The sequence below is a fragment of the Enterobacter sp. CFEC122 genome (genome assembly GCF_052983755.1).
Genome location: NZ_JBRIQR010000007.1, coordinates 115,343 through 160,037 on the forward strand (window position 1 = coordinate 115,343; position 44,695 = coordinate 160,037).

General features: G+C 57.3%; 40 protein-coding genes and 1 pseudogene. 15 read left to right on the plus strand and 26 right to left on the minus strand.

Features of this window, described 5'->3' with window-relative positions; genetic code table 11:
* Nucleotides 1-109: 109 nt before the first annotated feature.
* Nucleotides 110-442 (plus strand): RcnB family protein, encoded by a 333-nt coding sequence (locus ACVCAM_RS07230; RefSeq protein WP_008500887.1) that lies wholly within the window; start codon nt 110-112, stop codon nt 440-442.
* Nucleotides 387-872, plus strand: a complete 486-nt coding sequence (locus tag ACVCAM_RS07235; RefSeq protein WP_008500888.1) for a GNAT family N-acetyltransferase — start codon at nt 387-389, stop codon at nt 870-872. The genes ACVCAM_RS07230 and ACVCAM_RS07235 overlap by 56 nt, the downstream gene beginning before the upstream one ends.
* A gap of 92 nt (nt 873-964) precedes the next feature.
* On the opposite strand, the gene apbC is transcribed toward ACVCAM_RS07235, so the two are convergent.
* Complete coding sequence (gene apbC, locus ACVCAM_RS07240) at nt 965-2,074, minus strand: iron-sulfur cluster carrier protein ApbC (protein WP_008500889.1); 1,110 nt, start codon at nt 2,072-2,074, stop codon at nt 965-967.
* A gap of 137 nt (nt 2,075-2,211) precedes the next feature.
* On the opposite strand from apbC, the gene metG reads away from it, so the two are divergent.
* Entirely contained in the window at nt 2,212-4,245 is a 2,034-nt protein-coding gene (gene metG / locus ACVCAM_RS07245; protein ID WP_407223515.1) for a methionine--tRNA ligase, read from the plus strand.
* Between the two features lie 111 nt (nt 4,246-4,356).
* On the opposite strand, the gene ACVCAM_RS07250 is transcribed toward metG, so the two are convergent.
* The 3 genes from ACVCAM_RS07250 to ACVCAM_RS07260 are packed head-to-tail and all read right to left on the minus strand — an operon-like array spanning nt 4,357 to nt 7,272.
* Nucleotides 4,357-4,827, minus strand: coding sequence for a YehS family protein (locus ACVCAM_RS07250; RefSeq protein WP_008500891.1), 471 nt, complete (start codon nt 4,825-4,827; stop codon nt 4,357-4,359).
* Nucleotides 4,828-4,873: 46 nt separating this feature from the next.
* The gene (gene btsR, locus ACVCAM_RS07255) at nt 4,874-5,593 is read right to left on the minus strand and encodes a two-component system response regulator BtsR (protein WP_407223516.1); all 720 of its coding nucleotides are present in this window, start codon (nt 5,591-5,593) and stop codon (nt 4,874-4,876) included.
* A complete protein-coding gene (locus ACVCAM_RS07260) occupies nt 5,587-7,272 on the minus strand; it encodes a LytS/YhcK type 5TM receptor domain-containing protein (protein WP_447093559.1) in 1,686 nt (561 codons plus the stop codon). The genes btsR and ACVCAM_RS07260 overlap by 7 nt, the downstream gene beginning before the upstream one ends.
* A gap of 218 nt (nt 7,273-7,490) precedes the next feature.
* Here ACVCAM_RS07260 and mlrA point away from each other — a divergent pair, with 218 nt between their 5' ends.
* Nucleotides 7,491-8,231, plus strand: coding sequence for an HTH-type transcriptional regulator MlrA (mlrA, locus tag ACVCAM_RS07265; RefSeq protein WP_008500894.1), 741 nt, complete (start codon nt 7,491-7,493; stop codon nt 8,229-8,231).
* 69 nt (nt 8,232-8,300) lie between these two features.
* Complete coding sequence (locus tag ACVCAM_RS07270) at nt 8,301-8,414, plus strand: protein YohO (RefSeq protein ID WP_008500895.1); 114 nt, start codon at nt 8,301-8,303, stop codon at nt 8,412-8,414.
* Here the strand turns inward: ACVCAM_RS07270 and ACVCAM_RS07275 are convergent.
* The 5 genes from ACVCAM_RS07275 to bglX form a co-directional block, all read right to left on the minus strand.
* Nucleotides 8,389-9,126, minus strand: coding sequence for an ABC transporter permease (locus ACVCAM_RS07275; protein WP_023344535.1), 738 nt, complete (start codon nt 9,124-9,126; stop codon nt 8,389-8,391). The two genes, ACVCAM_RS07270 and ACVCAM_RS07275, sit on opposite strands and share 26 nt — an antisense overlap.
* Nucleotides 9,110-10,060, minus strand: a complete 951-nt coding sequence (locus tag ACVCAM_RS07280; RefSeq protein ID WP_021241488.1) for an ABC transporter ATP-binding protein — start codon at nt 10,058-10,060, stop codon at nt 9,110-9,112. The genes ACVCAM_RS07275 and ACVCAM_RS07280 overlap by 17 nt, the downstream gene beginning before the upstream one ends.
* Nucleotides 10,053-11,210, minus strand: a complete 1,158-nt coding sequence (locus ACVCAM_RS07285; protein ID WP_023293823.1) for an ABC transporter permease — start codon at nt 11,208-11,210, stop codon at nt 10,053-10,055. The genes ACVCAM_RS07280 and ACVCAM_RS07285 overlap by 8 nt, the downstream gene beginning before the upstream one ends.
* Before the next feature lie 12 nt (nt 11,211-11,222).
* Nucleotides 11,223-12,140: a glycine betaine ABC transporter substrate-binding protein OsmF gene (gene osmF / locus ACVCAM_RS07290; protein WP_139963847.1), complete on the minus strand. Its 918-nt coding sequence runs from the start codon at nt 12,138-12,140 to the stop codon at nt 11,223-11,225.
* Between the two features lie 147 nt (nt 12,141-12,287).
* The gene (gene bglX, locus ACVCAM_RS07295; protein WP_447093560.1) at nt 12,288-14,585 is read right to left on the minus strand and encodes a beta-glucosidase BglX; all 2,298 of its coding nucleotides are present in this window, start codon (nt 14,583-14,585) and stop codon (nt 12,288-12,290) included.
* A 189-nt stretch (nt 14,586-14,774) separates the two neighbouring features.
* Between bglX and dld the strand changes: the two genes are divergently transcribed.
* Complete coding sequence (gene dld / locus ACVCAM_RS07300) at nt 14,775-16,523, plus strand: D-lactate dehydrogenase (RefSeq protein WP_407223518.1); 1,749 nt, start codon at nt 14,775-14,777, stop codon at nt 16,521-16,523.
* 111 nt (nt 16,524-16,634) lie between these two features.
* On the plus strand, nt 16,635-17,189 hold the full coding sequence (locus tag ACVCAM_RS07305; RefSeq protein ID WP_008500902.1) for a GNAT family N-acetyltransferase: 555 nt from the start codon (nt 16,635-16,637) through the stop codon (nt 17,187-17,189).
* An 83-nt stretch (nt 17,190-17,272) separates the two neighbouring features.
* Here ACVCAM_RS07305 and pbpG read toward each other — a convergent pair whose 3' ends face one another.
* A complete protein-coding gene (pbpG, locus tag ACVCAM_RS07310; protein ID WP_023293820.1) occupies nt 17,273-18,196 on the minus strand; it encodes a D-alanyl-D-alanine endopeptidase in 924 nt (307 codons plus the stop codon).
* A 167-nt stretch (nt 18,197-18,363) separates the two neighbouring features.
* Nucleotides 18,364-18,951 (minus strand): Yip1 family protein, encoded by a 588-nt coding sequence (locus ACVCAM_RS07315; protein ID WP_008500904.1) that lies wholly within the window; start codon nt 18,949-18,951, stop codon nt 18,364-18,366.
* Between the two features lie 157 nt (nt 18,952-19,108).
* On the opposite strand from ACVCAM_RS07315, the gene ACVCAM_RS07320 reads away from it, so the two are divergent.
* A complete protein-coding gene (locus ACVCAM_RS07320) occupies nt 19,109-19,681 on the plus strand; it encodes a DedA family protein (RefSeq protein ID WP_008500905.1) in 573 nt (190 codons plus the stop codon).
* Between the two features lie 82 nt (nt 19,682-19,763).
* Here ACVCAM_RS07320 and ACVCAM_RS07325 read toward each other — a convergent pair whose 3' ends face one another.
* The 8 genes and pseudogenes from ACVCAM_RS07325 to ACVCAM_RS07360 form a co-directional block, all read right to left on the minus strand.
* Nucleotides 19,764-20,528: an SDR family oxidoreductase gene (locus ACVCAM_RS07325; protein WP_008500906.1), complete on the minus strand. Its 765-nt coding sequence runs from the start codon at nt 20,526-20,528 to the stop codon at nt 19,764-19,766.
* A gap of 50 nt (nt 20,529-20,578) precedes the next feature.
* Nucleotides 20,579-21,997 (minus strand): multidrug resistance outer membrane protein MdtQ, encoded by a 1,419-nt coding sequence (gene mdtQ / locus ACVCAM_RS07330; RefSeq protein ID WP_407223519.1) that lies wholly within the window; start codon nt 21,995-21,997, stop codon nt 20,579-20,581.
* Between the two features lie 201 nt (nt 21,998-22,198).
* Nucleotides 22,199-23,593 carry a glycoside hydrolase family 1 protein gene (locus ACVCAM_RS07335; RefSeq protein WP_023325664.1) on the minus strand — a complete coding sequence of 465 codons (1,395 nt, stop codon included), beginning with the start codon at nt 23,591-23,593 and terminating at the stop codon, nt 22,199-22,201.
* 12 nt (nt 23,594-23,605) lie between these two features.
* Nucleotides 23,606-25,571 (minus strand): annotated as a pseudogene (gene bglF, locus ACVCAM_RS07340) (PTS beta-glucoside transporter subunit IIABC).
* Nucleotides 25,572-25,595: 24 nt separating this feature from the next.
* Nucleotides 25,596-26,429, minus strand: coding sequence for a BglG family transcription antiterminator LicT (gene licT, locus ACVCAM_RS07345; protein ID WP_023616723.1), 834 nt, complete (start codon nt 26,427-26,429; stop codon nt 25,596-25,598).
* Between the two features lie 166 nt (nt 26,430-26,595).
* Nucleotides 26,596-27,885 carry a carbohydrate porin gene (locus ACVCAM_RS07350; protein WP_391524567.1) on the minus strand — a complete coding sequence of 430 codons (1,290 nt, stop codon included), beginning with the start codon at nt 27,883-27,885 and terminating at the stop codon, nt 26,596-26,598.
* Nucleotides 27,886-28,245: 360 nt separating this feature from the next.
* Nucleotides 28,246-29,178, minus strand: coding sequence for a tRNA dihydrouridine(16) synthase DusC (gene dusC, locus ACVCAM_RS07355; protein WP_407223520.1), 933 nt, complete (start codon nt 29,176-29,178; stop codon nt 28,246-28,248).
* Between the two features lie 41 nt (nt 29,179-29,219).
* Entirely contained in the window at nt 29,220-30,017 is a 798-nt protein-coding gene (locus tag ACVCAM_RS07360; protein WP_407223521.1) for an AraC family transcriptional regulator, read from the minus strand.
* Nucleotides 30,018-30,076: 59 nt separating this feature from the next.
* On the opposite strand from ACVCAM_RS07360, the gene ACVCAM_RS07365 reads away from it, so the two are divergent.
* From ACVCAM_RS07365 to ACVCAM_RS07390, 6 genes are all read left to right on the plus strand, one after another.
* On the plus strand, nt 30,077-30,781 hold the full coding sequence (locus tag ACVCAM_RS07365) for a type 1 glutamine amidotransferase (RefSeq protein ID WP_407223522.1): 705 nt from the start codon (nt 30,077-30,079) through the stop codon (nt 30,779-30,781).
* 190 nt (nt 30,782-30,971) lie between these two features.
* Complete coding sequence (locus ACVCAM_RS07370; RefSeq protein WP_014884558.1) at nt 30,972-31,367, plus strand: CidA/LrgA family protein; 396 nt, start codon at nt 30,972-30,974, stop codon at nt 31,365-31,367.
* A complete protein-coding gene (locus ACVCAM_RS07375) occupies nt 31,364-32,059 on the plus strand; it encodes a CidB/LrgB family autolysis modulator (RefSeq protein ID WP_008500916.1) in 696 nt (231 codons plus the stop codon). Before ACVCAM_RS07370 ends, ACVCAM_RS07375 begins: the two co-directional genes overlap by 4 nt.
* Nucleotides 32,060-32,188: 129 nt before the next feature.
* Nucleotides 32,189-33,073, plus strand: coding sequence for a cytidine deaminase (cdd, locus tag ACVCAM_RS07380; RefSeq protein WP_032652748.1), 885 nt, complete (start codon nt 32,189-32,191; stop codon nt 33,071-33,073).
* Between the two features lie 127 nt (nt 33,074-33,200).
* Nucleotides 33,201-33,917 carry an outer membrane permeability protein SanA gene (sanA, locus tag ACVCAM_RS07385; RefSeq protein WP_008500918.1) on the plus strand — a complete coding sequence of 239 codons (717 nt, stop codon included), beginning with the start codon at nt 33,201-33,203 and terminating at the stop codon, nt 33,915-33,917.
* Between the two features lie 124 nt (nt 33,918-34,041).
* Nucleotides 34,042-35,430 carry a glutamine synthetase family protein gene (locus ACVCAM_RS07390; protein ID WP_407223807.1) on the plus strand — a complete coding sequence of 463 codons (1,389 nt, stop codon included), beginning with the start codon at nt 34,042-34,044 and terminating at the stop codon, nt 35,428-35,430.
* Between the two features lie 49 nt (nt 35,431-35,479).
* Here the strand turns inward: ACVCAM_RS07390 and mglC are convergent, their stop codons facing one another.
* From mglC to ACVCAM_RS07425, 7 genes are all read right to left on the minus strand, one after another.
* Entirely contained in the window at nt 35,480-36,490 is a 1,011-nt protein-coding gene (gene mglC, locus ACVCAM_RS07395) for a galactose/methyl galactoside ABC transporter permease MglC (protein WP_008500921.1), read from the minus strand.
* Nucleotides 36,491-36,505: 15 nt separating this feature from the next.
* Nucleotides 36,506-38,026 carry a galactose/methyl galactoside ABC transporter ATP-binding protein MglA gene (gene mglA, locus ACVCAM_RS07400; RefSeq protein WP_008500922.1) on the minus strand — a complete coding sequence of 507 codons (1,521 nt, stop codon included), beginning with the start codon at nt 38,024-38,026 and terminating at the stop codon, nt 36,506-36,508.
* A 79-nt stretch (nt 38,027-38,105) separates the two neighbouring features.
* Nucleotides 38,106-39,104, minus strand: coding sequence for a galactose/glucose ABC transporter substrate-binding protein MglB (mglB, locus tag ACVCAM_RS07405; protein ID WP_008500923.1), 999 nt, complete (start codon nt 39,102-39,104; stop codon nt 38,106-38,108).
* A gap of 295 nt (nt 39,105-39,399) precedes the next feature.
* Entirely contained in the window at nt 39,400-40,422 is a 1,023-nt protein-coding gene (galS, locus tag ACVCAM_RS07410; RefSeq protein ID WP_021241505.1) for an HTH-type transcriptional regulator GalS, read from the minus strand.
* A gap of 155 nt (nt 40,423-40,577) precedes the next feature.
* The gene (yeiB, locus tag ACVCAM_RS07415; RefSeq protein WP_407223523.1) at nt 40,578-41,735 is read right to left on the minus strand and encodes a DUF418 domain-containing protein YeiB; all 1,158 of its coding nucleotides are present in this window, start codon (nt 41,733-41,735) and stop codon (nt 40,578-40,580) included.
* 19 nt (nt 41,736-41,754) lie between these two features.
* A complete protein-coding gene (folE, locus tag ACVCAM_RS07420; protein WP_008500927.1) occupies nt 41,755-42,423 on the minus strand; it encodes a GTP cyclohydrolase I FolE in 669 nt (222 codons plus the stop codon).
* 102 nt (nt 42,424-42,525) lie between these two features.
* On the minus strand, nt 42,526-43,674 hold the full coding sequence (locus ACVCAM_RS07425) for a YbfB/YjiJ family MFS transporter (protein ID WP_348581402.1): 1,149 nt from the start codon (nt 43,672-43,674) through the stop codon (nt 42,526-42,528).
* 138 nt (nt 43,675-43,812) lie between these two features.
* Between ACVCAM_RS07425 and fghA the strand changes: the two genes are divergently transcribed.
* Nucleotides 43,813-44,640, plus strand: a complete 828-nt coding sequence (gene fghA, locus ACVCAM_RS07430) for an S-formylglutathione hydrolase (RefSeq protein WP_045334366.1) — start codon at nt 43,813-43,815, stop codon at nt 44,638-44,640.
* The last annotated feature ends 55 nt before the right edge of the window (nt 44,641-44,695 follow it).

Genomic DNA, 44,695 nt, shown 5'->3' on the forward strand with positions numbered 1-44,695 from the left:
TACATTTTTTTTCAAACATACCCTGCGTTGATACTTAAAATGGACTGTCTGCTTTGCTTTCGACGTCCCGCAGACGAAAAGTATCTGTAACGATATCACTGGAGAAAAAATGGCTAAGCGTAAACTGCTGCTTCTGGGTGTATTACTGTCTCTGGCGGGATCCGCATTCTCTGCCCCGCAAACGGCCGCTGCCCCCTCCGGCATCAAGGCCTATGAAGAACAAGAGTTCATCGCTGACTTCACGAAATTCAAGATTGGCGACACGGCGCCGGCGCAGTATCAAACGCCGGAGTACACCATCAAACAGTACCAGCTGCGTAACCTGCCGGCTCCGGATGCCGGAACCCACTGGACCTACATGGGCGAGAACTACGTGCTGATCGGCGATGCGGACGGCAAAATCTACAAAGCCTATAACGGAGATATTTTCTATCACCGCTAAGACCATTCTGATCCGCCCCTGGCAGGAAAGCGATCGTCCTTTCCTGCGCACGCTCTTTCTCCACGCCCGGCGTGAGGCCTGGCCATGGCTGGACAGCTCAGACTGGCAGCTGGAAGACTTTGACGCGGCCACCCGTGACGAAGTGATTTGGGTTGCCACGCAGAACGGCCATCGCCTGGGCTTTGCCTCCGTCTGGGCGAACGATAATTTTCTGCACAACCTCTTTGTTGACCCGCAGTATCAAAGCCACGGCGTCGGGAAAATGCTTCTGGAACAGGTGCAGAAGACGTTTACCAGTACAGGTTCGCTTAAGTGTCTGGTGAAGAATGCGCGGGCTGTCGCGTTTTACCAGCGGCACGGCTGGCACATTGAGGCGACGGGGGATTCTCCGGAGGGAGAGTATTATTTGATGCACTATCGGCTTGGGTAAAGTCAGGTGGCGCTTCGCTTACCTGACCTACAAAACCGTATTTCGTAGGCCGGGTAAGGCGAAGCCGCCACCCGGCACTAAGCGAAGAGGTATTACACCGCGCGGAACGCGATTTCGCCCGGGATGACTTCGCCCTGCCAGTAAAGCTGCGCCGCAACGCGTCCCGCCAGCTGACGATACATCTCTGCAAATTCGCTGTCCGGACGGCTGACCACCGTCGGCTTGCCGCTGTCCAGATCTTCACGCAGGGTAATGTGCAGCGGCATCTGTCCCAGCAGTTGGGTGTGATACTTCGCAGCCAGTTTTTCTGCCCCGCCCGTACCGAAGATAGGTTCATGGTGACCGCAGTTGCTGCAGATGTGCATGCTCATGTTCTCAACGATACCGAGCACCGGCACTTCCACCTTCTCGAACATCACGATGCCTTTTTTGGCGTCGATCAGCGCGATATCCTGCGGCGTGGTCACCACAACGGCACCCGTCACCGGAATGTTCTGCGCCAGCGTGAGCTGGATGTCACCGGTCCCCGGCGGCATGTCCAGCACCAGATAATCCAGATCCGGCCACATCGTCTCCTGCAGCATCTGCAGCAGCGCTTTGCTGGCCATCGGGCCGCGCCAGACCATGGCGTTATCGTCAGTCACCAGGTAACCGATGGAGTTGGTCGCCAGACCGTGCGCCATGATCGGCGCCATGTGGGTCCCATCGGGCGAGGTTGGACGCTGGTTTTCCGCGCCCAGCATGTTTGGAATAGACGGGCCGTAGATGTCGGCATCAAGAATACCGACCTTTGCCCCTTCCGCTGCCAGCGCCAGCGCCAGGTTTACGGCGGTAGAGGATTTCCCCACCCCGCCCTTGCCCGAGCTGACGGCAATGATGTTTTTCACGCCGTTGACGCCAGGCTGGTTTTTCACGCGCTTCAGCGTGGCGATGCTGTGGCTCAGCTTCCAGTCGATCGCCTTCGCGCCGGTAATGCGCAGCAGCTCGGCGCTGGTCTGCTCTTTCAGCGCGTCAAAGGCGCTGGTCCAGACGAACGGCATCTGCAGCTCAACGTGCAGCGTGTCGTCCAGCCAGGCAACGTGGTGTAACGCTTTCAGCGTAGTGAGATTGTGCTTCAGGGTTGGATGCTGAAAGTTAGCCAGCGTCCCGGCGACCATTGCTCGTAAGGCTTCCGGTGATTTGGCCTGGGATTGAGAACTCATCCCGACTCCTTTGTTCTTGTGAATAAGACCTTAGATGAACAAGTTTACCTGAAAGGCCGTGGTTTGTGCTTACTTAATAATGCCCCTTTTGGTAATATCAAAAACCCTTTTCACAGTTAAAAGAAGTAATGCCTACTATGACTCAAGTCGCGAAGAAAATTCTGGTAACGTGCGCACTGCCGTACGCCAACGGCTCAATCCACCTCGGCCACATGCTGGAGCATATCCAGGCTGATGTCTGGGTCCGTTACCAGCGAATGCGCGGCCACGAGGTTAACTTCATCTGTGCGGACGATGCCCACGGCACGCCGATCATGCTGAAAGCGCAGCAGCTGGGGATCTCCCCGGAGCAGATGATTGCCGAAATGAGTCAGGAGCATCAGACCGATTTTGCTGGCTTTGACATCAGCTATGACAACTATCACTCCACGCACAGCGACGAAAACCGCGAGCTGTCGGAGCTGATCTACACCCGTCTGAAAGAGAACGGTTTTATCAAAAACCGCACCATCTCTCAGCTGTACGATCCGGAAAAAGGCATGTTCCTGCCGGACCGCTTCGTCAAAGGCACCTGTCCGAAATGTAAATCCCCGGACCAGTACGGCGATAACTGCGAAGTGTGCGGCGCGACCTACAGCCCGACCGAGCTTATCGAGCCGAAATCCGTGGTTTCCGGCGCCACGCCTGTGATGCGTGACTCCGAGCACTTCTTCTTTGACCTGCCGTCCTTCAGCGAAATGCTGCAGGCGTGGACCCGCAGCGGCGCGCTGCAGGAGCAGGTAGCGAACAAGATGCAGGAGTGGTTCGAATCCGGCCTGCAGCAGTGGGATATCTCCCGCGATGCGCCGTATTTCGGCTTCGAAATCCCGAACGCGCCGGGTAAATACTTCTACGTCTGGCTGGACGCGCCAATCGGCTACATGGGCTCCTTCAAGAACCTGTGCGACAAGCGTGGCGACACCATCAGCTTCGACGAATACTGGAAGAAAGACTCTACCGCCGAGCTGTACCACTTCATCGGCAAAGACATCGTTTACTTCCACAGCCTGTTCTGGCCGGCCATGCTGGAAGGCAGTAACTTCCGCAAGCCAACCAACCTGTTTGTTCACGGCTACGTGACGGTGAACGGCGCCAAGATGTCCAAGTCCCGCGGGACGTTCATCAAGGCCAGCACCTGGCTGAACCACTTCGACGCGGACAGCCTGCGCTACTACTACACCGCGAAGCTCTCTTCCCGCATCGACGATATCGACCTGAACCTGGAAGATTTCGTGCAGCGCGTAAACGCGGACATCGTGAACAAGGTGGTGAACCTGGCGTCCCGTAACGCGGGCTTTATTGCCAAGCGCTTTGACGGCGTGCTTTCTGCCGAACTGGCCGATCCTGAGCTGTATAAAACCTTCACCGATGCCGCCGCTGCGGTTGGCGAAGCCTGGGAAAGCCGTGAATTCGGTAAAGCGATTCGCGAAATCATGGCGCTGGCCGACGTTGCCAACCGCTATGTGGACGAGCAGGCGCCGTGGGTGGTCGCGAAACAGGAAGGCCGTGACGCCGACCTGCAGGCGATCTGCACCATGGGTCTGAACATGTTCCGCGTGCTGATGACATGGCTTAAGCCGGTTCTGCCACAGCTGGCAGCCCGCGCTGAAGCGTTCCTGAACACCGAACTGACCTGGGATGCAATCCAGCAGCCGCTGCTCGGCCACAAGGTGAACACCTTCAAGGCGCTGTACAACCGCATCGAGATGAAGCAGGTTGACGCCCTGGTAGAAGCATCCAAAGAAGAAGTGAAGGCGGCTGCGGCACCGGTCACCGGCCCGCTGGCGGACGATCCGATTCAGGAAACCATTACCTTTGACGATTTCGCCAAAGTCGACCTGCGCGTGGCGCTGATCGAGAACGCGGAGTTTGTGGACGGCTCTGACAAGCTGCTGCGCCTGACGCTGGATCTGGGCGGCGAGAAGCGCAACGTCTTCTCCGGCATCCGTTCTGCTTACCCGGATCCGCAGGTGCTGATCGGCCGTCAGACCGTGATGGTCGCCAACCTGGCGCCGCGCAAAATGCGCTTCGGCATCTCTGAGGGGATGGTGATGGCCGCAGGCCCTGGCGGGAAAGATATCTTCCTGTTAAGCCCTGACGAAGGCGCGAAGCCTGGCCAGCAGGTGAAATAACAAAAAAGCCGGAGATTATCTCCGGCTTTTTTTTTGCCCGGCGGCGCTACGCTTGCACGGGCCTACGGGTTTTGTAGGCCGGGTAAGGCGAAGCCGCCACCCGGCTAAACATCACGCCTTCGGGTGATGCACCCGGTGGGTCAGCCCGCGCAGGAAATTACGCAGGAACTGGTCGCCGCACTCACGGTAGTTTTTATGATCCGGTGCGCGCATCATGGCGGTCACTTCCGGCACGGATACGCGGAATTTTTGCTCGGTCATGATCGCCACGATATCGTCCGTTTTCAGCGAGAACGCGATACGCAGCTTTTTCAGCACCGTGTTGTTGTTCACCCGACGCTCCAGCGCCAGCTCTGGCGCGGCAGGATCTTTGCCACGCTTATCGTAAATCAGGCCGTTCAGGAAGCCCGACAGAATGATATCAGGGCAACGGACAAACCCCTCTTCGTCTTCTTTGGTCATCCACGTGTCAAAACTGGCAGACGTGGATTCCATGTCGGAAAGCGCAAGAATGCGCACCATGTCGTTATTGTTCGCTTTCAGGGTGTAGCGCAGGCTACGAAGAATATCGTTACTTAGCATAGTGCCTTCGAATGTCGATGATGCAATGGCGCGCAGTGTACCAGCTTTACAGCCCAATCGCCTCTTTCAAACTCTTCAGGTAGCGGCGGCTGACCGGGACGGTTTGCCCGGCGCGCAGCACCAGCTCGGCCTGGCCGTTATCTTCCAGGCGGATCTCCTTCAGATGCGCCATATTCACCAGGTACTGGCGGTGACAGCGAATCAGCGGCGTGCGGCTCTCCAGCGTGCGCAGGGTCAGCTCGGTAAACCCTTCGTTCCCTTCCGCGCTGGTAACAAATACCCCGCTCAGGCGGCTGCTGACAAAGGCCACATCATCCATCTGCAGAAGATAGATCCGGCTGTGCCCGGTGCAGGGGATAAATTTCAGCGGCTGCTGGTTCTCCGCCAGCAGCGTGACGTCCTGCACGGTGCGCTCCTGGCGTAAACGGTTGAGCGTTTTATCCAGACGCTTCTCTTCAATCGGCTTGAGTAAATAATCAAACGCATGCTCCTCAAAGGCCTTAACGGCATATTCGTCGAACGCCGTCAGAAACACGATGTAGGGACGATGGTCCGGGTCAAGCATGCCGACCATCTCCAGCCCGCTGACGCGGGGCATCTGAATATCAAGGAACAGCACGTCCGGGCGCAGCTTGTGCACCGCGCCGATAGCCTCAATGGCGTTGGCGCACTCCCCCACAATCTCAATATCCGGCTGCTCCTGCAGCAGAACGCGCAGGTTTTCCCGTGCCAGCGGCTCGTCATCCACAATCAGCACTCTTAACATGCGTTTTCCTCCAGCGGCAGTCGTAGGGTAATACGGGTAAATCGGTCGGGCTCGCAGGCGACGGTAATGCCACAGTCATCGCCAAAATGGGCGCGCAGACGTTTATCCACCAGGCTCATCCCTAATCCGCCGGAGACGGAAGGCTGATAAAGCCCGGCATTATCTTCAATATCCAGCACCAGGTGATGATTGAATCGGCTGGCGGCAATGGTTATCTCCCCCCTTCCCAGCAGCTGTGATGTACCGTGCTTAATGGCGTTTTCGACAATCGGCTGCAGGGTAAAGGCCGGAAGATGCTGATACGCCAGCTCTTCCGGCACGGAGAGCGACACCTGCAGACGCGACTGGAAACGCGCCTGCTCAATCTGCAGATAGGCATTCACGTGCTCAATCTCATCGGCGAGGGTCACGATCTCCGACGGCCGTTTCAGGTTCTTGCGGAAAAAGGTCGACAGAAACTGCACCAGCTGCGCGGCCTGATCGCTGTCGCGGCGGATCACCGCTTTGAGCGTATTGAGGGCGTTGAACAGGAAATGCGGATTGACCTGCGCATGCAGCAGCTTAATCTCCGACTGCGTCAGCAGGGCTTTCTGCCGCTCATACTGCCCGGCGAGGATTTGCGCGGACAGCAGCTGGGCGATCCCCTCCCCCAGCGTGCGGTTGATGGAGCTGAAAAGACGGTTTTTCGCCTCATACAGCTTGATGGTGCCCATCACCCGCTGATTCTCGCCGCGCAGCGGAATCACCAGCGTGGAGCCCAGCTTGCACTGGGGATGCAGCGAACAGCGGTAAGGCACTTCGTTACCGTCGGCATACACCACCTCGCCGGTTTCGATGGCGCGCAGCGTATAGGCTGAGGAGATCGGCTTGCCCGGCAGATGGTGATCGTCGCCCGTACCGGTAAAGGCCAGCAGCTTTTCCCGATCGGTTATCGCCACCGCGCCGATATCCAGCTCCTTGTAGAGCACCTGGGCCACCTTCATGCTGTTCTCTTCGTTGAACCCCTGGCGCAGGATCCCTTCCGTCGAGGCGGCAACCTTCAGCGCCGTGGCGGAAAAGGCCGAGGTGTACTTCTCAAACATGGCGCGCTTGTCGAGCAGAATGCGCATAAACAGCGCCGCGCCCACGGTATTGGTCACCATCATCGGAGCGGCAATGCTGCTGACCAGGTGCAGCGCATCCTCAAACGGACGGGCAATCAGCAGAATGATCGCCATCTGCGCCATTTCGGCCACAAAGGTAATGGCACCGGCGGTCAGCGGACTAAATACCTTGTCCGGGCGACCGCGCTTAATCATATAGCTGTGCACCAGACCGCCGAGAAGCCCTTCAACGATCGTGGAGATCATACAGCTCAGGGCCGTCATCCCCCCCATGGAATAGCGATGCAGCCCCCCGGTTAAACCGACAAGCCCCCCGACGACGGGACCGCCGAGCAGCCCGCCCATCACCGCGCCGATAGCGCGCGTATTGGCAATAGAGTCTTCGATATGAAGACCAAACCAGGTCCCCATAATGCAGAATATGGAAAATACGACGTAGCAGAGGAATTTGTGCGGCAGACGGACGGTGACCTGCATCAGCGGGATAAACAGGCGCGTTTTGCTCATCAGCCAGGCAATGACCAGAAACACGCACATCTGCTGAAGCAACAGCAGCACCAGGTTAAACTCGTACATACTCAAAACCGCACACGCTAAAAAACGCGTAACATACACGGATGCGGCTCAACTTTCTTTGAAGCATCCCAAAAAAGCGTAAAATCGTGCCCGTTATCACACCTTTTTCAGAATATCGCATAGGCTTCGCATTCTTTGTGCAAAAAACAATCAATTCTTCCTGGTTCGGCAAAGTGGGTCTACAGTTAAGCTGGGGACGCGTAAGCCAGGGGGCGAATATGGCGCTTTACACAATCGGTGAAGTGGCACTCCTTTGTGATATCAATCCCGTTACCCTACGGGCGTGGCAGCGACGGTATGGATTACTCAAACCGCAGAGGACCGACGGTGGGCATCGCCTTTTTAATGATGACGATATCGACCGCATTCGCGAAATCAAAAGCTGGATCGACAACGGCGTGCAGGTTGGGAAAGTGAAGTCCCTGCTGAGCCACGACGACCCGGATACGCAACATCTCTGGCGCGAACAACAGGAAACCCTGCTGCGGCTCCTGCAGGCGGGCAACCTGCAGCGCCTGCGTGGATGGATAAAAGAGCAGGGTCGCGATTACCCGGCGCAGACGCTGATCTCCCATCTTTTCATTCCGCTCCGGCGACGCCTGCAGTGCCAGCAGTCCACCCTGCAGGCGCTGCTCAGCATGCTCGACGGCGTGCTGATCAACTACATTGCCGTCTGCCTTGCCTCAGCGAAGAACAAAGCCGGAAAAGATGCGCTGGTTGTCGGCTGGAACGTACACGATACCACCCGCCTGTGGCTGGAAGCGTGGATTGCCACCCAGAAGGGCTGGCGCGTGGATGTTCTGGCGCACTCGCTGGCGCAGCTCAGACCTGAGTTTTTCGACGGCCAGACCCTGCTGGTCTGGTGTGGCGAAGTGCCGTCCGCTTCGCAGCAACAGCTGCTGACGGAATGGCGTGAGAATGGTTACCCGGTCTATTCCCTTGGTCCGGATGAGCCATAACGGCATTTAATGGTTCATTAACAGCTGCGCTTCACCGTATAATTGTTCCGTTAACAACAGGAGCACATGATGAAGGCAACCAAACTGGCCATTATTACCCTTTTTGTCCTGATGGCCGTAAGCGGTATCGGCGGCGTGATGCTGGCAGGGTACTCGTTTATTGTTCGCGGCGGTGTCGGCTGAGGTACAGCGCCAGCCGCTCAAAAGCGCGATCGACGACGATTGCCGCCAGCGCAACCAGCAGCGCTCCCTGCACAATATACGCCGTATTAAACCCGCTTAAGCCGATAATGATCGGCGTGCCCAGCGTATTAGCGCCGACCGTCGACGCAATGGTCGCCGTCCCGATGTTAATGATGACCGACGTGCGGATCCCGGCAATGATAACCGGTGCCGCTAGCGGCAGTTCAACCTTGCGCAGCCGCTGACCGCGACTCATCCCCATCCCTTCCGCCACGCTCAGCACGGACGCAGGTACCGCCGCGAGGCCCGCCAGCGTGCCCTGCAGCACCGGCAATACGCCGTACAGAATCAGCGCAATGATGGCAGGCTGTTGGCCAAAGCCCATCACCGGCACCGCTATCGCCAGCACCGCCACCGGGGGAAACGTCTGTCCGATGGCCGCAATCGTCTCCACCAGCGGGCGAAACTCCCGGCCCGCGGGCCGCGTGACCGCGATGCCCGCCCCCACGCCCAGCACAACCGCGATGGCGCTTGAGAGCGCCACCAGCCAGAGATGCGCCAGGGCGAGATTAATGAAGCTCTCCTGCTGATACACCGGCCGCGGCAGCCCGGGAAAGAGACCGTTAAACAGCGCCGCGCTGTGGGGCATCAGAAACAGTAAGCCGACAAAGAGCGCTACCAGCCAGAGAAGCGGATCACGCAGTGCCTTCACGCGTCACCTCCCCGGCCAGCAGATCGCGAAAGTGTAAGGTGCCGCACGGCGCGCCCCGGGCATCCGAAACGGGCAATACTTCGCACTGGCGCGCGACAAACGCGGAGAGCGCATCCCGCAGGCTCATCTGCGCCTGCAGCGGTTCGCCGCTCACCGGCGCCGCCTCCCGACGCATATAGTCGCTCACCGTTCGCAGGGAGAGCAGCCTGACGCCCAACTCGCTGCGGCCAAAAAACTCGCGCACAAAGTCGTTCTTCGGCCAGGTTAACAGCTCAAGCGGCGAGCCCTGCTGCACAACTTCGCCATGATCCATCAGCACCAGATGGTCGGCCAGGCGCAGGGCTTCATCAATATCGTGCGTCACGAGCACGATCGTGCGTCCGAGAATGCGGTGAATGCGGGTCATCTCCGCCTGCAGCGCCCCGCGCGTGACCGGATCCAGCGCGCCGAAGGGTTCGTCCATCAGCAGCACCTGCGGGTTGGCCGCCAGCGCGCGCGCTACGCCCACGCGCTGCTGCTGCCCGCCGGAAAGCTGGTGCGGATAGCGGTCGCGCAGCGCGGGCTCTAGCCCCAGCAGAGACATCAGTTCATCAACGCGTTCGGCGATTTTCGTCCGCGACCATTTCTCCAGCTGCAGCACGGTGGCGATGTTCTGCGCCACCGTCCAGTGCGGAAACAGTCCGATGGACTGTATGGCATAACCCATCCGACGGCGCAGCTCCAGCACCGGCAGGCTGCGGATCTCTTCCCCGGCAAAGCGGATCAGCCCGCTGTCATGCTCCACCAGCCGGTTGATCATCTTCAGTGTGGTGGATTTGCCCGACCCGGAGGTGCCAATCAGCACGGAAAACGCGCCCTCGGCAAAGTTCAGGTTCAGGTGGCTCGCCGCCGGGCGACCGGCAAAGGTTTTACTGACATCATGAAATTCAATCATTGGCTCTTCTCCCGAGCAGCGCGAGCCATAAGGCAAACAGTGCGTCGACGACCACCGCCAGCGCAATCGTGGGCACCACGCCCAATAACACCAGATCCAGGGCACTGCTCAGCAGCCCCTGGAAGACCAGCGCGCCAAAGCCGCCCGCGCCAATCAGCGCCGCAATCACCGCCATGCCGACGGTCTGGACCGCCACCACCCTCAGGCTGCGCAACAGCAGGGGCAGCGCCAGCGGGAGCTGAATTTTCCAGAAACACTGCCGCGCGCTCATTCCCATCGCATGGGCGCTTTCCAGCACGTCAGGTGCGACCTGACCTAAGCCCGCGACCACGCCGCGTACCAGCGGCAGCAGGGCATACAGCACCAGCGCGATAAGCGCGGGCGTTAATCCCGTTCCGGCTATTCCCAGCATTCCCAGCGCCGGAAACGACTTCACCAGCCCGGCCAGCGGCGCAATCAGCAGGCCAAACAGCGCGACGGAAGGAATGGTCTGGATAACATTGAGCACGGTAAAAACCCCGCCCTGGCGTGAAGGATGGCGATAGCACCACATGCCAAGGGGGATCCCAACCAGAAGCGCCGGAAAGAGCGTACCGAAGAGGATCGTCAGGTGCTGCGCGAGGGCATCATCAAACACCTCCTGACGGTTGGCGTATTCTTTTAACAGCGAGAGGTTGTTCAGCTCACCGCTGAACAGCAGGAGTAAAGGAATACACCATATCTGCGCATTGAGCACCCATCGCCAGACGGCGCTGGGGATGAGTCGACGAATCGCATCGCTGCAGGCCAGCAGGCAGAGCGCCAGCCACAGCCACAGGCCGCTGCCGATAGTGGTTCTCGCCAGCGGACTTTCCGCCGAGGCCATATGCGTCGCCGCCAGCCCGGCGCTCCAGAACAGGAGAATAAACAGCCCTTCAGAGAGAAGCAGCGTCAGCCACTGGGCCAGGCGTCCCTGCCAGAGCGACAGGATCACCCACGCGCCCAGCGCCGCCGCCAGCCACCCCGGCGTAAACGACCAGACCTGCCAGAGCGCTTTTCCCTCCCCCGACATCAGGCGGTTTGGGGCAACGTTGACAAACGGTAACGCGACCGCCGCGATGGCTACGCAGGCCAGCAGCAGCAGGACGCGGTTATGACATTTTATTGGCACAGCCTTTTCCCGTTACTTCACAAGCCCTTGTTGTTTCAGGAAGTCGGCGGCCACTTTTTTGGCATCCAGCCCCTCGACGGCAATGCTGGCATTCAGCTGCTGCAGCGTTTTTTCATCCAGCTTTTCGAAGACCGGTTTGAGCCATTCTGCAATGTCCGGGTACGCTTTCAGCACCGCCTCACGCACCACCGGGGTCGGCGCGTAAATTGGCTGTACGCCTTTTGGATCGGTCAGGGTCTGCAGGCCAAGCGCCGCCACCGGGCCGTCGGTACCGTAGGCCATGGCCGCGTTAACGCCGGAAGTTTGCTGTGCCGCCGCTTTGATGGTCACCGCGGTATCCCCACCCGCCAGCGAGAGCAGCTGCGCCTGGTCGAGCTTGAAGTCGTAGGCTTTTTCAAACGCGGGCAGCGCGTCAGGACGCTCGATGAACTCCGCCGACGCCGCAAGCTTAAAGTCGCCCTTCTCTTTCAGGTAGCGGCTGAGATCCGCCAGGGTAGTCAGCTTCCCTTTCTCCGCCACGTCCTTGCGCACGGCGATAGTCCAGGTATTGTTGGCCGGCGCCGGGGTCAGCCAAACCAGTTTGTTCTGTTCCGCGTCGAGTTTTTTGACTTTCTCATACCCGGCTTTGGCGTTTTTCCATGCCGGATCGTTTTCATCTTTGAAGAAGAATGCGCCGTTGCCGGTGTATTCCGGGTAGATATCCAGCTCGCCGGAGGTAATCGCGCCGCGCACGACGGGCGTGGTGCCGAGCTGGACTTTATTGACCGTTTTCACGCCGTGGCTTTCCAGCACCTGCAAAATAATATTGCCGAGCAGCGCGCCTTCGGTATCGATCTTCGAGCCCACTTTTACCGGCTCCGCCGCCTGTAACGGCAGGCTCAGCGCCGCCAGTAACACCGCAGATCCCAACATCCCCTTTGCAATCATCATTCCGCTATCCTCATTTTTTTGCTGCCTTTTTCAGAGGCTTGAGAGAAAAGCGTAGCTTAAAACGGCGGAATTAACCGTCAAAATGCCTTTTTAGCATAAGGTAAGACGCCTCCCCCGCAGGACGGGGGGAGGCAAAGGAGGGAAAGGTTACAGCAGCTCGAACTCACCTTTATTCACGCGGGCGGAGTCCACGCCGATAAAGACGTTAAATTTGCCCGGTTCCGCATCGTATTTCATCTGCTGGTTCCAGAACTTCAGCGCATCCACGTCGATCGGGAAGCTGATGGTTTTGGTTTCCCCCGGCTTCAGGTTGACCTTCTCAAAGCCGCGCAGCTGTTTCACCGGACGGCTCATCGACGCGGTGACATCCTGCACGTACATCTGGATCACCGTAGCCCCTTCGCGCTTGCCGGTGTTGGTCACCTCAACGCTGGCGGTGACGTTGCCGTCACGCTTCAGGGTCGGCGCCGACATTTTCACGTCGGAGACCTTGAAGGTGGTGTAGCTCAGGCCGTAACCAAACGGATAGAGCGGGCCGTTAGCTTCGTCAAAGTAGCGAGAGGTGTACTTGTTCGGCTTGTCGGCGTTGTACGGGCGACCGGTATTCAGGTGGCTGTAGTACACCGGAATCTGCCCGACGGAGCGCGGGAAGGACATCGGCAGCTTGCCCGACGGGTTGTAATCGCCAAACAGCACGTCGGCGATGGCGTTACCGCCTTCGGTACCGGCGAACCAGGTTTCCAGAATGGCGTCAGCCTGCTGGTCTTCCTTCACCAGCGCCAGCGGACGACCGTTCATCAGCACCAGCACCAGCGGCTTGCCGGTGGCTTTCAGGGCGGCAATCAGATCGCGCTGGCTCTGTGGAATGTTGATATCGGTACGGCTGGAGGCTTCGTGCGCCATACCCTGCGCTTCACCCACAACCGCAACAACGACGTCAGACTGCTTCGCGGCGTTCACCGCTTCGTCAATCATCTCCTTCGGCGTGCGCGGATCGACCTTCACCGCTTCCTCGTACTGGTTGAGGAAGGTCACGATATCTTTATCGTTGGTGACGTTCGCCCCTTTGGCGTAAACCACTTTGGCGTTTTCACCGACGGCACTCTTGATACCGGTCAGCACGGTCACGGACTGGTCAGCCACGCCCGCCGCAGACCAGCTGCCCATGACGTCGCGCTTGCTGTCGGCCAGCGGACCCACCACGGCAATGGTGCCGGATTTTTTCAGCGGCAGCGTGTCGAGGCGGTTCTTCAGCAGCACCAGGCTTTCGCGCGCGACGTCACGCGCCTCTTTGCGGTGCAGGCGGCTTTCAGCGTTGGTATCTGCCGGGTCGGAGTCTTTCGGACCCAGGTGGCTGTACGGATCGTTAAACAGCCCCATGTCGTATTTCACGTTCAGCACGTGACGGGTGGCATCGTCCAGCTCCGCCATCGTCACCTTGCCGCTCTTCACCAGCCCCGGCAGATACTTGCTGTAATACTCGTCGCTCATGCTCATGTTGATGCCGGACTTGAGCGCCACGCGCACCGCGTCTTCCGGATCGGAGGCGGTACCGTGTTTGATCAGCTCTTTAATCGCGCCGTGGTCGGAAACGGTAATGCCCTTAAAGCCCCACTGGTCGCGCAGCACGTCTTTCAGCAGCCAGGAATCAGAGGTCGCAGGCGTGCCGTTCAGCGAGTTCAGCGCCACCATCACCGCGCCGCTGCCCGCATCCAGACCGGCCTTGTATGGCGGCATGTAGTCGTTGAACAGGCGCTGCGGGCTCATGTCGACGGTGTTGTACTCTTTACCGCCCTCCACCGCGCCGTAGGCCGCAAAGTGCTTGACGCTGGTCATCACCGAGTAGCGGTCCGCCGGGCTTTTGCCCTGCATCGCTTCCACCATGGTTTTACCCATCGTGGAGGTTAAATACGTATCTTCACCAAAGCCTTCCGAGCCGCGGCCCCAGCGCGGATCGCGCGAGACGTCCACCATAGGCGCCCAGGTCATGTTCAGGCCGTCGTCCGCCGCTTCATAAGCCGACACGCGCCCGACGGTTTTCACCGCGTCGAGGTTAAAGGAGGAGGCTAAGCCGAGGCTGATGGGGAAGACGGTACGCTGGCCGTGCACCACGTCATAGGCAAAGAACAGCGGAATTTTCAGGCGGCTGAGATCCATCACCTGGTCCTGCATCTTGCGGATATCCTGGCGGGTGACGGTATTAAAGATGGCCCCTACCTGCCCGTCTTTGATCATCTCGCGGATGGCCTCTTTCGGGTTATCCGGGCCGACGCTGATCAGACGCAGCTGGCCGATTTTCTCATCGACCGTCATTTTCTTGAGCAATTCCGTGACAAACGCGTCCCGCGCTTCAGGCGTGAGCGGGTGATTGCCAAACAAATCCTCTGCCAGCGCAGGTTGCAGCGCCAGGCTGACGGCGACACCTACAGAACATAGCCATTTCATGTCGTTTTACTCTCTCATCAATAACCGCCGGACGATCTCGGCCATACCGTGCGAAAAGCGCAGTGTGCCACAAACCCTCCGATCGTTGCAGGGTTATTCTCTGATTTTTCTCGTGAATACTCGACCGCTTAACAGTTAATCGCGCTATGCTTTACAGCGAGAAATTTGCCCCACCACAAGGAGTGGAAGATGTCTTCTGTTCGAACTGACGATAACAAAACCTTTATTAACGAACTGTCGCGCCTGGTTGGCTCCTCTCACCTGCTTACCGACCCGGCTAAAACCGCCCGCTACCGCAAGGGCTTCCGCTCCGGTCAGGGCGACGCGCTGGCGGTGGTTTTCCCCGGCACGCTGCTGGAGCTGTGGCGCGTCCTGAGCGCCTGCGTCGCCGCCGACAAGATTATTTTAATGCAGGCGGCCAACACCGGCCTGACCGAAGGCTCCACGCCGAACGGCAACGACTACGATCGTGACATCGTGATTATCAGCACCCTGCGCCTCGACAAGCTGCACCTGCTGGACAAGGGCGAGCAGGTGCTCGCGTTCCCCGGCACGACGCTCTACTCCCTCGAGAAAGCGCTTAAGCCGCTGGGCCGCGAACCGCACTCGGTGATCGGCTCCTCCTGCATTGGCGCCTCGGTGGTCGGTGGGATCTGCAATAACTCTGGCGGCTCGCTGGTGCAGCGCGGCCCCGCCTATACCGAGATGTCCCTGTTTGCCCGTATTGACGAAAACGGCAAGCTGACGCTGGTGAACCACCTGGGAATCGATCTCGGCGTCACGCCAGAACAGATCCTCAGCAAGCTCGACGACGATCGCGTGAAGGATGAAGACGTTCAGCACGACGGTCGCCATGCGCACGATCATGACTACGTGACCCGCGTGCGGGATATCAATGCCGATACGCCGGCGCGCTACAACGCTGACCCGGATCGCCTGTTTGAATCCTCTGGCTGCGCGGGCAAGCTGGCCGTTTTTGCGGTGCGTCTCGACACCTTCCCGGCCGAGAAAAAGCAGCAGGTATTCTACATCGGCACCAACCAGCCTGAGGTTCTGACGGAGATCCGCCGTCATATTCTGGGCGAATTCACCCATCTGCCGGTGGCGGGCGAATACATGCACCGGGACATTTACGACATCGCCGAGCGCTACGGCAAAGACACGTTCCTGATGATCGACAAGCTCGGCACCGACAAAATGCCGTTCTTCTTCACCATGAAGGGCCGTACCGACGCGATGCTGGAGAAAGTGTCGCTGTTCAAACCCCACTTCACCGACCGCTTTATGCAGAAGCTGGGCAACGTTTTCCCGGCGCATCTGCCGGAGAGGATGAAAACCTGGCGCGACAGGTACGAGCATCACCTGCTGCTGAAAATGGCCGGAGACGGAATTGCCGAAGCGCAGGCCTGGCTGACCGAATTCTTTAAAACGGCCGAAGGGGATTTCTTTGCCTGTACGCCTGAAGAGGGCAGCAAAGCCTTCCTGCACCGCTTTGCCGCCGCAGGGGCCGCCATCCGATATCAGGCGGTACATTCCGAAGAGGTGGAAGATATTCTGGCGCTCGATATCGCCCTGCGGCGTAACGACACCGAGTGGTTTGAACACCTGCCGCCGGAAATCGACAGCAAGCTGGTGCACAAGCTCTATTACGGCCACTTTATGTGCTATGTCTTCCATCAGGATTACATCGTCAAGAAAGGGGTCGATGCACACGAACTGAAGGAGCAGATGCTCGCCCTTCTGCGTGAACGCGGCGCACAATATCCTGCGGAACACAACGTCGGACATCTTTATAAAGCCCCTGACGCACTTAAGCAGTTTTATCGCGAGAATGACCCTACAAACAGCATGAATCCCGGCATCGGTAAAACAACGCGGAAGAAATACTGGAAAGAGAGCGCAGACGCGGAGCAGCACATAACGCAAACGTCTGATTAATTCCTACAGCCAAATTTGAGAGATTGTTAAGCGCTCCTTAATCGTAATAGAGTAACCGCTTATCGCCGGAGAAACGTTTCTCCGGCCTTCGATAAGAGGAGCAGGCACATCATGTCGGCTATTGATGTTTTATCCGAGACCGAGCTGGAAGTGCGCGACGCCCGTCCCGATGATGTGCATGCCATTGCCGCGATCTATGCCTGGCATGTGCTTCACGGGCGCGCGTCATTTGAAGAAGTCCCCCCGACTATTGACGAAATGCGTCATCGCATGAAAAGCGTGGCGGAGAACGGTTTACCGTGGCTTATCGCGCTGTACCGCGGCATTGTGGTGGGCTACTGCTATGCCACCCCTTACCGACCGCGACACGCCTACCGCTATACCCTGGAAGAGTCGATTTACGTGGATGCCAGCATCACCGGGCGCGGTTTTGGCACGGCACTGATGGATGCGCTGATCGCACGCTGCGAGCAAGGGCCGTGGCGGCAGATGATTGCCGTGGTAGGAGATGGCAATAACAATGCCGGCTCGTTACGTCTGCATAAAAAACATGGTTTCGTGATTGTCGGTCAGCTGCGCAGCGTAGGCTACAAGAAAGGCGACTGGCGGGATACGGTGATTATGCAGCGCCCGCTCAACGATGGTGACTGGACGCTGCCGGAATAAACGCAAAACGGTAACCTGGGTTACCGTTTTTAGTGTTTGTAGGCCGGGTAAGGCAAAGCCGCCACCCGGCGCTGACAGACGGCTCAGTCGTTCTGCGCCGTCGCCATCTGCTCCGCTTTCTGCTTTTTATACGTCAGTGCCGCGGCCGGTACAGGCTGCACTTTTCCTGTTTCAATCCAGGTACGCAGGCGGCTCGCATCCGCGAAGTGCGTGTATTTGCCGAAGGCATCCATCACTACCAGCGCCACCGGCTTACCGTTAAATACGGTGCGCATCACCAGACAGTGTCCCGCCGCGTTGGTAAAGCCAGTTTTCGTTAGCTGAATATTCCAGTTATCCCGGTATACCAGATGGTTAGTATTGCGGAACGGCAGCGTATAGGCCGGGTTCGCAAAGGTCGCCATCTCTTCACGGGTGGTACTGAGCTGACCAATCAGCGGGTACTGTTTGCTGGCAATCAGCAGTTTCGTCAGATCGCGCGCCGTGGAGACGTTGTTGATCGACAGCCCCGTCGGTTCAACATAGTGCGTATTGTTCATCCCCAGCGCTTTGGCTTTCGCGTTCATCGCGCGGATAAACGCGTCGTAGCCGCCCGGATAGTGGTGCGCCAGGCTCGCCGCCGCGCGGTTTTCAGACGACATCAGCGCCAGCAGCAGCATATTTTTACGGCTGATCTCACTGTTCAGCCGCACGCGGGAGTAGATCCCTTTCATCTCCGGCGTGTGGCTAATATCCACTTTCAGTTTTTCGTCCAGCGGCAGATGGGCATCAAGCACCACCATCGCGGTCATTAATTTGGTAATTGAGGCGATCGGTCGCACCAGGTCCGGATGGCTGGCGTAAATCACCTTATTGGTGTTGAGATCGACAATCATCGCGCTGCCGGACGCAATTTGCGGCTGAGCAGCAGCGGTGGTCACCGCGGGCGTTTTGGCGACGGCCGGTACGACTGCGGACGCACCCAGCAACAGCGCCAGGCTAAGTAAAGAGACTCGGAATTTCAGCATGGTGAGACTTCTGATAATTATTCACGCACGTTATGACGTACACCGCCTGGGTTGTTAGATAAACACAGGCTGGCCTCGGCATCATAGCCGTCAGCGGGCGTTGTCGCCAGAGGATAATCGTGAACGGATGCTGCATTGCTGGCATTTACGCCAGCAATGCAGTGAACTCAGAAGAGTCGGTATCCATAACCCCAAAGAATCACCGTCAGCGCCAGGAGCGCCTCCAGCACCAGCACCCCGATGGCGAGCGTTGAGCTCGAGAAGCTCAGCCCCTCTTCTTTATTGATATTCAGGAAGGTAGGAACCCCCAGATACAGCAGATAACCGGTGTAAAAGAGGGCAATGGTACCGATCAGCGCGCACAGCCAGACCAGTGGATAGAGCGCAACAATACCGCTTAAGAACAGCGGGGTCGCGACATACCCGGCAAAGACCATACAGTGCGCCAGCGATGGACGCTGCGGATAGTTACGCGCCATCCAGTGAATGACGCGCCCCATGACCGCCACCCCCGCCAGCATCAGGCCATAAAAGATGATGGCAAGATAGAGTCCGGTAAACCAGGAAAGCTGAACCACGGTGCCGTCACCGAAGTTCCAGCCGATTTGTGTCGTTCCGATAAAAGCGCATATTACCGGCACCGCGGCCATCAGCAGCACGTGGTGCGTGTAATGATGCGAGACCGTTTCGTTCTCACTTTTAATGACATGCATTTCACGATCGGGATGGGAGAAAAGTCCCCAGACATGGTTCATAGCGCCCCCTTGTTGTCGGCCCGTCAGCGATACCTTAAGTATAATGCAGGCTTTAGATTATTTTATGTACAGTGGGAAATTTCCGTTGATTTCCCCGCCGTTGATTCAAGGGGTATATGATTAAACGAGGCACGCAGAGGGAGAAAACCGTTACGTAATGGATATTAACGCACTCATTGAGCAATATGGCTATGCCGCGCTGGTCATCGGCAGCGTGGCAGAAGGTGAAACCATCACGCTGTTAGGGGGCGTCGCCGCGCATCAGGGGTTACTGAAGTTCCCGCTGGTTGTTGCCGCGGTCGCGCTGGGCGGGATGATAGGCGATCAGCTGCTCTACTTTCTGGGGCTGCGCTTTGGGCCCACGCTGCTCAAGCGTTTCGCAAAGCATCAGAAGAAAATCCGCCGCGCTCAGCGGCTCATTCAACGTCATCCCTACCTGTTCGTCATTGGCACGCGTTTTATGTATGGCTTTCGCATTATCGGGCCGATACTGATTGGCGCCAGCCATCTGCCGCCCAAAATTTTTCTGCCGCTCAATATTGTGGGCGCGATTGCCTGGGCGCTGATCTTTACGACGCTCGGTTATGTAGGGGGCGAAGTGATTGCGCCCTGGCTGCATAATCTCGACCAGCACCTGAAGCACTGGGCGTGGTTGATTCTGGTGGTTGTGGCGGTGATTGCGGTGCGACTGTGGCTGAAGCACCGTGAAAAGACGCGGGATGAGGAGTGAGTGCGGCCTGATGCCCTCACCCTAACCCTCTCCCACAGGGAGAGGGAACTAAAAATACCCTCTCTCACAGGGAGAGGGGAATCTATCCCTCCGGCTTAAACTGCGGGTTCGCCAGCATAAAGCCCCCGTCGACGATAAACGATTGCCCTGTTGTATAGCTGGCGTCGCTGTCGCACAGCCACGCCACCAGGCTGGCAATCTCTTTCGTGTGGCCCGGCCTTGCCAGCGGAATTTCCGGCATGGAGCCTTCCTTCACTTCGCTGTCGTCCATGTCGTTCATCGGCGTGGCAATCGCACCCGGCGCGACGGCGTTCACCAGAATGTTGTGCTTCACCAACTCCATCGCCATGGATTTGGTTAAGCCGCCGAGCGCGTGTTTTGCCGCCGTGTAGGCACTCGCTTGCGGCAGAGGCGTGTGTTCATGCACCGAGGTGATGTTCACAATCCGCCCCCCTTCCCCCTGCTTCACCATCTGCCTTGCGGCTATCTGTGAACAGAGAAACGCACCGTCCACGTCGACGGTGAAAATATTCCGCCAGTCGTCAAACGGCATCTCGAGGAACGGCGCTTTGGTCATCGCCCCTGCATTATTGACCAGCACGTCCAGCCGGCCAAAGCGCGCAATCAGCGTCTCTATGGCCTCAGCGCCTTCCGGCAGGGTGCTTAAATCAAGATGGACAGCCTCCGCGCGCTGCCCCTGCGCTTCGACTTCACGGCAGGTTTCCAGCGCCCCTTTCTCATCCGAGTGCCAGGTGACGCCAATATCAAACCCGCGCTCAGCCAGCATCAGGGCCGTGGTTTTACCGATCCCGGAATCCGATGCGGTCACAATCGCTACTCTTGTCATACTCACCTCCTGAAAAACTGCAAAGAGGTAAGTATAGTTAATGACCTTTTTTAGCCATGATGATAGCCACCGCCCAGCGCGGAGGTCAGCTGCAGCGTGGCGTCCACATACTGCCCCTTCAGCAGCAATCCTTCGAGGTGCTCTTTAAGGGCCGGTATTCTGGCTTCACTGACCCGGGAGCCCGCAACGATCCCCGCGCTGAAACGCGCCTGCGCCAGCGCCACAACCCGTGCCGCATCTTTTTCAACCTGCTGCTGCTGGCTGTTTTTCGCCATCAGCGTTTCGACTTCACTGGCCGTGTGTGCCACCTGATTGACGGCCTCTACCACCGCTTTGTTGTAGTTGGCTACTGAAAGGTTGTTCTGCGCCTGAGCGATATCCAGCCCGGCGTTAAGCCTGCCGCTGTCGAAAATCGGCAGCGTCAGCCCGGCGGTCACGCCCATCTGCTGCGCGGACGAACGGAACAGATCGCTCAGATGGAGGGCATCCTGCTGTAAGAACGCCATCAGGTTCACGTCAGGATAAAACGCCGCTCTGGCGGCCTCCACTTCGCTCATGGAGGCTTCGATATACCAGTGCGCCTCCTGCAGATCCGGACGGCGTGCCAGCAGTTCATAGCCGAGCGTCGACGGTAGCGAGGCTTCCACCGTTGGCAAAGCGTGCCGCGTCAGCTTCACGGAGGAGGCGTTCGTCAGCGCGACCAGGCGCGCCTCAATGGCTTTCATTTTCCCGTTGACTTCGGCCAGCTGCTCTTCGGTTTTGCTGGCGTTGATATCCGTTTCAACACCCTCCACGGAGGAGGTGATCCCGTGCTGATACAGCTCGCGATCGGCACCGATAATATTGTCCTGCTCATGTTTAATCTGCGCGAGGACCTCCCCCACGGCGGCCTGCGTTTGCCACTCCCAGTAGAGCCGCGCCACGCTGCTGGCCAGCAGCTGACGGGTCTGCTCCAGCTCCGCTTTTTGCGCATTCACTTTGCCAATCCGGGCTTCGACCTGCGCGCGATTTTTTCCCCACAGATCGAGATCCCAGCCTGCCGTCAGGCCAAAGGTGCCGTTGGTGTACCACGGCCCGGTTGTCCCTGCCGCCGGGTCGGTAATGGCAAAGGGCCCCATCAGCCCCTCGGCGGACATTTTCTGACGTTCGGCATCCGCTGAAAAATCAATCTGCGGACCGTCGGCAGCCATAGCCGCTTTGGCCTGGGCTTCCGCAAGCGTAATGCGCTGACGGGCAATCTGCATATCCGGCGCATCGCTTAATGCTTTCGCAATAAGCCCGTTAAGTTCCGGATCGTTATATGCTTTCCACCACTCATTTTTCGGCCAGTCCTGATGATTCAGAACCGTATTCACCGACGCCGCCGTGGTTTGCGTTTTAATGGGAAATACCGTGGCATGTTCAGGCGCACAGGCAGCCAGAATAAAAACGAAGGGAGCACTCAGAGATAAAATAAGAGAACGTTTCATGACGCCATAAACTCAAAAAATAAAGGCGCAAATTACGCTTGATTCTCTTTATTTTTTTAGTAATGCGTGGCAATGCGTAAATTGTCATAGATTTAAATATACGGAAAAATATTCACCAGAATTATTATTTAAATTGAATTATGCAAATGAAAAATAATCAACCCGACAGGGTGAACATCCCCTGTCAGGTTGATCGCTTTATTAAACTTTCAGCGAAGCGCCTTTTGTCGCAATAACCTCTTTATACCAGTAGAAACTTTTCTTACGGCTGCGCGCCAGCGTGCCTTTCCCGCTGTCATCGCGATCGACGTAAATAAAGCCGTAGCGCTTAGAGAGTTCAGCTTTTGATGCGCTTACCAGATCGATGGGCCCCCAGCTGGTGTAGCCCATCACCTCAACGCCGTCTTCGATCGCTTCCCGCACCTGCACCAGGTGATCGTTGAGATAGCTGATGCGGTAGTCGTCCTGCACCACGCCGTCTGCGTCCGGTTTATCCTTCGCCCCGAGGCCATTTTCCACGATAAACAGCGGCTTCTGATAGCGATCCCAGAGCACGTTTAGCAGAGTACGCAGGCCGATGGGGTCAATCTGCCAGCCCCATTCGGAACTGGCCAGATGCGGGTTTGGCACCATGCTCAGGATATTGCCGCGCGCCTGCTGGTTGAGGGCGTCATCCGCGGTGACGCAGCCCGTCATGTAGTAGCTGAAGGAGATAAAATCGACGGTAGATTTCAGCGCCTCGCGGTCGGCGTCCGTGACCTCTAGCTGAATGCCGTTGTCACGGAAGAAGCGCTGCATATAGCCCGGGTAGGCGCCGCGACACTGCACGTCGCCAAAGAATTGCCACGCGCGGTTTTCCTGCAGCGTCTCCAGAACATCTTCCGGCTTGCAGGTCAGCGGATACATCAGGCCGCCCAGCAGCATGTTGCCGATTCTGGCATCCGGGATAATCTCATGGCAGGCCTTCACCGCCAGCGCGCTGGCCACCAGCTGGTGGTGAATCGCCTGGTACACCTCCCCTTTGCTGCTGGTTTCCGGCAGACCGACGCCGGTCATCGGCGCGTGCAGAGACATATTGATCTCGTTGAAGGTCAGCCACAGCTTGACCTTCTCTTTGTAGCGCGCAAACACGGTACGGGCGTAGCGCTCAAAGAAGCCGATAGTCTGACGGCTGCCCCACCCGCCGTACTGCTTCACCAGCCCCCATGGCATTTCATAGTGCGACAGCGTTACCAGCGGGGTAATGTTGTGCGCGGCCAGCTCGTCAAACAACCGGTCGTAAAACGCCAGCCCCGCCTCGTTCGGCTGCTGCTCGTCACCGTTCGGAAAAATGCGGGTCCAGGCAATGGAGACGCGCAGGCAGCTAAAGCCCATCTCGGCGAACAGCTTGATGTCTTCCGGATAGCGATGATAGAAGTCGATGGCGACATCCTTGATGCCGCTGTCCCCAGGGACGCGCTCAACTACCGGGCCGAAGACACCCTGCGGCTGAACGTCAGAGGTGGACAGCCCTTTCCCCTCCTCCAGATACGCCCCCTCTACCTGATTCGCGGCAACCGCGCCGCCCCATAAAAAATCGTCCGGGAAAGTTTTCATCACGTTCTCCTGTTATTGATGACTGACGCTGAGTAACGGCGCACCGGCATTGACGGACGTTGCCGCCACGGTCGCCACCTCGCGATACTCGTCGCTGTTACTGATAATAATCGGGGTCGCCAGGTCGTATCCGGCATCGATAATCGCCTGTCGGTCAAACTCCAACAGCAGATCGCCGGGCTGCACCTTGTCACCGACCTTCACATGGGCGGTAAACGGCCTGCCGTCGAGCTTCACGGTGTCGATACCCACGTGGATCAACACTTCAATCCCGCTGTTACTGAGCAGGCCGATGGCGTGTTTGGTCTGGAACAGCGAAGCCACCACACCGGCAAACGGGGCAACCACTTTGTTATCGGAGGGAATAATCGCGGCGCCGCTGCCCAGCAGGCCGCTGGCAAACGTAGTATCCGGCACCTGGTCGAGAGCAAGAACGGTACCGGTCATCGGCGATAGCACATCGTTTTCGCCCGCGGAGACCACATTCTCTGGCGCGGTGTTTCCTGGCATACCGGCGAGCAGCGTCAGGCCGCAGCTCAGCACCAGCGCCACCACCGTGCCGATAATGCCTCCCCACAGCGTGGCGTCCACGCCGCCCGGCGGAATCATCTGGGCGATGGTAAAGATATTGGCGAAGCCGAAGGAGTAAACGTGGGTGTCACTGAAGCCGACAATCGCCCCACCGATAGCGCCAGCCACGCAGCCAAAGATAAACGGACGGCGCAGCGGCAGGTTTACGCCATACACTGCGGGTTCGGTGATACCAAAAATACCTGCCGTCACGGATGAACCGGCCAGCATTTTCTGACGCGCATCGCGGGTACGCAGGAAAATGCCCAGCGCCGCCCCCACCTGGCCAAACACCGCAGGCAAAAGCATGGGCAGCATGGAGTCATGCCCCAGCACCGCCAGGTTGTTGATCATCAGCGGCACCAGCCCCCAGTGCAGGCCAAAAATAACGCAGACCTGCCACAGCGCGCCCATCGCCGCGCCCGCCAGCCACGGTGCCAGAACGTAAATAGTCTGATAGCCGTTCGCCAGCATCTGGCTCAGCCAGGTCGCCAGCGGCCCGATGACGAGGAAAGTCAGCGGCACGGTCACGGCCAGACAGATCAGCGGCGCGAAGAAGTTTTTCATCGAGGAAGGCAGCAGCCTGGTGCTCTGTTTTTCCAGCCAGCAGCTGACCCACGCGGCGAGAATAATCGGGATCACTGACGAGCTGTAGTTGAACCACGTGACGGGGATGCCCAAAAAGGCTTCCGATACCGCCCCCGGCTGCTGGCTGACGTTAAATGCCGCAATCATCACCGGATGGGTGAGCGCCCCGCCGATCACCATGGTAATAAACGGGTTGCCGCCGAACTTTTTCCCGGCGGTATAGCCCAGCACCAGCGGGAAGAAGAAAAACAGCGCATCGCTGGCGGCAAACCAGATTTTATACGTGCCGCTCTCGGTCGTGAGCCAGCCGCAGACCACGGCCAGCGCCAGCAGCCCCTTCAGAATACCGGACGCGGCCAGAATGCCAATAAATGGGGTAAAGATCCCGGAGACGATGTCAATCAGGCGGCCCAGCAGGTTCCCCTTTTCGCCCTTCTCTTCCACGACAGGGGCGTCGTCGGTCAGGCCTGCTTCATTGCGCACTGCCTGCCAGACGTCGTGAACGTGGTTGCCAATCACAACCTGAAACTGGCCGCCGCTTTCGACCACCATGATCACGCCCGGGTTTTTCTTGAGCCCTTCCGCATCCGCCCGTTGATTCTCTTTCAGTTTGAAGCGAAGCCGGGTCGCGCAGTGCACAAGACTGACGATGTTCTCTTTTCCGCCAACGTGGCCGAGAATATCCTTCGCTAACGCCTGGTATTCCATCTCGATTTCCTTACATCCGATGCCCGCAGGCACCTGTTGACTGAGTACAAAAATAAAAAAACCCGAGAACGACCTTCTGACGAAGGCCGCGCTCAGGTTTTGCCTGCGTGATGCAGTAACAATCCTGTTTTGAGGCTTAACGCCCCTCTTTTCTCACCCGCTCGATATGAATGGCGAGGAACATAATCTCTTCGGTTGTCAGCTCACGCTGATAGCTTTTATTCAGGTGCTGTGCGATTTTCTCGGCGCATTTCCACGCCTTCGCGTAGTTGTCTTTGACTGCGGTATGCAGCGAGACATCGTCATCTTCCACCACGGTGCGGGTGAGCATCCGCTGGGCAAAAAACTTCAGGTGGGTGACGAAACGCTGGTAGCTGAGCGACTCTTCGTCATACTCAAGCTGCAGCTGATACTTCACCAGCTGCAGGATCTCCTGCATCACCCGCGTCACGTGCATCACCTCCGGCATTTCGCTGTTAAGCTGCGCGGTAACCAGATGCAGCGCGATAAAACCGGCCTCATCCTCCTCCAGTTCGACGTTAAGGCGTCTGGCGATAATGGCCCGCGCCTCCTGCCCTAACTCAAACTCCTTCGGATACAGCCGTTTAATATCCCACAGCAGCACGTTTTTGATGGCCAACCCGTTCTTCTGCCGCTCAATCGCAAAGTAGCAGTGATCGGTGAGGGTGATATACAAGCTCTCCTGCAGCTTGCCCAGCCGCTGCGCCGCCAGCCCGATGATGCGGTCGCAGGTGGTCATCACCTCCAGCGGAATCTGACTCAGCAGTTCTCCAAGCCGACGCACCAGTTCATCGCTTTGTAACGCAAACACCTTTTCAACCAGCGCGGTATCCAGCGCTTCACCGACGCGCTTCTGAAAGGCCAGCCCACGGCCCATCACCACCTGTTCGCGCCCGCGCTCATCCTGAACAACCACCACGTTATTATTGAGTATCTTGGCGATTTTCATCTGAACCCCAGAAACAAAAAAACCTGACCTCCGGCAGATGCCAGAAAATCAGGTTTTGCCTGCCTAAGCAGTAACAATCCAGTTCTGGCACTCTAACAGTTTCATTCGTAGCCTCAATGCGTCACGCGTCAGAAACGTGACGCGGATCGAACTTGCTACCGTGATATCAGAAGGTCACCACCGTTTTCAGCTCGGTGACCCAGGCATCCTGGGTGCGACTGACCCCGCCGGGATGGTGCCAGTACTGAATGCCCGGCTGCAGTTCAAGCCATGACACCGGACGAAAGCGGTAGTAAAACTCGCCGTTCAGGGAATGGCCCGGCACCGGGTGCCAGGCCGGATTGTTGTAGTCGCTCACGCCGCTCAGGCTGTTCAGGTAACGCTGGTTGCGGGCGTACTGGCTGCTCATATCAATCCAGGTTAAGCCAAAGCCAATCCAGTCTTCCGGTCGCGCATCAAACAGTCCGCGGTAGCGCAGCGAGGCGGCATAAACCTGATGCATGTAGTTAGTGCTCTGATCCGCAAGGCTCATGCTGAACGAGGAGCTCAACCCGCGATTCGGGTCATCCTGATGCTGCGTAAGCTGCTGGTTCAGCCCGGCGTACATGAACCAGGTCCGGTTGTGGGTATCGAATCCGTCCGGGTCCGTCGCGCCCGCCCCGCCGGATTTGCCGCGATAGAGATCGGTTTGCGGCGCGTTGGTAAACACCACGCCCAGGTTGTACGCGCCCGGCAAGCCGTTAATCAGCGGACGCGCTTCGATTTCAACCGGCAGTAAGACCCCTTTGCTGCCCTTCGTCGACCAGCTCCAGGCATGGCTGCGGCTGGCGGCCTGCGGATTCTGCTCCATCACACCGCCTTTTAAGGTCAGCGTCGGCGTGAGTTTATAGGCAAGCGTGGTGCCCCAGGTGTGTACGTTCCAGTTGTTCCAGGTCAGCGAGTTGGCTGACTTCCCGCCGCACTGGGACAGCAGCTGGAAATCACAGGGGATAATTTGATCGAAGGTTTGCACCTTGTTCATCATCCCGATGCGCCAGGTCAGACGCCGGTCGTCAAAGCTGCGGGCAAAGGTCAGCCAGCCCAGACGGGTAATCGACTGCCCGCCCCAGCTCTCCTGGGTCAGATCGTTGAAGTTGACGCGCGGGTCCTGCACGCGTTTGGTGGTGAGATCGTCATTGTGGTTGCGGTTGACGATGTTCCCCTCGATACGCGCGTCCGGGATACCGGTCCAGCGCTCCAGATCCTGGTTGAAGGTCAGCGCGAACTGGTCAATATAGGCCACGTGGGAGTCGTGGTTATATCCGCCTCCGCCGTTCCAGCCAATTTCATTCAGGTATCCGAGGTTATAGGTAAAACCGTTATCGTTAAGGATTTTACGTATGCCGAGCATTTCGCCCAGCACAGGCTCCGGCGGAGCTTCCAACCCTAATACCGTACCGTTCCAGTCTTGCGCCATCGACAGCGGGGATATCGCCAATAAGGCGAACGCATAGAGTTTATTTTTATATGCCATGATAACAACCTGTGATTGAGTATTGAGTGCGTAACCGGCCGCAGGAAATTTTTCTATTTCCTGTCGATATTTCATTTTTTTTAAAATCAGTAAAAAGCGCTAAGCCTAATATCTCTCCTGCGTAAATGACAGGCAAAAAAAAACCTAAGCGCCCCACAGCGAAAATGCTGTGGAACGCTTAGGTTTTGCCTGTTAACCAGTCACAATCCTGCGTTGAAAACAGTGGCACCTTAACACCGTCGCGCCACGTTGAAAACCTGAACTGTTTTCTGTTTTAAAAAAATGTGAGCAATTTAACGCTTATTATTTGGACTGAATCACCCGCGCAATATCAGCCGACGTCTGTAAAGTACGAATCTCCTGAAATAATTCCAGCGCTTCATCGTACTCTTTGCGTAAATAACTCAGCCACTGCTTAATACGCGCGACGTGATACAAACCGGTGTCGCCCTGCTTTTCCAGACGGCTGTATTTTTGCAGCAGCGTGACGACATCTGCCCACGGCATACGCGGTTCGTTATATTTCACCACCCGGCTGAGGTTGGGCACATTCAGCGCGCCGCGGCCGATCATTACCGCATCGCAGCCGGTGGCCTGCAGACAGGCCTGCGCGCTCTCGTAATCCCATATTTCGCCGTTGGCGATCACCGGAATGGAGAGGCGTTTGCGGATCTCACCGATCGCCTGCCAGTTTATGCGATCGGCTTTGTAGCCATCTTCTTTAGTGCGGCCATGCACCACCAGCTCGGTGGCCCCGGCCTGCTGCACCGCATCGGCGATCTCAAACTGTCGGGCATCGCTGTCCCACCCCAGCCGCACCTTAACCGTCACCGGCAAATGCGCGGGCACGGCCTCACGCATGGCTTTCGCGCCGCGGTAAATCAGTTCAGGATCTTTCAGCAACGTCGCCCCGCCGCCGCTGCCGTTCACCAGCTTCGACGGACAGCCGCAGTTGAGATCCACCCCGTAAGAGCCCAGCTCAACCGCGCGGACGGCGTTTTCCGCCAGCCATTCAGGATACTGGCCGAGGAGCTGAATCCGCACCAGCGTGCCGGAAGAGGTTCGGCTCTGGTTGTGCAGCTCGGGGCAAAGCCGGAAGAAGGATTTTACCGGCAACAGCATATCGACCACGCGCAAAAACTCCGTCACGCAGAGATCGTAGTCGTTCACCTCGGTCAGAAGCTCGCGCACGAGGGAGTCGAGCACGCCTTCCATTGGGGCCAGTAAAACACGCATAGCAGTACCTGTGAAAAAAGACGCGCTATAGTAGCCGCTCTCTATATCGCTGGGAAGCGCTTCTGTTCAGGCAGAAAGTCACCCGGCGTTGCCCCAACAATGGCGCGAAACGCCGCCGCAAATGCCGCCGGGCCGGAAAACCCCAGCATCCAGGCCACCTGCTTAACCGGGTATCCGTTGGCGAGGAGATCCAGCGAGGCACAAATCCTTGCGCGCTGTCGCCAGGCCCGGAAGCTAAAGCCGGTATCGTTGATAAACGCACGTGAAAATGTGCGTTCTGACATCGCGGCCCGTTCCGCCAGCCTTTCCAGAGAGAGATCCCAGAGATTGTTGGCAATGAGGTCACAGGCCACGCGATGTAAGCGCTCATCCACGGGCATCGGCAGTTCGGTCGAAATCTGCTGCGTCTCGCTGAGGATATCGAGCAGCAAAAAGGCCATGCTGCGCTGGCTTGCCGGGCGGTATTCCGCGCTGAACAGCCCGGCAATCAGCTCTTTGAACAACGCTGTGGCCATAATCACGTGAACCTCGTCTTTCCGCTTAAAAGGCTCGCATTGCGATATCAGCGTCGGGCTAAACCAGACCGCGCGGAGCTCCGTTGTGGATAGCACGCTGTAGGTGTGTTCCTGAAAGGGAGGGATCCACAGCGCGCGCTGCGGCGGTATGACCCAGCGTTTGCTGCCGGTTTCGACCAGCATGACTCCTTTGATGGCAAACAAAAGTTGTCCCTGCGAATGCTGGTGAGGCGGATCGACTTCGCCGCGCGTATAGCGAATTGCCCCTCTTGACCATCCGATGGCATCGTCGTGAATTGGCGTTTTATCGATAACGGTTGGCATTTCACATTCCCCCCTTCCTCTTATGATGCTGCTTGTACACGTAACCGGAGAGAGACGCAATGCACATCCATTTTATTATTCATGAACATTTCGAGGCGCCAGGCGCCTATGAAATCTGGGGGAAAAGTCGCGGCTGCAGTCTGAGCTACACCAGAGTGTATCAGGGCGATTCATTACCTGAGGAACTGGGGCACACAGACCAGCTTATCATCATGGGAGGCCCGCAATCCCCCGCCACCACGCGTGAGGAATGCCCCTGGTTTGATGCGCAGGCGGAAAAGGCACTCATCAGCCGCGCGATAGAGGCAGGTAAAACGGTGATAGGCGTTTGTCTGGGCTCACAGCTTATCGGCGAAGCGCTGGGCGCCGCGTTTTGCCACAGCCCGGAAAAAGAGATCGGCAAATTTCCCGTCAGGCTCACAGATGCAGGCAAGGCGAACCCGCTATTTGAAGACTTTGGCAGCGTGCTGAACGTCGGTCACTGGCATAACGACATGCCTGGGTTGACGCCGCAGGCTAAGGTTCTGGCTTACAGCGAGGGCTGTCCCCGCCAGATCGTGCAATACAGCGAACGGGTTTACGGTTTCCAGTGCCATATGGAGCTAACGCCGGAGGTGGTAGAGTTGCTGATTGAGCATTCGCAGAATGACCTTCGCCGCGCGGGTGAATTCCGTTTTGTCGAAACGGCGGAAAAACTCCGTTCGCATGATTATCGCGAAATGAACGAGGTGCTGTTTTCTTTTCTCGATAAGCTGACCGCCTGACGCTGATGCCTTCTCTGGCGCGTTACTTCGCCAGCGCAACCCCTTTCCTCTAAACTCTAGCCTGCACCAGTAAGGTGATACCGGACGTTCCATTCCGGAATGTCTGGTATGCTCAAAATTCATGATGTGATCCGTGGCACATTTTTAGGTTTAATTGTATGATGAATGCGTTTCAGCAAGGACTATCACCATGAGCAAATCATTGAACATTATCTGGCAATATCTGCGCGCATTCGTCCTGATTTACGCCTGCCTGTATGCCGGGATTTTCATCGCGTCGCTGCTGCCCATCACCATTCCCGGCAGCATTATCGGCATGCTGATCCTCTTCGTGTTGCTGGCGCTGCAAATCCTGCCTGCAAAGTGGGTCAACCCCGGCTGCTTCGTCCTCATTCGCTATATGGCGCTGCTTTTCGTGCCTATCGGCGTCGGGGTCATGCAGTATTTTGATTTGCTCAAAGCCCAGTTCGGCCCGATTGTTGTTTCCTGCGCGGTGAGTACGCTGGTGGTTTTCCTGGTGGTGAGCTGGAGTTCACATCTGGTGCATGGCGAACGTAACGTGATTGGGGAGAAAACAAAAAAATGATGGACAATATCTGGTGGTCCCTGCCGCTCACCCTTGCAGTCTTTTTCGCCGCACGTAAGCTTGCCGCGCGTTTCAAAATGCCCTTGCTGAACCCCCTGCTGGTGGCGATGGTGGTGATAATTCCGTTCCTGCTGCTCACCGGCATTCCTTACGAACGCTACTTTGCCGGCAGCAAAATCTTAAACGACCTGCTGCAGCCCGCCGTCGTGGCGCTGGCGTTCCCTTTATATGAGCAACTGCACCAGATCCGCGCCCGCTGGAAATCCATCATTACCATCTGTTTTGTGGGTAGCCTGGTGGCGATGATCACCGGCACGTCGGTGGCGCTGCTGATGGGCGCTTCCCCACAGATTGCGGCGTCAATCCTGCCTAAATCGGTGACCACGCCTATCGCGATGGCGGTTGGGGGCAGCCTCGGCGGCATTCCGGCCATCAGCGCGATGTGCGTCATTTTCGTCGGTATTCTCGGCGCGGTGTTTGGCCACACCCTGCTGAACGCGATGCGTATTCATACTAAGGCGGCACGGGGGCTCTCGATGGGCACCGCCTCGCACGCGCTGGGTACTGCCCGCTGCGCGGAGCTGGATTATCAGGAAGGGGCGTTTAGCTCCCTGGCGCTGGTGATCTGCGGGATTATTACCTCCCTGCTGGCCCCGTTCATTTTCCCGCTGATTCTGGCAGTGATGGGCTAAAATTTGCGATGCGTCGCGCAAATTTCATTTTGATTTCATAAGTTGCATACATAATGAGAAGTGGATCACATATAAAGCCCTGACGGCTCCGTAAACTACCGATCCATTAACCTTTATGAGGCAAACGCCATGCACCCACGTTTTCAAGCTGCTTTCGCCCAGCTTGCAGAGAATTTGCAGTCAGCCCTTGCTCCCGTTCTGGCAGATGCGCACTTCCCCGCCCTGCTGACCGCAGAGCAGGTCACGATGCTGAAACAGGCAACGGGACTGGACGAAGACGCGCTGGCTTTCGCACTGCTTCCTCTGGCTGCCGCCTGCGCGCGGGCCGATCTCTCCCACTTCAACGTCGGGGCCATTGCGCGCGGCGTCAGCGGCACCTGGTACTTCGGCGGCAACATGGAGTTCCTGGGCGCAACCATGCAGCAAACCGTTCACGCCGAGCAGAGCGCCATCAGCCACGCCTGGCTGCGCGGTGAAAAAGCGCTGAGCGCCATTACCGTGAACTACACCCCCTGCGGCCACTGCCGTCAGTTTATGAACGAGCTGAACAGCGGGCTGCAGCTGCGCATCAACCTGCCGGGTCGCGCACCGCACACGCTGGCGGATTACCTGCCTGACGCGTTTGGCCCGAAAGATCTGGAGATCAAAACCCTGCTGATGGACGAGCAGGACCACGGTTTCGCCCTGTCCGGCGATGACCTGAGCCAGGCGGCGATTGCCGCCGCCAACAAGAGCCACACGCCGTACAGCAGGTCCCCGAGCGGCGTGGCGCTGCAGTGTCGCGATGGCCGAATCTTCACCGGCAGCTATGCGGAAAACGCCGCGTTTAACCCAACGCTGCCGCCGCTGCAGGGCGCACTCAACCTGCTGAGCCTGAACGGCTATGATTATCCTGACATTCAGCGCGCTATTCTGGCAGAAATTGCTGATGCGCCGCTGATTCAGTGGGATGCCACTGCCGCAACGCTTAAAGCGCTGGGCTGTACGACGATTGACCGCGTGCTGCTGGCGTAACCCTTCCGGCGGGCAGAAATGCCCGCCAGTTTGTTGAAAAACCCCTCAGTTGAGTCGCTGTTTCTTGCGCTAACCAGGCGGGTAAAGTAGCCTGAGTTAAATTTCACCTTCGGTACGAGCCATCTGCATGTTAAAGCGCGTTTTTTACAGCCTGTCTGTCCTGGTCGGCATACTGCTGTTGATCGTGCTCGGCCTCGACCGCTGGATGAGCTGGAAAACCGCCCCCTATATCTTTGACGACCTGCAGGACCTGCCCTATCGTCAGGTTGGCGTGGTGCTCGGCACCGCCAAGTACTACCGCACCGGCGTCATCAACCAGTATTACCGTTACCGCATTCAGGGCGCGCTGAACGCCTACAACAGCGGCAAGGTGAACTACCTGCTGCTGAGCGGCGATAACGCGCTGCAAAGCTATAACGAGCCGGTGACGATGCGTAAGGACCTGATTGCCGCGGGCGTGGATCCTGCCGATATCGTGCTCGACTACGCGGGCTTCCGCACCCTGGACTCCATCGTCCGCACGCGCAAGGTCTTCGACACCAACGACTTCATCATCATCACCCAGCGCTTCCACTGCGAGCGCGCGCTGTTTATCGCCCTGCACATGGGCATTCAGGCGCAGTGCTACGCGGTGCCGTCACCAAAAGATATGCTGAGCGTGCGCGTCCGCGAGTTCGGCGCCCGCTTTGGTGCCCTGGCCGATCTGTATATCTTTAAGCGCGAACCACGCTTTTTAGGCCCGCTGGTGCCGATTCCGGCGATGCACGAAGTGCCGGAAGACGCGCAGGGTTATCCAGCCGTCACGCCCGAGCAGCTGCTGGATATGCAGAAAAAAGAGAAATAACGGGACCGCCTTTATACTTTCTTTACGCCGGGCCTGACGCTTTTTATCTCCCCTTTACGTCGGCTCTTTTAAGCTGAGTTCACTGCCGCTACGGCTTCATTGAAGAATGACTATGAACTCGATAATGAATGCGTTTTTCCTCAAAAGTCTCCGCCCGTACTTTAACTTTCCCGGCTTATCACTCCCTGGCGCACTTAATTCTGGCCTCTGGCTGGATGAAAAAATTGACGCCCTGCAGCACAACGTTGCCGTGGAAGTGGCCGATTATCTAGAACGTTACCCGCAGACGAAACATGTTGACGTTTACCTGAACGATATCAACGGCACGATGCGCGGCAAGCGCCTCTCGGTAGAGAGCATGCTGAGCCTGGAAAAAGGCTGTTATTTTCCGCTTTCCGTCTACTCCATGGACCAGAAGGGAAACATCGCCGCCCCGCTTTATGATGAACCCGACCGGCTGTGCGTCCCTGTCGCCGGCTCTTTGCGTCCCTGTCCGCAGGATCCGGAGCACACGGCGCAGATCCTGCTGACGATGAAGGACAGCGACGGTAACCCCTGCCCGCTTGAGCCGCGCGCGATACTGCAGAACGTCGTGGCCCGCTTCCACCAGCACGGCCTCTTCCCGGTGATTGCCCCGGAAATCGAGTTCTATCTGACGGGACAGGGCGATCGCGATCCGCAAAATCAGGGCTGTTTTCACATGGATACCTCGTCGGCGCATGCGGCGCTGTTTGACGAGCTGGAACAGCTGGCGCACCTGCAGCGCATCCCGCTGTCAGGGGTGGTAGCGGAAGCCGAGCCCGGACAGTACGAATTAAACCTGAAGCACAGCCAGCGCGTCGTAGAGGTCTGTGATAACGTGCTGGCCCTGCGCCGCCTGACCCGCTATGTCGCTGAAAAGCACGGTCTTCAGGCCAATTTTATGGCTAAGCCGTTCAGCCAGCTCTCCGGCAGCGGTTTGCACATCCATTTCAGCCTGAACAACAGCCGTGGCGAAAACGTTTTTGCCTCCCCGGTGAACGCGCTGAGCAGCATGATGCGCTTGTGCATCGCGGGCCAGCTGGCGCTGATGCCCGCCTCCGTCGCCATTCTTGCGCCGGGGGTCAACGCGTTTCGTCGCCTGCGTAAAAACCTGACGGAACCCGTCTTTAACTCCTGGGGCTATAACACCCGCTCCGCCGCCTTGCGTATTCCCTGTTCGGATGATGGCAATCGTCGCATTGAGTACCGGCTGGCCGGGGCCGATGCGAATCCGTATCTGGTGGCGGCCACTATCCTGACTGGCATGCTGTACGGGCTGGAACATATCGACGAGGGGGATCTCCCTGAGCCGCAGCACGACCAACCCGAACTGCCGCTGTTCCAGCAGGAGGCGATTGAGGCCTTCGCCCGCTGTCAGTATCTCACCGACAGCCTGGGCGACGCCTTTTCCGAACAGTGGGTCGCCTGCAAGCTTTGTGAACTCGACTGGTTTGAGCGGATTGTGACGCAGGAGGAGTCAAATCTGGCATAGGGCATAAAAAAGCCCGCTCGGTGAGCGGGCCGGGTATGGCGAGTGACGATTACTTCTTACGGGCGTACTTCAGTGAATCCAGCGCAACCGCGAAGATAATGATGGCGCCCTTGATGATGTACTGCCAGTACGGGTTCACGCCGATGTAGGTCAGCCCGTAGTTGATGACGGTGAAGATGATCACACCGGTCACCACGCCGAGTACGGTACCCACGCCGCCGCTGAAGGAGACGCCGCCCACCACGCAGGCTGCGATCGCATCCAGTTCGTACATGAAGCCAAGGTTGTTCGTTGCAGAGCCGATGCGGCCCGCTTCCAGCATCCCGCCGAAGGCGTAGAACACGCCGGACAGGGCATAGATGATGAGCAGGTTCAGGGCGACGTTTACGCCGGACACTTTCGCCGCTTCCGGGTTACCGCCGATAGCGAAGATGTTTTTGCCAAAGCGCGTTTTGTTCCACAGGATCCAGACAAAGGCGACCGCAATCAGCGCATAGAAGGTGATATACGACAGGCGGAAGCTGCCCAGCGCGATAAACCCTTGCGTAAAGGTCGAGAAGCCGCTGTCAAAGCCCGAGATGGGCGAAGCACCGACGAAGTCGTAGTACAGGGAGTTGATACCGTAAACGATGATCATCGTGCCCAGGGTGGTGATGAATGGCGTCACGTTCAGGTAGGCGATGATAATACCGTTGATCAGACCAATCACCGCACCAATGGCGCAGACAATCAGGATCACCACGAAAATCGGCATGGTGGCCATTTCCGGGAAGACCTTGTTGGCGTTTTCCATCGACTGCAGCAAGGTTGCCGCGATAACCGCCGCCAGACCTACCTGACGACCGGCAGAAAGGTCCGTCCCCTGGGTCACGATCAGACCCGCCACGCCCAGCGCAATGATAATACGCACGGAGGACTGGGTCAGAATGTTACTCAGGTTCAGCAGGCTTAAGAACGTAGGGTCCTGGAAAATGATGATTGCCAGCAAGACTAAAAGAACAACGTAAATACCGCCTTCTTTCAGGTAAGTGAGAAAACTTTTTTTATTTAACGCACTCATGAGGAGCCCCTGATCTTAAAGGTGCAAAGACGCAAGACGCAAAATTTCGTTTTGCGTTGTCGTTTTGGTGTCAACAATACCGGCGACGAGACCATTGCTCATAACCAGAATACGGTCCGTGATCCCTAACAGTTCCGGCATTTCGGAAGAAATAATAATGATCCCTTTATTCTTTTTCGCCAGCTCGGCAATCAGCTGATAAATTTCAAACTTCGCGCCGACGTCAATACCGCGGGTCGGCTCATCCAGCATCAGGATTTCGGGCTGCGTTAATAACCAACGGCCAATAATCACTTTCTGCTGGTTACCGCCTGACAGCGAACCAATCTGGGTGCGGTGGCCTGGCGTTTTCACGCGCATGGAGTCAATCACCCACTGGGTATCGCTTTTCATGCGGGAATTATCCAGCAGCCCGACTTTGTTTTTGTAATTGCGAATGTTAGAAATTAACGAGTTAAAGTTAATATCCAGATAAGCATAAATACCGGTCGAACGACGCTCTTCCGTCACCAGCGCAAAACCATTATTAATGGCTTCGTTGGCGTTGTGGTTATTGATTTTCTTACCGTGCAGCGTAATGGTGCCTTCGGCTTTCTCACGAATGCCAAACAGGGTTTCCACGATGTCGGTGCGCTTTGCCCCCACCAGGCCAGCAATCCCCAGGATTTCACCCTTGTGCAGGTCGAAGGAGACATCGCGGATAGACGGCTGACGTAACGAGGTCAGATTGCGCACTTCCAGGATCACTTCGCCCGGCTTGTTCTCTTTATCCGGGAAGCGCTGGTTCAGGGAACGGCCGACCATCATGGCGATGATCTTGTCCATGTCCAGCCCTTCCAGCGGCTGCGTGGCGATCCACTGGCCGTCGCGCAGGATGGTGATCTCATCGCACAGCTGGAAGATCTCTTCCATTTTGTGGGAGATGTACACAATGCCGCAGCCGCGATCTTTCAGCTTACGAATAATAGTAAAAAGGTGGTTAACCTCTTTTTCCGTTAATGACGATGTCGGTTCGTCCATGATGACAATTTTCGCATCATAGGAGAACGCTTTGGCAATTTCGATCATCTGCATCTGGGAGACGGATAATGTTCCCACGCGGGCGCGCGGATCGATATCAATATCCAGCTCGTCGAAAATCGCCTTGGTGTCGCGATACATTTTGTCCTGATCGACAAAAACACCTTTGGTGGGATAACGCCCCAACCACATGTTATCCATGACTGAACGCTGCAGCACCAGGTTTAATTCCTGGTGAACCATCGAGATACCGTTTTCCAGTGCTTCTTTCGCTGAATGGAAATCGATCTCTTTCCCCTGAAAAAGAATGCTGCCAGAATCTTTTTGATAGATCCCAAAAAGACATTTTAATAATGTTGATTTACCCGCACCGTTCTCCCCCATTAAGGCATGAATAGAGTGAGGACGCACTTTTAAATTAACATTATCGAGTGCCTTAACGCCGGGAAATGACTTGTTGATACCGCTCATTTCCAACAGGTATTCACCGGATGACTGAGTTGTTGTGCTGACCATAATTATACCTTGTTGGCCTCGCATATCGCGTTATAAAAGGGCGCAACTCGTTGCGCCCAGTGAAGACAAGTTAACTCTTTTATTTACCGATAAACTCAGCCAGGTTGGACTGGTCTACGCCCACGTAAGGTACGCGAACGATTTTGTTGTCAATTTTCCAGTTGGTGCCATCTGCCGCACCTTTGCCATCGGCCAGGTTTTTCGCCAGATCGAAGGTGGCTTTCGCCTGGTTGTTGGCATCGTTCAGCACGGTACCGGCCATCGCACCGGATTTAACCAGCGCCAGCGCTTCTGGCAGCGCATCTACGCCGAATACCGGGATAGAGGATTTGTTGTGTGCTTTCAGCGCTTCTACCGCACCCATTGCCATCGCATCGTTGTTGGCGATAACCACTTCGATTTTGTTGGCGTTAGGGCCGGACAGCCACGCGTCCATCTTATCTTTCGCCTGAGCGGTATCCCACATTGCGGTATCTAACGCCAGCTGCTGGGTTTTCAGGCCCTTGTCGTTCAGCTCTTTGATAACGTAGGTGGTACGCGCTTCAGCATCCGGGTGGCCAGGTTCACCTTTCAGCAGCACGAACTGAATCTGACCGTCTTTGTTCAGGTCCCAGTTCGGGTTCGCCGCCCAGTGTTTCGCGATCAGATCGCCCTGAATAATACCGGACTCTTTGGAGTCGGTACCGACGTAATACGCTTTGTCGTAGCTATCCAGCGCCTTACGGGAAGGTTCTTTGTTGAAGAAGACGATCGGCACGTTCTGGCCGCGCGCCTTTTCAATAACCGTGCCTGCTGCAGCCGGGTCAACCAGGTTGATGGCGAGGGCTTTCACGCCTTTCGCCAGCAGAACGTCGATCTGGTCGTTCTGTTTGGACTGGTCATTCTGGGAGTCGTTCATCAGCAGCTGAACGTCTGGCGCTGCTTTCGCATCTTTCTCAATCGCTTTACGCACAACAGACATGAAGTTGTCGTCGTATTTATAGATGGTCACACCAATACGGGTATCCGCAGCGTGCGCTGCTGCACCAAAAAGCATGCTTGCCATTACAGCAGACAGGGTCAACACCTTCTTATTCATGGTATCTCCGGTTTTTTTTATGCAGGGTAGTTCTTGTGAATAACGAGCGGCGGGCAGATGTTAATAAAACGTTACTGACAGCCGAGGTTCACTTATAAAATTTCTCTCTTCCGTGTTCGGTAACGCTCCAGAAATGCGTTTTATTCGTTGTTTGCGGCACATTGGCTATAGTGAAAGTGAATAATCACTGTTACATAGCGTTTCAGCCCCTAAAACGCTGACATCATAGTCAGCGCCTTGTTAAGATACTGTGAATTTACTCACAGATTGAAAACGGTTACATCACCACATGTAATCAGTTAGTGATCGGAACCACAATTTGCCGGGCCGCGACGGAGTGGCGACGCACTAAAGTCGGCATGAAACAGTGTGTTGCCCCCGGATCCAGCACGCCTGCGGCCCCCTGTAACGCCAGCTCAGTCGCCAGTTTCGCCATAGAGGCAATCGGGTAACGCACGGTTGTCAGCTGCGGGTCGGTGTAACGGGCAATCGGGATATCATCGAAACCAATGAGTGACAAATGCTGTGGCACCGCAATGCCGTTATCCTTCAGCGCCGTCAGGGCGCCTGCCGCCATGCTGTCGTTATAGGCAAACACCGCAGACAGCTGCAGATTGCGGCCCAGCAGCTCTACCATCGCCGCTTCACCGCCCTGCATGTCCGGCGTGCCGGTCCCCACCCAGCTCTCGGATGGCGTAATGCCATGCTCTTTCAGGGCGTTTTGCCACCCCTCGCGCCGCAGTTCGTCATCTTCAATCGCGTGGCTGGAGGCCAGATAACCGATCCGCTGATGCCCGTTATTGATGAGCATTTTCGTGGCCATCATGGCGCCGCTGACGTTATCCAGCCCGACGCAGCGGTGGGCATAGCCGGGGACGATGCGGTTGATCAGCACCATGCCCGGGATCTGCTCCATCAATCCGGTTAGCTCTTCATCGCTTAAGGCTTTTGAATGGACAATCAAGGCGTTACAGCGCTGGCGGATCAGCACTTCAATGGCATGGCGTTCTTTTTCCGCCTCATGATAGCTATTGCCGATCAGGACATATTTCTCATGCTGCTGGGCGACCATATCGACCGCTTTCACCAGTGCGCCGAAAAAGGCATCCGAGACATCCATCACCACCACGCCGATGGTGTCGCTGACCTGCGTCGCAAGCGCCTGGGCATTGGCATTTGGCCGGTACCCGAGCTGGGTCACGGCTTTCATTACGGTTTCTCGGGTTTCAGGGCTGACCAGCGCGCTATTGTTCAGCACGCGTGAGACGGTAGCCACAGAAACGCCCGCCTGACGGGCGACGTCACGAATGGTGATCATATTCACCATCCTTCAAAGGATTGCAGCAACTCACAGACACCCCCTGTGTTTAGCAAGGTGGCTATTTTGGCAGCGAGAGAAAGGGGACTACGTGAAGAAGCTCACAGTCATGAAAACGCTTACATCCGTTTTGTTAATGATTGTGATCCAGATCGTTATCTGGATGTATTTTTCAATGATATCCCTGAAGCACGTGCGGTTAACTGACGCCATACCCACTCCAGCGGTCCCTGGCGGAAATAGCGTAGCCAGAGCACAGAAAACGCCAGGTTTACTGCCCAGACCGGAATAACAAACGCCAGCAGCGTAAGGCGGTCGAATTTCATAAACAGGCCAAAGCGATAGAAAAGCGTGGTGCAGATTAGCGTTTGCAGGAGGTAATTGCTTAACGCCATGCGTCCCACGCAGGCGATAGCGCTGACCATCCACAGACGAGAAAGCGAGGGCCAGAAGCCGTAGATCAGCGCCGCGTAGCCGATGGTCTGGAACGGCGCGCTCAGTTCACGCGGCACCTGGAGCAGGAACGCGCACCAGCGGTAATCCCAGTGGATATGCCACTGCGCTATCACCGCCGGGAGGTTAATCAGCACGCCGAGCAGCACCAGACCGGCGCCTGTGCGACGATAGTGACGCAGGCTGAATTCCCCTTTCAGCCAGCCGGTGCGCATCAGTGACGCGCCCATCAGCATCATGCCCGCCAGCTGCCAGCCGTATTGCGCGCCCAGCGCGAGGAGGTTATCCCCCAGCATATCCGCGCGGTTGCTTATCGCTTCCGTACCGCCCTTCAGCTTCCAGAACTGTTCGTACTGCAGGTTAGCGGCATCCGGGATCCAGCCACGATTCGTCGTCTCCCCGGAGATCATCCCCAGCAGCAGCAGTACCCCAAGCCCCATGACATAGAGCATCACGCCGGTGTTGAACAGGCTTTTAACGCTGTGCGCATCGCGAATGAGGCGCCAGCAGATGAGCCCGACTAACCCATACGCGAGAAGAATATCGCCGTCCCAGAAGAACAGGCCATGGATAAAACCGAGGATAACCAGCAGCGTCAGGCGCGACTGGATCCAGCGCGTACCACGTTTGAGGAGAAGCTGCAGGCCTGCGCCAAACAGCAGGGCGAAGAGCGTAAGGAATTTGACCTGCGCAAAGAGATCGAGGATTGCCCAGGTCCAGGCATCACTGCGGGTAATGTCGCCATACCACGCGGGATTGAGATACGCCGCCTTCGGCAAACCGAAGGCGGTGATATTAAGCAGCAGGATACCGAGAATGGCGACGCCGCGAACAAAATCGAGCGTGACGTTTCGCTCCATGGTTCCTGCCCTGTCAGACTTAGTTGTGGTGACGTACGGCGCGCAGGAACTCCTGGCGGGTATTCTGGCTCGATTTAAACAGACCGCCCAGCGAGGTTGTGGTGGTCGCACTGGTGGCATCGCGCACGCCGCGCGCTTTCACGCAGTAGTGAACCGCGTCGATAGAGACGGCCACGTTATTAGTGCCCAGCAGCGTTTGCAGCGCGGTCAGGATCTGCTGGGTCAGGCGCTCCTGCACCTGCGGACGCTGAGCGAAGAACTGCACGATGCGGTTGATCTTCGACAGGCCAATCACCGTGTCTTTAGGGATATACGCCACGGTCGCTTTACCGTCGATGGTCACGAAATGGTGTTCGCAGGTGCTGGTCAGCGTGATATCGCGGACCGTTACCATCTCATCCACTTTCATCTTGTTTTCAATGACGGTGATTTTCGGGAAGTTGGCGTAATCCAGGCCGGAGAAAATTTCGTCGACGTACATTTTCGCGATGCGGTGCGGCGTCTCCATCAGACTGTCGTCACTCAGATCGAGATTCAGCAGCTCCATGATGTCGGTCATGTGACCGGCAATCAGACGCTTGCGGGTTTCATTGTCCAAGTCCTGTACGGGCGGACGCAGTGGCGTTTCAAGACCGCGCGCAACCAGGGCTTCGTGGACCAGGGCAGCTTCTTTACTGAGTGATGACATTTTGTTCTCCTGCAGGTGTGGCGTCTTTTGCCCTCGTTGTGGCAAAAGTATGCGTTCATTGTGCGTGAGGCGGCGCACATAATCCAGTATTCACGACGATAATTATTGCGATTGCTGTTGCCTTTCAGCGTGACGATTCCAGACAAGCGCTCCTCCAACGAACAGCGCAATGCCCGCCAGCCCCAGCGCGGGCTCCAGCCGGTGGGTAAGCCAGGTTGATAACGCCGAGGTGACCGGACCAATCAACTGCCCAATCGCATACCCGGTGGTGAGCAGGCCTGCCATATAACGCGTGTGGTTTGGCGCCAGCTCGCGGCCGTATAAAAGAGAGAGCTGCACGGCACACAAAAAGCCGCCGCCCACCAGCAGCCCGCCCGTCAGCAGCCCGCCAATCCCCGGCAGCAGCCAGGCCGCCAGCACGCCTGCGCCCTGTAACCACAGTACGATCGCCAGCCTGCGGTTAGCCGTTGAGGTATGGCGTAACAGAATACTGAGCCCAATGCCCACCACGGCAGCGAGACCAAAAATCGGCCAGACAAACTGGGCAAACAGGCTGCCGGGAAAACGCACGGCCGCCATTTGCGACAGAAAGGTCGCCGGGAGGATATAGCCAAACCCGGCTAGGCTGTAGCTCCAGACCAGACGCGTTAAATCCGCCGTCAGCACCAGCGGCTCCGGCGCGGAGCCGGGTCGATGGAGCTGCCCGGATCGCGGCAGGTAGCGCGCCACCAGCGCAATCAGCACCAGCGCGAGCACGCCGTAGATTTGCCATGCCGCCCCGGCCGACAGGGACTTCGCCTGAATATAGACGGCGAGCAGCCCGCTCAGGGCAATGCCCGCCCCCGGTCCGGCAAACACCGCAGCGCTCAGGCCCGGTTTACCCAGCTGCCCCAGCCGTTCGTTGGTCCAGGCGGCAATGAGTACCATCGACCAGCCGCTCATGCAGCCAATCACGAAGCGCAGCATGCCGTGCACGACGGCGTTCTCCGCCGCCGCGGAGAGCAGCGTCAGCGCCACCGCGCCGGTGATGCCCAGCCAGAGGCGCGTTTCAACGAAGCGGTGCGCACGCATCGCATCCCACGCACCCACCAGATAGCCCAGATAATTCATCGCCGCCACCAGACCCGCGCTGGTCAGCGTAAGCTGCCCGGCAGCAATCATCAGCGGTACCTGAGGCGTAAAGGCAAAGCGCCCTATCCCCATCGCCACCACCAGAACGACAAACCCACTGAGCGCAATACGCAGCGCCATGATCGCTCCAATTGTTAAAGAAAAGTAAATTTATGATGCAGCATCTCGCCGCCTGGCGAAAGTGAAAGTTACTCACAGGTCAATGAAAAGGCTGTATTATGGGTTTTATGAATACGCATTCTCATTAAGGAGCCCTGCATGGAACTGCTCGAAGAGCACCGTTGTTTTGAAGGTCGACAGCAGCGCTGGCGGCACGACTCCACCTCTCTGAACTGTGCAATGACGTTCAGCATTTTCCTGCCCCCGACGGAAAACCCGCCGGTTTTGTTCTGGCTTTCCGGCCTGACCTGTAACGACGAAAACTTCACCACCAAAGCGGGCGCGCAGCGTATTGCCGCCGAGCTGGGCATTGCGCTGGTGATGCCAGACACCAGCCCGCGTGGCGACGATGTGGCCGACGATGCCGGATACGACCTGGGCAAAGGCGCCGGGTTTTATCTCAATGCGACCGAGCAGCCCTGGGCGCGCCACTACCGCATGTATGATTACCTTCGCGATGAACTTCCTGCGCTGGTGCAGTCGCAGTTTGCGGTTGGCGAGCGCTGCGCGATCAGCGGCCACTCAATGGGCGGACACGGGGCGCTCATCATGGCGCTGAAAAATCCGGGGAAATACGTCAGCGTGTCGGCATTTGCGCCAATTGTGAACCCAACGCAGGTGCCGTGGGGGCAGAAAGCCTTCACACACTATCTGGGTGAGGATGCGGAAAAATGGCAGGCATGGGACAGCTGCGCGCTGATGCTGGCCAGCAAAGCTGAAGAAGCCATTCCTACCCTTATCGATCAGGGTGATGCGGACCAGTTCCTCGCCGGTCAGCTGCAGCCTGCGGTGCTGGCAGAAGCGGCACGCCAGAAAGACTGGCCGCTGACGCTGCGCATTCAGCCGGGATACGATCACAGCTATTACTTCATCGCGTCATTTATTGAGGATCATCTCCGTTTCCATGCGGAGCATTTGTTCGGGTAAATGCGGCCGATTGCCGGGTGGCGGCTTCGCCTTACCCGGCCTACATTCGTGGATT

Bases quoted from the DNA above. Each gene is read 5' to 3' on its own strand.
- ACVCAM_RS07230 (WP_008500887.1), top strand. From the start codon at position 110: ATGGCTAAGCGTAAACTGCTGCTTCTGGGTGTATTACTGTCTCTGGCG.
- ACVCAM_RS07235 (WP_008500888.1), top strand. From the start codon at position 387: ATGCGGACGGCAAAATCTACAAAGCCTATAACGGAGATATTTTCTATC.
- apbC (WP_008500889.1), bottom strand. From the start codon at position 2,074: ATGAGTTCTCAATCCCAGGCCAAATCACCGGAAGCCTTACGAGCAATG.
- metG (WP_407223515.1), top strand. From the start codon at position 2,212: ATGACTCAAGTCGCGAAGAAAATTCTGGTAACGTGCGCACTGCCGTAC.
- ACVCAM_RS07250 (WP_008500891.1), bottom strand. From the start codon at position 4,827: ATGCTAAGTAACGATATTCTTCGTAGCCTGCGCTACACCCTGAAAGCG.
- btsR (WP_407223516.1), bottom strand. From the start codon at position 5,593: ATGTTAAGAGTGCTGATTGTGGATGACGAGCCGCTGGCACGGGAAAAC.
- ACVCAM_RS07260 (WP_447093559.1), bottom strand. From the start codon at position 7,272: ATGTACGAGTTTAACCTGGTGCTGCTGTTGCTTCAGCAGATGTGCGTG.
- mlrA (WP_008500894.1), top strand. From the start codon at position 7,491: ATGGCGCTTTACACAATCGGTGAAGTGGCACTCCTTTGTGATATCAAT.
- ACVCAM_RS07270 (WP_008500895.1), top strand. From the start codon at position 8,301: ATGAAGGCAACCAAACTGGCCATTATTACCCTTTTTGTCCTGATGGCC.
- ACVCAM_RS07280 (WP_021241488.1), bottom strand. From the start codon at position 10,060: ATGATTGAATTTCATGATGTCAGTAAAACCTTTGCCGGTCGCCCGGCG.
- osmF (WP_139963847.1), bottom strand. From the start codon at position 12,140: ATGATGATTGCAAAGGGGATGTTGGGATCTGCGGTGTTACTGGCGGCG.
- bglX (WP_447093560.1), bottom strand. From the start codon at position 14,585: ATGAAATGGCTATGTTCTGTAGGTGTCGCCGTCAGCCTGGCGCTGCAA.
- dld (WP_407223518.1), top strand. From the start codon at position 14,775: ATGTCTTCTGTTCGAACTGACGATAACAAAACCTTTATTAACGAACTG.
- ACVCAM_RS07305 (WP_008500902.1), top strand. From the start codon at position 16,635: ATGTCGGCTATTGATGTTTTATCCGAGACCGAGCTGGAAGTGCGCGAC.
- pbpG (WP_023293820.1), bottom strand. From the start codon at position 18,196: ATGCTGAAATTCCGAGTCTCTTTACTTAGCCTGGCGCTGTTGCTGGGT.
- ACVCAM_RS07315 (WP_008500904.1), bottom strand. From the start codon at position 18,951: ATGAACCATGTCTGGGGACTTTTCTCCCATCCCGATCGTGAAATGCAT.
- ACVCAM_RS07320 (WP_008500905.1), top strand. From the start codon at position 19,109: ATGGATATTAACGCACTCATTGAGCAATATGGCTATGCCGCGCTGGTC.
- ACVCAM_RS07325 (WP_008500906.1), bottom strand. From the start codon at position 20,528: ATGACAAGAGTAGCGATTGTGACCGCATCGGATTCCGGGATCGGTAAA.
- mdtQ (WP_407223519.1), bottom strand. From the start codon at position 21,997: ATGAAACGTTCTCTTATTTTATCTCTGAGTGCTCCCTTCGTTTTTATT.
- ACVCAM_RS07335 (WP_023325664.1), bottom strand. From the start codon at position 23,593: ATGAAAACTTTCCCGGACGATTTTTTATGGGGCGGCGCGGTTGCCGCG.
- licT (WP_023616723.1), bottom strand. From the start codon at position 26,429: ATGAAAATCGCCAAGATACTCAATAATAACGTGGTGGTTGTTCAGGAT.
- ACVCAM_RS07350 (WP_391524567.1), bottom strand. From the start codon at position 27,885: ATGGCGCAAGACTGGAACGGTACGGTATTAGGGTTGGAAGCTCCGCCG.
- dusC (WP_407223520.1), bottom strand. From the start codon at position 29,178: ATGCGTGTTTTACTGGCCCCAATGGAAGGCGTGCTCGACTCCCTCGTG.
- ACVCAM_RS07360 (WP_407223521.1), bottom strand. From the start codon at position 30,017: ATGCCAACCGTTATCGATAAAACGCCAATTCACGACGATGCCATCGGA.
- ACVCAM_RS07365 (WP_407223522.1), top strand. From the start codon at position 30,077: ATGCACATCCATTTTATTATTCATGAACATTTCGAGGCGCCAGGCGCC.
- ACVCAM_RS07370 (WP_014884558.1), top strand. From the start codon at position 30,972: ATGAGCAAATCATTGAACATTATCTGGCAATATCTGCGCGCATTCGTC.
- ACVCAM_RS07375 (WP_008500916.1), top strand. From the start codon at position 31,364: ATGATGGACAATATCTGGTGGTCCCTGCCGCTCACCCTTGCAGTCTTT.
- cdd (WP_032652748.1), top strand. From the start codon at position 32,189: ATGCACCCACGTTTTCAAGCTGCTTTCGCCCAGCTTGCAGAGAATTTG.
- sanA (WP_008500918.1), top strand. From the start codon at position 33,201: ATGTTAAAGCGCGTTTTTTACAGCCTGTCTGTCCTGGTCGGCATACTG.
- ACVCAM_RS07390 (WP_407223807.1), top strand. From the start codon at position 34,042: ATGAATGCGTTTTTCCTCAAAAGTCTCCGCCCGTACTTTAACTTTCCC.
- mglC (WP_008500921.1), bottom strand. From the start codon at position 36,490: ATGAGTGCGTTAAATAAAAAAAGTTTTCTCACTTACCTGAAAGAAGGC.
- mglA (WP_008500922.1), bottom strand. From the start codon at position 38,026: ATGGTCAGCACAACAACTCAGTCATCCGGTGAATACCTGTTGGAAATG.
- mglB (WP_008500923.1), bottom strand. From the start codon at position 39,104: ATGAATAAGAAGGTGTTGACCCTGTCTGCTGTAATGGCAAGCATGCTT.
- galS (WP_021241505.1), bottom strand. From the start codon at position 40,422: ATGATCACCATTCGTGACGTCGCCCGTCAGGCGGGCGTTTCTGTGGCT.
- yeiB (WP_407223523.1), bottom strand. From the start codon at position 41,735: ATGGAGCGAAACGTCACGCTCGATTTTGTTCGCGGCGTCGCCATTCTC.
- folE (WP_008500927.1), bottom strand. From the start codon at position 42,423: ATGTCATCACTCAGTAAAGAAGCTGCCCTGGTCCACGAAGCCCTGGTT.
- ACVCAM_RS07425 (WP_348581402.1), bottom strand. From the start codon at position 43,674: ATGGCGCTGCGTATTGCGCTCAGTGGGTTTGTCGTTCTGGTGGTGGCG.
- fghA (WP_045334366.1), top strand. From the start codon at position 43,813: ATGGAACTGCTCGAAGAGCACCGTTGTTTTGAAGGTCGACAGCAGCGC.